We start from the raw sequence: 57,671 nt of genomic DNA, 5'->3' as shown, positions 1-57,671 counted from the left end.
TACGCCGAATACGGCGGTGCGCCCCTGCTCGGTCTTAGCGGTGTGTGCATTATCGGTCATGGCCGGTCTAATGCGTGGGCGGTTGCCAATGCCGTGCGGGCAGCAAAAGAAGCGGTGAATGGTCACGTTGTCAAAACGATACGTGAAAGTGTTTTGGCGACGGAAAAGCAGGAGCAGCAGGTAGGAAGCAACGCCTAGCCGTGGGTTCTGACCTTTATATGATGTTTATGAAAGAATGGATGTGTCATGTCTAACCATAGGAATGCGGGAATTATAGGTGTCGGTTCGGCCGTACCTGATAAGGTTCTCTCAAATGCGGATCTGGAGAAGATGGTCGATACAAGCGATGAATGGATCCGCACGATGACCGGAATTTCCGAACGGCGTATGGCTGCCGATGGAGAAGCGACAAGCGACTACGCGACAAAGGCTGCCAAGATCGCTCTCGGCCGCGCCGGGCTGGCGCCGGATGACATCGACATGATAATTTTGGCCACAGTGACGGGGGACATGCAATATCCCGCCACGGCCTCCATAGTCCAAAATGCTCTCGGCTGCACAAAAGCCGCTGCATTCGATCTGGGAGCAGGCTGCTCGGGCTGGGTATACTCGCTTGCTGTTGCAAACGGCTTTATTACCAGCGGCATGTATGACCACATACTCGTTATCGGCGCTGACCTGCTCACCCGAGTCACAAACTGGACTGACCGCTCCACTTGCATCCTCTTCGGAGACGGTGCAGGCGCAGCGGTTGTTGGTCCTGTCGACAAGGACGAGGGTATGCTCGGGTTCGATCTTGGTTCGGACGGCAAGAGTTCAAATGTTTTGTGTATTCCAGGCGGCGGGACACGGAATCCTCTTACGCATGAATCACTCGATGCCCATGCCAACAAGACTCACATGGAAGGCCGCGAAGTATTCAAGTTTGCTGTAAAGATTCAAAGTGAAGCGACTGAGCGGTTACTTAAAAGCCTCGGTATGACAACTGATGACATCGATATGGTTATCCCTCATCAGGCAAATGTCAGGATAATCGATTCCGCTGTCCAAAGGCTCGGGCTTCCCAAAGACAAGTTTTTTGTAAACATACATAAATACGGCAACACATCGGCAGCTTCCATACCGATAGCTCTGGACGAAGCATTGGGGGCAGGCAAGGTTAAAAAAGGCGATACGGTCGTCACAGTCGGTTTTGGTGCAGGCCTCACATGGGCGGCAGGAGTGATGAAGTGGGTCTACTAGATAAGAAACTGGCATTTGTTTTTCCTGGGCAGGGCTCACAAGCTATAGGCATGGGCAAAGACCTCTACGAGTCGTTTGACGAGGCCAAAGTCCTGTTTGATATGGCCGATGAAGCGCTGGGGTTTTCGCTTTCCGGTCTTTGTTTCAATGGACCCGAAGACCAGCTGACATTGACTATCAACACTCAGCCTGCGCTCTATGTCACATCCTGCGCTGCATATATTGTCGCCGCGGCTTCAGGGCTAAAGCCAATTGTTGCGGCGGGTCACAGTGTGGGTGAGTACGCTGCGCTTTTTGCCGCAGGAGCTTATGATTTTGTCGACGGGCTCAAGCTCGTGCGTGAGCGCGCCAAGCTGATGAATGATGCTGCCCAGGCCAACCATGGAACCATGGCCGCCATCCTGGGTCTGTCTTCCGATCAGGTACGCGATGTGGTCGCAAAGGCATCGGATGCAGGGGTTGTAGTGGCAGCTAACTATAATAGCCCAATCCAGACAGTGATATCGGGCGAAACGGATGCAGTTAAGCGGGCATCTGAGATAGCCTCAGAGATGGGTGCGAAAAGAGTTGTGCCGCTCAGTGTCAGTGGAGGATTTCATTCGCCTCTTATGCAAGATGCGGCAGATGCTCTGCTCGAGGCTTTGCATGCCAGCCGGATAAGTAATCTATCTATTCCAGTGGTGGCAAACTACAGCGCCCAGACCGAAAGTGAAGCGGAAGAGGTCAAAGTTAATCTATCGAAGCAGATCACCGGCAGTGTGCGGTGGGTAGAGTCCGTAAACGCGATGCTTGACTTGGGCACCGAAGTATTTATAGAATTAGGGTCAGGCTCAGTGCTTGCCGGGCTTATCAAACGGATCGCAAAGGACGTCGAGGTGTATTCCGTCGGTGATAAGGCATCGCTGGAAGCTCTGATAACCAATAACTAAAAACTCATAACTAAGAACTCACAAAACGGAGTATCAAATTGTTACTAGAAGGACAGATAGCGCTGATTACGGGCGCGGGCAGAGCAGGCAAAGGCATCGGCAGGTCGATAGCCTTGAGGCTTGCCAAAGAGGGTGCGAAGATCGTGATCGCGGACTTTGTGCCGGAAGCCGCTCAGGCGGTGGCGAAGGAAGTCGAGGATATGGGCGGCCAGGCTCTTGCAGTCTACGGCAGCGTCTCTAACCCCGACGATGTCGATAAGATGGTCCAGACTGCTGTTGACAAGTTCGGCAGGATCGATATACTAGTCAACAATGCCGGGATCACTCGTGATAACCTGCTGGTTCGCATGAGCGAGCAGGAATGGGACATGGTTTTGGACACAAACCTCAAGGGAGTGTTCATTTGCTCCAAAGCGGCAGCCAAGTTGATGATGCGCCAGCGCAGCGGCAGGATTGTGAACATGGCGAGCGTGATGGGGATTATGGGGAATGCGGGACAGGCAAACTATTCCGCTTCCAAGGGTGGTGTTATTGCATTGACCAAGACCACGGCCAAGGAGCTTGGTTCGCGTGGTATTAATGTCAATGCGGTCGCGCCCGGCTTTATTCAGACAGTGATGACCGAGGAGATGCCTGAGGATGCAAAGGCTGGAATCGCTCAGCAGATACCGTTGAGGCGACTCGGTAGCCCGGATGATGTGGCTGAAGTGGTGCTTTTCTTATGTTCACCGATGTCGAGCTACGTCACCGGACAAGTAATCGCCGTAGACGGCGGAATGGTTATGTGAGGAGGAAGTTATTATGGCAACAACTCTGGAGAGAGTAAAGAAAGTAGTAGTTGACAGGCTTAAGGTGTCCGAGGGCGAAGTCACTGAGACAGCGTCATTTGTCGACGATCTCGGCGCAGACTCGCTGGATGTGGTCGACCTCGTAATCGGCTTTGAGGACGAGTTCCAGGTCCAGATACCGGACGAAGACGCCGAAAAGATCACCACAGTCAAGCAGGCAGTCGATTATATCGACAGCAAGTCGGCTTAATTAGGTTACAGGCAACAGGCTAACAGGTTACAGTAAACGGGAGGGCGAAGCTCCTGCTGAGCCTTGCCTACTGTAACCTGTGGTTTATAACTGTATTCTATGAGGATTTTATGCAGGATAGAAGAGTAGTCATAACCGGTCTTGGCGCCGTCACCCCGTTGGGAAACACGGTCGATGAATTTTGGGAGTCGATTAAGGCCTGCAAGAACGCCATCGCTCCCATCACTCACTTCGACGCCTCTGAGCACCCGACCCAGATAGCGGCGCAGGTAAAAGATTTTGACATAACACACTATGCCGATGCCAAACTTGCGCGACGAATGGATCAATTCACCAAATTTGGTGTCGCGGCGGCAAAGATGGCATTCGATGACAGCGGTCTTATCATCACCGAGCAAAACGCGCCTCGCGTGGGTGTGCTCATCGGCTCGGGTATTGGCGGGGTCGAGACATGGGAGACTCAGCAGAAAGTAATCTGGGAAAGCGGCCCGCGGAGAGTAAGCCCGTTCTTTGTGCCGATGCTGATCTCAAATATGGCGAGCGGCGTGGTTGCGATAATAACCGGCGCTAAGGGTCCGAATATGGCCGTAGTGACGGCATGTGCCACAGCCAGCCACTCGACTGGAGAGGCGTGGCACATGATAAAGCGCGGTGATGCAGACGTTATGATGGTGGGCGGGGCGGAAGCAGCAATCAGGCCACTTTCATGCGCGGGTTTTTGCACTATGAAGGCTATGTCCACCAACAATGCCGACCCTGAGCATGCAAGCCGTCCATTCGATAAAGACAGAGACGGTTTTGTGATGGGTGAAGGCTCTGGTATATTGGTCATCGAAGATATGGAACATGCCAAGGCTCGCGGTGCAAAGATTTATGCTGAAATTGTCGGATATGGGTGTTCAGCTGATGCTTATGACATGGTCGCAAACAGCCCTGACGGCGCATGCAGGAGTATGCAGAATGCGCTCAGTCGTGCTGGGCTTGCTCCTGAAAAGATCGATTACATAAATGCACACGCCACCTCGACTCCTGTGGGTGATCCTGGTGAGGTTGAAGCCATAAAGAGAGCGTTCGGCGATCATGCCTATAATGTGATGGTCAGCTCCACCAAGTCCATGATCGGCCATTTGCTGGGGGCGGCAGGCGCAGTCGAGAGTATTGCCTGCATCAAGGCTTTAACAGATGGGGTGATCCCGCCTACAAGAAATTTAGTAGAACCCGATCCGGTGTGCGATCTGGACTTTGTCCCGAATGAGGCGCGCCAAGCCAAGATCGAGTATGCGATGAACAACTCATTCGGCTTCGGCGGCCAGAATGCAACGCTGATATTTAAAAAAGTTTGATAGTTCGATGGACTGATGGTTTGATAGTTAAGGCAGACAGTGCCGGAGGGTTACTATCAAACCATCAAGCTATCCGACCATCAAACCAGGAGTAAGGAAATGCCAAATATATCGCAGAGAGCAAAAAAAGTATCACCTTCACCGACATTGGCTGTGACTGCGAAGGCAAAGCAGATGAAGGCGGATGGAATAGACGTCATCGGTTTCGGTGCAGGTGAGCCTGATTTTGATACTCCACAGTGTATCAAAGATGCAGCAGTCAAATCGCTTCAGTCCGGGTTCACAAAATACACTCCAACCGGTGGCATTCCCGATCTGAAAAAAGCGATCTGCGAAAAGCTCAAACGCGATAACGGGTTGGATTATGCTCCCAATCAGGTGATTGTTTCCCTCGGCGCAAAACACTCGATCTATAATGCCGTGCTGGCGACAGTCGACCCCGGTGACGAAGTGATTATTCCTGCTCCATACTGGGTCAGCTATCCTGAGATAGTCGGGCTTGCCGGCGGCAAGTGCGTATATGTCGATGCGGACGAATCCACTGGCTTTACCGTTCCAATTGAAAAACTACGGGCGGCGGTTACAGACAAGACCAGAATGCTGATCTTAAACAGCCCGTCTAACCCGACAGGCGGGGTCTATAATCGCGAACAGATCAAGCAGATTGCCGACTTGGCTGTCGAAAAAGGCTTTTACGTGCTCTCTGATGAGATATACGAAAAGATCATCTATGATGGACGTGAGCATGTGAGCATTGCGTCCTTTGGAGATGAGATCAAGAAACTGACGATCACGATCAACGGTTTCTCAAAGGCATTTTCTATGACTGGCTGGCGCTTGGGCTATGCGGCTGCAGAGAAAGAGATTGTTGATGCAATGGAGGCGATTCAGAGCCATAGTGCATCGAACCTGGTTTCGTTTACCCAGCCTGCTGCGGTTGCAGCGCTTGCCTGCCCGCGGGAGATAATCGATGAAATGGTCACCGAGTTCGACAAGCGCAGGAAGTATATTGTCGAAAGGCTTAACGCCATTGACGGCATTACCTGCGCTATGCCGGGCGGCGCATTCTATGTGTTTCCGAATATCAGCGGTCTTTTCGGCAAAAGTGTGGATGGCAGAGTGCTGAAGTGCTCGGGCTGTGTGGAGAGCTGGCTGTTGGATGAGGCAAAGGTGGCGGTAGTGGCTGGGGCAGGATTTGGCGCAGACAACTATATTCGCCTTTCGTATGCAACTTCCATGGATAATATTGAAAAGGGCATGGATAGAATAGCTGAGGCTGTAGGCAGACTGAAGTAAGGTGTTCACTTGATAATTCAAAGGAAGCACATCTTAAATGGCAAGCCGGGACGACCCTAGAATACGACTGGACAAAGCTGCCGAGATAGATGATATACTTGATCGGCGGCTGTTTACGCTTGCCGTAATTACATGGCGTCTGCAGGAGTTGGGAATTACGCCTGTTCTGGTAGGTGGAGGAGCAGTCCAGTTCTATACACTCGGCGGTTATACGACTAAGGACATAGATGTGGTTATGCCGACATCCCCTAAAGTAGAGGATGCAATGTCCGAATTGGGTTTCATTAAGCGCGGTCGATACTGGGTCAGAGAGGATATCGATATCGCAATTGAAGCTCCTTCAGCATCACTGTCGGAGGGCATGGCTCGTGTAATTGAAGTTCAGATTGATGATATGCTCGTATGCATTCTCGGAATTGAGGATTTGATCATCGATAGGCTGAATGCTTATGTGCACTGGAAATCCACCGAGGACGGACGATGGGCAAGCCGTTTGATTACACTTGGCGGAAAAGACATGGATTGGGAATATATCATCCAGCGAGCAGAGGAAGAAAGAGTATCCGATGCACTGAACGATCTTGCGAAGAGTGCCGGGATATGAAAAAAGTTGACTACCGCGATTGGAAACGCCGCAAACAGGAAATCTTTCTGAAGCTTATAGATGCTGAGAATAGATTTGAAGGCCGTGTTCCTGGCCGGCGTCCTCGCGACCCTGAGAAAGAGAAAGTCCTGTTGGACCTGGACAAAGCCCGGCGTACACGCTATATTGAAACAGGGAAAATGGAGATTCTCGGCTCACGGCGCATTAAGTGGCGGATCGATTTTAAGAAAGGGTAGAACAACTCTCAGCCGTCTGCAACAATTATTGCCGACAGCTGAGGGCTGACACCAGAGATGACCCTCGATCAGAAAACACTCGAACAGATTGTTCAAAAGCTGCGTGTAGAGATAAAAGACTTGGGGCTTCTGCGGCAAGCTCTTACCCACAGGTCATATCTGGGGGAATCGGCTGAGGCCGTGTCAAATGAGAGGCTTGAGTTTCTGGGCGACTCAGTGTTGGGTGTTGTAATCGCCGAGTACCTCTACACACAATTCCCTGAACGCAGTGAAGGCGAGCTCGCCAAGGCCAAAGCGGTGGCCGTGAGCGAGCCAGTGCTCAGTGAAAGCGCCAAACAGCTCGGTTTACAGGATATGATTCTGATGAGTTCGGGCGAGGAAGCCAGCGGCGGCAGAAAAAGACACTCGATCATGGCGGATGCGTTCGAGGCACTGGTGGCGGTCATATACCTGGATTCAGGTCTGGAGGCCGCACGACAGTTCATTCTCAGAGCCCTGGACTCAATTCTCAAGGATGTCGAACGCAAACAACACATCCGCGATTACAAGACTCTCCTCCAGGAATACACTCAAGGTATTCACAAGAAAGCGCCGCTCTATGTGGTCATAGACGAAAAAGGCGCAGACCATGATAAGACATTCACTGTAGAAGTCATGCTCGATGACAGGCGGCTCGGAAGCGGTGTCGGCAAAAGTAAAAAACAGGCCGAACAAGCTGCTGCTCTGCAGGCTTTGGAAAAAATAGAGGGTCAAAAAGTCTGAAAGTTTGAAAGTCAAAAAGTTGGGTGTTTGCCATATTCTCTTTAACCTTTTGACTTTCCAACTTTTCGACGCATATGGAGGCAACATGGCAGAACTCAAGGCTGAAATAGGAGTCATAGGCGGCTCCGGGTTCTATTCGCTTCTGGATGATGTCGAGGAAGTCAAGTTCGACACTCCATACGGCGCACCGAGTGATGTGATTGCGCTCGGCACAATTGCGAGCAAGCGTGTCGCATTCATACCCAGACATGGTAAGACGCACAATATTCCTCCCCACATGATCCCCTACCGAGCGAATATCTGGGCGATGAAAAAGCTTGGCGTTACACGTATAATAGGTCCAAATGCGGTCGGCAGCCTGCAGGCGGATATCAAGCCGGGTGATTTCGTAGTCTGCAATCAGTTCGTCGACCGCACATATGGCCGCAAAGATACTTTCTATGACGGTCCTATAGTGACACATGTCTCCTCAGCCGATACATACTGCCCTGTGCTGCGCAGACTTGCCGTGGAGATAGGCAGGAGCCAGGGAGTGACGATGCACGATGGCGGCACGACTGTCTGCATCCAGGGACCGAGGTTTTCAAGTCGAGCCGAGAGTTTGTGGTTTACCAGAATGGGCTGGCATGTGGTCAACATGACCCAATATCCTGAGTGCATCCTTGCTCTTGAGCAGGAGATTTGTTATGTCAATATCGCACTTATAACCGACTATGACGTGGGCATTGTAGCAGAGGGCGGAGCAGAACCGGTTAATGCAAGCGAGGTAGTGAAAGTCCTCACTGCGAATAACGAGCGCGTGAAGAACTTGATATTTGAGATGGTCGAGAAGATGCCCGAGACTCGAGACTGCTCGTGCGCACACGCCCTTGAGAATGCCCGGCTGGGATGATGAGCAATTCGGAGAGAATAGCGCTTTTTGATGAGTGGGCACGCAACTACGATCCATCCGGCGCTGGAGCAAACGCCTTTCCATTTGCGGGCTACGATCAAGTTCTTAATGAGATAGTCGACTGTGCCAGGCCGATAAGATCGCTTTCCATACTTGACTTGGGAACGGGAACCGGTAATCTTGCGTCTTTGTTCGCTGGTTCCACACGCGAGGTATGGGGAATTGATTTCTCCTCTGAAATGCTTGCTAAGTCAAAGGCTATCTTGCCCAATTGTCATTTCGTTCAGGCTGACTTGCTCGGTCAATGGCCGGAAGTCTTGAACCGTCGCTTCGACCGGATAGTGTCTGCCTATGTGTTTCATGAGTTCGACATACCCACTAAAGTCGAATTGCTTAGGCGCCTAAAGAACGATTATCTAGTTGATCACGGTCGTATGATAATTGGCGACATTGCATTTCCGTCTCAGCAAATTTTCGATTCCGCTCGTGAAATATTTGCCCAGCTATGGGATCCGGATGAGTACTATTGGATTGCCGACAATGCTGTTGACATATTGAGTTCTATGGGCATGACAGTTGCATATAAGCAAGTTTCTGTTTGCGGCGGAGTATTTGTGATTGATACTTAAGATGCCAAAACACAGATATTTGGTAGGATGATAGAGATTGCAGCGCACAGTAGACTACAAAGACGGCAAAGTAATATTGATCGACCAGACGCGGATTCCATCTGAACTGGTCACAATCGAGCTTTCTGACTATGAGAGCATAGCAGACGCCATTAAGACCATGAAAGTCCGCGGTGCGCCGGCGATTGGCGTCACTGGCGCACTGGGAATCGTGATAGCCGCCAGAGCATCGCATACATCCGATGCCAATATCTTGCTTGATAAACTGACACACGCAGCGAATGTGCTCAAGAATACCCGCCCGACTGCAGTCAATCTGTTCTGGGGAATAGACCGGATGCTCGATGCTGCACATGCGGCTGTAAGGGCCGGTTCAGGTGTCGATGATATAGTCCAAGCACTCGAATCACTCGGCGAGATGATGCTCGTAGAGGATGAAGATGTCTGCCGCTTGATCGGCAAAAATGGAGCCGGACTATTGCCGGATAATGGAAATGTGCTCACTCACTGTAATGCAGGTTCGCTTGCCTGTGTTGCGTACGGCACGGCTCTGGGAGTCATTCGTGCGGCGGTCGAGTCAGGCAAGCAGATTCATGTATATGCCGACGAGACTCGCCCCCGGCTCCAGGGTATGAAACTGACCTGCTTCGAACTCGCGAGCGACAATATACCGGTCACCCTAATCTCGGACAACATGGCGGGCTGGCTTATGCGCCAGGGCAAGATAGACTGTGTGGTGGTCGGTGCGGACCGTATTGCGGCAAATGGAGACGTTGCCAATAAGATTGGCACATATTCAGTCGCGCTGCTCGCTCACCATCACAAGATTCCATTCTACGTAGCAGCCCCATTCTCTACAATCGACTTTTCTATAGCTTCGGGTGATGAAATACCCATCGAGGAGAGACCGCACGAAGAAGTGACTCACATAGACGGGCGCAGGATTGCGCCGGTGGGTGTTCAGGTCGCAAACCCCAGTTTTGATGTCACCCCAGCGGAATATGTGGGGGCGATAATAACTGAGAAGGGTATTATCAGACCGCCGTACAAAAAGAATCTCATATAAAGCAGACCGGAGGCCGCCACTATGATAACCGAAGAGACTATGAAACAGATCATACGCGATGTGCCCGACTTTCCCTCGGACGGCATTTTGTTTTATGACATAACCCCTGTTCTTCAAAATCCGAAAGCTTTCAATGAGGTTGTCGCCTCGATTGCCCAATGTGTCGAACCAATGAAACCCGATGTGATCGTGGGAATCGAATCACGCGGCTTTATCCTAGGCGCTCCTGTAGCCATAGAATTAGGATTGGGGTTTGTTCCGGTCCGCAAAAAGGGCAAGCTGCCATGGGATACCATCCAGGCGGAATATGATCTCGAATACGGCACAAACACGGTCGAGATGCATAAAGACGCCATTGAGCCGGGTATGAGGGTTGCAATAGTCGATGACCTGCTCGCCACAGGAGGCACTGCAAAGGCTGCTGTTCAACTGGTTGAAGAACTGGGTGGCACTGTTATGGGCCTGAGCTTCATCATCGAGCTTCTATTTCTCAAAGGGCGAAAATCTCTGAACAACTATGAGGTGTGTTCGCTGGTGAGGTATTAAAGAGGAGTTGGGTATTGCCTGTCGAATAACAGTCATTACCTGGAGGCGATGCATATGAGTGGAAAGAAAAACTGGCTGACTATTATAGCCTACGTCATTGTCGGGATAGTTGCTGTGGCTGTGGCTCTGGCCGTGATCAGGATTGTCATAGGGCTGACCATTGCCGTTGTTTCCTTCGCGATAGGCGCAGCTATTGTAGTGCTGGTGGGCTATGTGGTGTATGTACTGCTTAAAGCCCTATTGAAAGATTCTAATTAAAAATCACCGCAAATCCATCAGGAAAGGACTTAGAATATGAGATCACTTCTCGCGATACTATTAGCCGTTGGCGTTATCTTCGCACTTATCGGATGCGGTAAAGAGGAGACCAAACAGACGCAGACACCTGCTCCGGCTAAAGAAAAATCTGAGTCTGCTGCCACATCAGATGCTCAGACACAATCAGAAGACGGCTTCATCTCCACAGAGTCCGGCTTACAATATAAAGATACAAAAGTCGGAACCGGTCCAGCGGTCAAGGTCGGCGATAGCGTCACTGTAGAGTATAAGGGCTGGTTGGATAACGGCACGGTTTTTGACTCAACGAAAAAGCCGGGTGCGGGACCCTTTTCATTCAACGTAGGATCGGGCCAGGTAATAAAAGGTTGGGATGAGGGTTTGCAGGGCATGAAAAAGGGCGGCGTACGCCAGCTCATTTTACCGCCAGCTCTTGGCTATGGTTCTGAAGACATGGGCACAATTCCTCCAAACTCGACCCTGCATTTTGAGATAGAGCTGTTGAAGATAGGTGCTTGATCGACAAAAATCGAGTCCGCCTCAGAGATACTCATTCGAGACGGACTCAATTCCGTATTCGGCTAAGCTGCAATCTTAGATGGTCTGCCCCGTTTTCTCTTAACTGGGGCAATCGTTATTTCCCTTATCCTGCGAGCCCTGTAGTTCCGCTCATACCGGGCGAACTTCTGCTCGATCTCTTCCCTTTTATGATAGGACTCCATGTCCTCGGGTTCTTCTGAGTCGGGTTCGATCTCGATATCATTTTCTATCCGGTTGTCGTATTCAGTTGTCACCTCGCAGGAATCGGGAGTTTCGATAAACTCAACAGCCTCTTGTGCCATCAATACCGCCTCCCTTCCACGATTATCTTGCTTATAGACGCTCAATATGGTCAATTGGTTCCTATGAGCGTATTATTATTGCACAAACTGTACAATAATAAAACCCCTGCTGAAAATATACAGTTGCGGCGTCTTGATAACCTCTTGAAAACAAGCCCTTTCTGAGTTACCATAGGCATAATGGAAATCAAAGGTGATGTATTTCGGATAATGCGCGGTCCCAGTCCAGCGCTCGAGCTGCATTTGGGTCGGAATGCTTTCACCACCGGCAGGCAGCTTAGCGGTGTGGCTCTCTTTCGTGTCTCCAAACAGATCAATATCCGCTCTCTTGCTATATCGATAACCGGAAGTGAAACCGTCGCCGATTCGTTGTTACCACACAGCAAACCTATACCGTTTTTCAGTAGAGAGATACTCCTTACGGGTAGAGAGAATCCAGGATTTCGACATGAACGCATGTCAAGGCTGTGGAACGAATTTCTGGGCAGAGACACAGGACGCAGTCTGAGTTCCGGCGAGCACCTGTATCCATTTTCAATTCCCCTTCCTTCCTCGCTGCCTCCAAGTTATGAGGGAAAGGCCGGCAGAATCGATTACACGGTCACAGCACGCCTGGAACTGCTTCTCGGCCAAAAAATCGAGGTCTCAAAGCAGATTCCTGTCGTATTCGTGCCTCGCAACCGCAAGAGTGGTCCAGTGGCATTGAGCTATCCGTCGGCTGATGGGACGCTCCAAAGCGGCGGAGTCAGCATCAATGTCGAGATGATGCAGCATGCTGTGGAACAGGGCAAACGAGTGACGGGGCGTTATGTGATAGCCAACCCGAAGCACATACATATCAAAGAGGTGGTTGCATCTCTTGAAAACTGTGAATGGGCAAGGGGTACTGCGCGCAAGGAGATAGCATGTGAGGTCGTGCAATCGATGACAATAGTGCCCGCCAGCCCTGATGCCGGGTTCATCGAAGGCAGGTTTGAGCTTCACGTGCCCGAAGACTCTGTTCCAACAGTCGAAGGCACTGCAATATCCGTTCTCTGGTTCCTGAAGATCCGCTTGAACTCATCGCACCCATTGGAGTTCAAGGCGCCGATTACAGTGTATCCTCCGCAGTGAGGTCCAACTTACAATACACTCTTCCTTGGTTTAATGGCCGCATCCGCAGGAGCCGCAATTGCCGGACGCGCACCCGGCGCAGCTGCTGGAGTGTGAAGACGACCCGCCGGCAACGCGTGATGCAAACAAAGACATAAGCCGCTTAACCTCAGCCGATCCGCATGCCGGGCACTCGACCTCATTTGCGCGGCTCATACTGATCAATCTTTCAAAGCACTTGCCGCAGGATTTGCACTCGTACTCATATATCGGCACTTATTAGCTCTCCCCCGGCGTTTCGGGCTGGCTGCGGTTTGAATGGCTGCCATTGCGACTTTTTTGTGAGCGATTCCTGTGATTTCTATTCTTTCGCTGGGGGTGATCGTGACCATTACCGCCGTTATTATTGCCGTTATGGCTGTCAGGCGAAGAATTGTATGCGTTCTGATCCACGCTTCGATGCGGGTCACGGAAAGTCACTCCACTGGATTTTGGCGCAGATGAAACCACATCGTCGAGCAGATCGGCTACCTCAGGGTTTTGCTCGATCTCATCCTCGATTTCATCATCGATCTCATCTTCTATATCTATATCGGCGGACTCGTCTGCATCACCGGCAAGCAGGCATTGGCAGTTCTTTTCGGTCATATTGCATGCCACACCGTGACGCCTGCACAGACCTTCGAGCTTGAGCTGGCTGGCGTGGATATGGAGTTGGACTTCCTGCTCAGTCTCGACTGTGATCATGTTGTTTATCACATTGACGTCGATCACTTTCGCCCTGCCGTCATCGAGCTGCAGTATTGCCCCCACGGCCGGCAGCCTTTTTTGAGCGTATTTATAGTGTTCGTGCTCATATCTCAGGCAGCACATCAGTTTTCCACAGACACCGGAAAACTTCGCCGGATTAAGAAACAGGCTCTGGTCTTTTGCCATTTTCATTGAGATGGGTTCAAAGTTGCTCAGAAAAGTCGCACAGCACAGCGAACGCCCACAGCCTCCGTAGCCGCCGATCAACTTGGCCTCGTCACGGACACCAATCTGATGGAGTTGGACCTTGGTCTTTAATGCTCCGGCCACATCCTTGACCAGTTCGCGGAAATCGATCCTGCCGTCCGCCGAGAATGAGAATGTGACCTGTGAGCCGTCGAATGCGCACTCAGCTTCCAGCAGCTTCATTGGAAGGCCATGCTCGGCGATCTTGCGTTCACACACTTCAAAAGCGTGTTTCTCTTTTTCCCGATTGGATGCTTCACGCTGCAAGTCATCGCCTGTGGCAACGCGCACAACAGCCTTGAGTGGGGCTACTAGTTCCTCTTCGGACACCTCGCGCGGTTCAAGGACGACTTCGCCGAACTCAATTCCGCGCGCGGTCTCGGCTATAACAAAATCACCCTCGTGGAGCGCAAGCTCACCGGGGTCGAAGTAGTAGACTTTACCCACCCTTCTAAAGGAGACACCCACAACAAGTGGCATATATAGATCCTCTTACTTTTTAGAAGGGAGATGAAATGCAAGATGCATCATCATCTTTGTATTGATTACAAATCAATTCTAGCATAACGCTGCCAAAGGCGGCAAATATCAGCCTATCCACTGCCTCAAAAACAGCACCACATAATAATACATCGCAGGTCCGGCAAAGAGCATGCTGTCGAACCTGTCGAGAATTCCGCCATGCCCAGGCATGACATTACCGAAGTCTTTGATGCCTATCTCACGCTTGATTGCAGATTCTGACAAATCTCCAAGCTGGCTGAGCACACCGAAGATCACGCCAAGCGCCAATCCATGATACCATGGCAGATGAATAATCATTCCGGCGACCATAGACAGGATAAGTGCGCCCACAAACCCGCCTATTGAGCCTTCAACGGTCTTGTTTGGACTTAATGTCGGGGCAATCTTGGTTTTGCCAAGAAACCTGCCTACAAAATATGCGCCTGTATCAGACGCCCAGGTCGCCAGAAATGTGAACATGACCAGCCAAGCACCCGCTTCCTTGGTGTATGCTCCGACTGTAATAGTGCCATCAATCCCTCTGAGGACGACCAGGTGCATGATCAGCCAGCCTACATATATGGCGCCAAATACTGTTGCGCCTACGTTGATCAGAGGGGCGCGTTTTCGCCGTATTATCTCAACGCAGAACGAAAGGATCAGAAGGAGGGTAAGAACTGCTGGGAAGATTGCGCCGATCGTCTTGGGACCATATGTGCGTGCCGAGACCACAAACAAAGCTACAGCCGCAAGCCCTGCCCACTCCACAGGTTGAGACCCGAGCTTACGAACGCCGCTGTAGAACTCGTGGGCACCGAGGATTGAGACTAAGCCAATTGCAACGGCGAACGGCAGGCCGTTGGGGTAGAATATCAATATAACGGCAAGTGGAATACCAATCAGCGCCGTAATGATTCTTTTCAGCACGATTTGTCTTGCGCTCCTTAAAATGGCCGCGAGCGGAGCAGAGATAATCTCGCCCGTTTTTCAAGGGCATTATAGCATTCGGATGCTTGTATCGCAACAATGTTTGACAGGTTTTCTCAGTTGTGCTATTATCACTCTCCGTGTCCTCTAACCCGGATAATGCACTTTCCGCATAATCCGGGGCTCCGAGAGCATTATTCACGATCTTCGTGAATAATGCGGGTCTAAAGCCTCAGACAGGGCATATTTTGAATATCTCCCCGGCCGTTTGGCAACAAACCCTGCAGGGAATCATATTGCAAGAAAGACAAAAGGTGCAAACGATAGATGTCCAAATCATTGATCATAGTCGAGTCACCGGCCAAGACAAAGACTCTGAAAAATTTTCTTGGCTCGGATTATATAATCGAAGCAAGTATGGGTCATGTCCGCGATCTGCCTAAAAGCAAGCTCGGTGTGGATGTGGAGAACAGGTTCGAGCCGCAGTATGTCTCTATTCCCGAGAGGCGGGATGTCCTCAAAAAGCTCAAGGCTGCTGCGGGCAAGGCGGATTCTGTATATCTCGCTTCGGACCCTGACCGCGAAGGTGAAGCAATTGCATGGCATTTGCAAAATTCCTTGAAGCTCAAAGATGCCAAGAGAATTCAGTTCAATGAGATCACCAAGACTGCCGTCACCGAGGCTCTGCAGAATGCTCATGAGATAAACATAAACTTGGTAAACGCGCAGCAGGCTCGTCGGGTTCTGGACCGTCTGGTCGGCTATAAACTCAGCCCTCTGCTCTGGCGCAAGGTGAAGCGTAATTTGAGTGCCGGCAGGGTGCAGTCGGTTGCAGTTAGACTGATATGTGATCGCGAGAGGGAAATACTTGCCTTTGTGCCGGTTGAATACTGGTCCATAACTGCGGCGCTTACTCCCCAAGACAAAGAGCATCTGTTTAACGCGAAACTGGTGCTCAAAGACGGCGAGAAGCTGGAGATTCATAACCAGCAGGAAGCCGACAATCTGCTCAAGGCACTCGAAGGCGCTGATTATGTAGTAAAGGGAATTAGGAAGAGCGAGCGCAAACGCAATCCTTCCCCGCCATTTATTACAAGCACGCTCCAGCAGGAAGCTTCTCGAAAACTCGGCTACGGCGCCCGCCGCACTATGATGATCGCTCAGCAACTCTATGAGGGCATTGAGTTGGGCGAACAGGGTTCCGTCGGCCTTATCACCTATATGAGAACCGACTCAACACGTGTTGCCAAAGAAGCCCAGGAAGAAGCGCGGGATTACATAGTCAAGACTTACGGCTCCACATACATACCCGATAAAGCCAGGCAAGTCTCTCGTAAAGGGGCACAGGATGCGCATGAAGCGATCCGCCCAACATCCGTAACGCGCCATCCAGACGAGATCAAGCACTTCTTGAATAACGATCAATATCGGCTCTATAAATTAATCTGGCAGCGCTTTCTGGCCAGCCAGATGTCTACTGCACTGTTCGATGTGGTATCTGTCGATATCGAGGCGGCGGGGATGACCTTCCGCGCCACAGGCTCCACAATCAAATTCCAGGGGTTTATGAAAGTCTACACCGAGGGCAAAGACGATGACAAAATCGTCGCCGATGAGGAGCAGCCACCACTTCCGTCGATGGTGGAGGGGCAGGTACTCGATCTGCGTGAACTCAAGCCTGAGCAGCATTTCACGGAGCCTCCAGCCCGCTATACTGAAGCCACCCTTGTACGTACACTCGAAGAGAATGGCATCGGCAGACCGAGCACCTATGCCAGCATCATCTCTACGATTCAAGACCGGAAATATGTCGAGCTGAAGGAGAAGAAATTCTTCCCCACCGAGCTTGGTTTTATCGTAACCGACCAGCTCGTAAAGCATTTTCCGGCGATCATGGATGTGGAGTTTACCGCCGGTGTCGAGACCAAACTCGACACCGTCGAGGAGGGCAATCTCGACTGGGTGCAGCTCCTGAGTGAGTTCTATGGGCCGTTTGAGAAAGACCTGGAAGAGGCTCAGGAGAATATGGAACGGGTCAAGATTCAGCCCAAAGAAAGCGACCAGATATGCCCGAACTGCGGCAGGAAGATGCTGATCCGCGAAGGCAGATTCGGCGAGTTTCTGGGATGCGCGGGCTATCCCGAGTGCAAGACCACTGCGCCGCTTACCAAGCCGGTGGACGTCAAATGCCCTGCCTGCGGCGAGGGTGATATTGTTGAGAAGAAGTCCAAAAAAGGCAGGACCTTCTACGGCTGCAACCGGTATCCCGAATGCTCATGGGTCTCCTGGGACAAACCGACAAACAAGACATGTCCCAAATGCGGCAGAATTTTGGGCGAGCGGCGGTTCAGAGGCCGACTCACGGGCTACCGCTGCACAAATCAGGAGTGCGACTATCAGAAAGCCCGCGGCAAAGAGGGTGCCCCTGAGGACGAGCCCAAGGACAGCAGCGATCAGACGGCTGTCTAGCCCTCTTCCTGTCTGCTTCATATATTCTCCAGCTCCAATGGCCTAGATCAGCCGTTAGAGCCAACTGCGCTGCCTCATGCGATTCATATGGTAGTCTCGTGCTCTGCTGGTAATTTCGGTGCGTTTTATGCACATTTATTGTAATTTTGTGCTGTTTGTAACTTCGTAGCAAAGTGTCGCGAAACTATTGTGAATAGACCTGCCTGTGGTTATAATACAAATTGTAAGCAACGGACGCTCGGAATATCACCGGGCACAGCAGAGGTTTTTCAGGAAATGTTTTGTGAATATGTAACCGGCGCAGGCAGAATGCTGACGGCTCCGCTTGTTGGTTTTCCGGGGCTTGAGCTTACCGGCACGAGCCTGGCCGAGAATCTGCGCGAAAGCTCCAAACAGATCGAGACACTGATCGCTCTCAACAATGCCGTGGATTTCGATATCATCTTTCCTATGATGGACCTTACAGTCGAGACCGAGGCTCTAGGCGGCAAAATGAGTTGGGACAGGGACGAAATGCCCACAATTGATGGGATATCGGTAGAGACCAGGGCCGATGCGGATTCGTTGGTAATCCCGGGGATCGGCAAGGGCAACAGATTGAATGTCTCCATCGAGACATGCGCAGCTTTCCGAAGGGCATTTCCCGGTAAGATATTATGGGCGTATGTGTTGGGACCGTTCTCCATTGCGGGCAGGCTTATGGGCATGACCGAAGTCGCTATAGCAATAAAGCTGGAGCCGGAGACAGTCCATGCAGCACTCAAAAAAGCCGATAAACTGCTCAAGCAGCAGATAAACGCATTGATCGATGCGGGCGCGGACGGAGTAATGATCCTGGAACCGGCTTCGGGGATGCTCCGCGAAGATGATGCAAACGAGTTTTCAAATGCATATATAAAGGAGTTGGCAGGTGTAATCAAGCAGCGGGGCAAAACGCCGTCACTTCACAACTGCGGCAATATCGATCACCTGATAGAGAGCCTCTGCGCAACGGGAATCGAAGCTCTGCACATCGGGTCCGTATGCGACCCATTCGAGATTTACCCGCGTATACCCGATGACGTTGTATTGATGGGCAATCTGGACCCAACCGAAGTCTTTCTGCGTGCAGATGCAGAGAAAGTGCAGCGTGAGACAACTGCGCTGCTCGAAAGAATGACAGGCTGCAGCAGATATATCATTTCTTCGGGCTGCGATATACCACCCGGCACAAGTATTGAGAATCTAAAGTCGTTTGAGCGCGCGGTTACGGAGAGTCGACCGGATGCCGGCGGATTCAGACTTCAAAACAGCCCGTATATCTCTCCGTCGGCATTCATGCCTATCTTTTCGGCTGCCGGGTTTTTCGGCAGCCCGGGCATGGTCATGATGCTGCCTGCATAGATAACTATAAACCCAGCGCCTGCGCTCACTTTTGCATCACGGACGCAAATTTTATAACCTGTGGGACGGTTGATCTTTTTGGGGTCGTCCGAGAGAGAGCTTTGAGTTTTTGCGATGCAGATAGGCAGCTTGCCGAAACCAAGCGATTCGATCTGTTTGATGTGAGTATTTGCAGCGGGCAGGTAATCGGCTCCGTCCGCACCGTAAAAGAGCTTGGCGATCTGGTCCACTTTGTCTTTTATCGGCTGGTCTGTCGAGTATGTCGGGTGGAAATTACTTTTGCCGTCGCATGCCTTGAGAACTAACTCGGCAAGTTCGATGCCGCCTTCGCCACCCTTTGCCCAGACATCCGAGAGTGCCCACTTGACTCCCATCTTGCCGCAGTACGCCGATAACACCTCGATCTCCTCACTTGAGTCCGAAGGGAACTTGTTGATCGCGACAATCGGCTCCAGACCCGCGCTTCTGACATTCTCGATGTGCTTTTTGAGGTTTTCGATCCCATACTCCACGGCGGACGGATTGCTTTGTGCAAGGTCGGCAATAGCCACGCCCCCGTGCATCTTCAGCGCACGAATAGTAGCCACCACCACCGCAGTCATCGGCTTTAGTCCCGCTGCACGGCACTTGATGTTGAAAAACTTTTCAGCTCCAAGGTCAGAACCGAATCCTGCCTCCGTCACCACATAATCCGCCAGCTTCAGAGCCATCTTCGTTGCAATGATCGAGTTGCATCCGTGCGCAATATTGCCGAACGGACCGCCGTGGACAAACGCGGGCGTATGCTCCAGAGTCTGGACCAGATTAGGCAGAATCGCGTCTTTGAGCACCACAGCCATCGCGCCGCTCGTGTTAAGGTCTTTTGCGGTAATGGGCATCCCGGATTTGTTGAACCCGACAACAATATTAGCAAGCCTGTTTTCCAGGTCTTCGCGATCCGTAGCGAGACACAGCAGAGCCATAATTTCTGATGCGGTAGTGATATCGAAACCAGATTGCCTGGGGGTGCCGTTTGCTTTGCCGCCCAGGCCGATCACGATCTCACGCAGCGCGCGGTCGTTCATATCCATCACTCGCTTCCATGTGATCGAGTGTATGTCTATATCCAGCGCATTGCCCTGGTGAATGTTGTTATCGAGCATCGCAGCCAAAAGGTTGTGCGCGGTGGTGACGGCATGAAAGTCTCCGGTAAAGTGCAGATTGATATCCGCCATGGGGATAACCTGAGCGTAACCGCCGCCCGCCGCCCCGCCTTTAATACCAAAACATGGTCCAAGGGAGGGTTCGCGTATCGCTATGCAGGTGGACTTGCCCAGTTTCCTCAGCGCATCCCCCAGACCGACAGTCGTGGTGGTCTTTCCCTCACCTGCAGGGGTAGGGGTGATCGCTGTGACAAGTATGAGCTTACCGTCAGGTTTGCCGGAGAGCCTGTCCATCACGTCCAGCGAGATTTTCGCCTTGTCTTTGCCATAAAAGAGCAGGTCATCTTCGGTAAGTCCCAGACCGGCGGCAATATTTCTTATATGGTCAGGCTTGGCCTGCTGAGCTATTTCAACGTCGGATAACATAAAAGATTCTCCAATGTCTTAGGCTTGTTTCTTCTCAAACCAATTAGGCTTTATTCCAAATGTCTCGGGATCAGGTATATAATGATTTGGACTGAATGCATACTCGGCGGCACGATCAAAGTATTGTCTCGGATCATCATTCAGATACAACTCGCGAAACTCTTCGACTTTTGCACGTGCCTCATCGAAAGTCAGGCCATGTTGGCAATACACTGCCACAAGTGACTGTACAACTCGTATCAGGTATCCATATGTCCGGCTTTTCTTTAGTGCATTGTTTCTTTTAAGTATGTGCCTGAGCAGATCCTCAAGATAACCAAGAGCCTCCGTCCCTCTGCCGTTCATCAAGAGCCATTGAGCACCCGATGTCTGAGACGCATCTACCTCTTTTTCTACATTCAAGAGTTCCTGCATTTGGCGAAATATTGCTGCTATGTCAACAGTGTCAGCGGCAAATATCATTTTGTCCAGAGCTTCCAGTTGACCTACAAAGTCGCCTCGCCGTTCAGATATTTGCCTAGCAGCCTCCAACCATTGAATTGCGTCTGCTGAGTCTCTTCTTGCAAACGCTATACTCGCCATTACATGCATTGCATCGACGGATTCCGGCTGTTTTTTCAGAACTGCACGGCATTGTCTCTCGCTGCGTATTTTGTGCTTTCCGAAGAATTCAAGGCGTGCCATCATCAGCCGAAGCTGTATTTCTCTATCAACATTCAGTCTCGATCTGGCTCGCCTGATCTCTTTATATATCGATCCATATATTTCATGCGCCTTGACTTTACCCAAAACTGCGTCAAGCACTTGTGTATTTAGTTCATCCAAATCGGCTAACTTCACAGGTTTTGTAGACATATGCTGCCAGTTCTCCGTCAAGTATTGCCAACTACTTTTTCTTCTCTATCTCGTCGTCTTCGCCCTTCTTGAGGTCTTTGCACAGCGATATGGGCAATATCTTGCCCGCGAACATGTTCATCCATGCACTGGTGTGCTCCAGCCTGCGGTCGACCGGCACGTGGTATTTTCTCAGCTTCCCCGTCATACCCAGTTTTTTAGATCGCTGATATATCAGCCACCAGACGCAGTATCGCTCTGGATAAACTTCACAGTGTCCGTCTGCGCGAGTGCTTCCGCATGGGCCGTTTCTGATCTGCTTCGGACAGCGCATAGGGCATGTAAAGCCGTCATAGCCCAGCACGCACTGTCCGCAGTCCTGGCAGCCGAATACAGGCTTCTTAATACAGTTCTCGGCAAAAAGCGCACATTTATGGAGAGCCGAATGCCTGAGAACGAAATTTCCAACACTCTCGCTGAGTTTGCTCAATTTATGTCACCTGACTCCGGTCTTGGAAGCAGACCCGCCTCTTCGACTATTCTCGGTGTGATCGATTCCCACATTACAGGCATAATGTGTACCCCGCTGACACCGGGTATCTCCTTAATCCGCTTGATCGTCTCTACGCAGATGGCCGCGCCTTCTTCTTTCGGATCATCTGTGGACCTCATTCGCGAAAAATATTCATCCGCTATGCTCATACCCGGCACATTGTCGCGCATATGCTCCAGAGCTTTTATCGACTTCACCGGCATCACACCCGCAAGAATATATACATTCTGATCATATCCCTCATCACGCACAGCCTGCATCCACCGCACGAATTTGGGAAAGTCGAAGACAGGCTGGGTCTGTATAAAATTCGCTCCCGCCCGTATCTTCTTGCCCAGGCGGATGATCCGCATCTCCAGAGGCTCGGCAAAGGGGTTGGCAGCGCCGCCTATGAATATCTTTGGTGGAGTCTTTATCTCATCGCATGAAAGAAACCTGCCCTCGTTCATCATGGCGCAGGTTTTAATGAGTTGGACAGAATCGAGGTCGAACACGCCTTTTGCGTCCGGATGGTTGCCGAAGCTCATATAGTCGCCGGTCAGGCACAGAATGTTCTTTACCCCGGCAGCGCACGCCCCCAATATTTCAGACTGCTGCGCCAGGCGGTTACGGTCGCGGCATGTCATCTGCATGATAGGCTCGACACCGCCCTCTATTGCAAACACGCTGGAGATAGCAGAACTCATGCGCACGATGGCAGCCTGGTTGTCTGTGAGGTTCACAGCATCGACAAAACCCTTGAAGTAACCGCACTTTTTGAGGATGGCGGACCTGTCCGCTCCGAGCGGAGGGCTCATCTCCCCACAAACCGCAAAGTGGCCTTCACATAAGATTTGTTCCAGATTGCTGCCGGATATCATAAATTACAGCCCTTCAAAGGCTCCTTCGCGCGATTTCGATATATAGTTCATGCAATAATCGTCCAGACCGAGTAACGACTCAGTCGCAGCGATAAGAGCCATAAGATATCTGTCGTTCGGGTCCACTATACCTGCGTCCAGTCCCTTGCCCATACAAAGCACCGTCATTGCCTGGTTCAGGAGCTTGCGCGCGGGCATGCCGTGCGAGATATTGCTCAGACCCGCGATTATATGAACCCCCGTATATTCGGCTCGAAGTTTGTCTATGATATCGAGCATGGTCACTGCAACGTCGCTGCCGGTGCCTATCGGAAATGTGAGCGGATCGACATATATGTCATCCAGCGCCACACCAGCGCCTGTCAGGTCGGATATGAGCTTTTTGGCGACTGCCAGGCGCTTCGCCGGGTCCTGCTGAATGCCGCCATCGTCCATAGCGAGGGCAATCACCTTTGCCTTATATTCCAATACGAACGGCAGGATGTTGTTATAGCGAGTGGATTCGGCGGTGATCGAGTTAATCATAGGCTGACCTTTGCCCATGTCATACACCTTGAGTGCACGCTCCAAAGCGGCTGCATTTGGTGTATCGAATGAGATCGGCGCATCCACGGATTCCATTACAACTTTTGTGAGCCACTCAAGCGCTTCAGGCTCCCCAGAGGTCAAAGTTCCGGCATTGACATCTATATATGTCGCGCCCGCCTCAAACTGTCTCTTAGCAAGGTCCGCGATATAACCGGCGTCACGGCTTACAACCGCCGCCTCTATCACATCCTCGCCCTTTATTTTTCTGGATGTATTGATCCTTTCGCCTACTATAAGCAATATTGCACCTCCGCAAACTTTATAAAAAGGACGGCCGCTTTTGGGCGGCCATCTAAAAAGGAGAGGGTGTTACTAATTGCTACCCTCGAATTTTACAACACAACGGTTTATATATCAGGCACTTTCGTGCGGTATTATTTGCAATCTCGTGCGGTTGCCTGGTATTGCTGTGCTGTTTGGTAACCTAGTGCCCTCAAGTGCTATTTCATCCCAAGATCACAACAAAACAGATGCTTCACAGGACGAAACTCAACTATACCTATGCTCATAAGCGCAGCTGAAATCGGTAATAACGCTTCAGTGATCTGCCGTACCTTTGACACAACATTGTTTTGCAGGTCCACTGCTAATGTACAATGGGCAGTCCAGTTGACAGGCAGATAATACTCCTGAGTTGCCGTTTGCATATCATCGAAATATTCATAATAATATTCTTGCACTGAATATAATCTGTCACTTTCCGCCGGCGATAGGAAAACAGTGGTTAATTTGCCTGAAAATGAACTAGCAGACCTCAGCACAATGCTGATCGGTTCTATTTTCCGGGCAAAAGCAGGCAGTCTTTTACTGAATGAAATCACATCAAGCGTATCGTAGACGGCAAGCGTTATATGCGGTCTGGAGCCGCTGTCTGAGAGATAGTCGGATATCCCAGCCTCTTTTATCTGCTGCCATATGCTTTGCACTGCGGCATCGCCTGCAGGGTCCAAGAATAGCTCGATAGCGTACGTCAAAACCTGTCCCCCTGAGTTTTATCTGAATGACGACCTGTGAAAGCGCCGGTAATCGCCGGGAGTCCTGCCCACATATTTTTGAAAGACCTTGGTGAAGTAACTCTGGTCGCTGAACCCGCACTCCAGACATATTTGAATCAGACTCTTTTCCGTGCGTATCAGCAGTTCTCGAGCCTTGTCCACCCGCATTCTCGCCAAAAGGTCTGTAAAGGAGTGCCCGAAGCTGCTCTTAACGACCCTGCTGAAGTGAGATGGGGACAGGCATGCAATCTCCGCCACGTCATCGCGCGAGATTTCTTCATTCAGATGCTCCTGCATATACTTCATAGCCTCACCCAAAAGCACAGTGCTGGGATACTGCCTGTTGGACTTGATAGCGTCCATCATCCTTTCGAGCATATCTACGAGCCATGCGCATAATTCTTCTTCCGAGTCGATCCGAGCAAGGTCCGCGACGGATGAATAGTTGGTGCCCAAAAGTTCGGTAGGGTCACCGCCAGCTTCGACCGCGCTCCTGGACATATTCACCACCAGTTCCAGGATAAGACTTTTAAGCAGGGTTGGTCTCTCACGCCCGAAGAAGTAAATTCCGACGAGAATGCGATTTATGATCTCTCGTGCGGAAGGCCTGTCGCCGCGTTTAATCGCAGCGATAAGCGCGGGTTCCTCCACAAGGTAGATATCCCGGATCGATTGATAGTTTTGCCCCTTGAGTTCGTGAATCGCTTCGGCACGCTCAGACTCACGCTCGGCAGCATTTCGATTGAGTTCAAGCAGAGCCGCGTTTGTGAGGTTGGCCTCTTCGGCCATGTTAAGCAGGTCGGAGGCCGCACGCCGTGTGTCCGCAGGTGAAAGAGAGCCTCGGTCTTTTGATTGCGCTCCCACGACAACCTTCTCGGCCACAATCCCGCCGACAAGGACTGAGTTGTGCATCACCGGCACAGCCCAGATCACATATCCTTCAGGGCACTGGAGCATAGATGGCTCACCCCATCGCAGCGCTTCTTCGATGGCTCTTTTTCTGCATGGTGAACAATTGTCGGAGCATGCCACGCTGCCTGCGACCACATTTCCCTGCAAATCCGCAAGCACGCAGCAAAGTCCCCATGCTCGGCCATACTCATCTGCGAGCTGCTTGAATGCGGGTATCACCTTTTCCAAATCGGCTGTGTTAGGACAGAGTGTTTTCATAGTATAGTGTGATTCTAGCCGAGATTCGCTGATCGCGCAAGTATTGACCTTATACGCCAAAAGTGTCATACTAAGCCCATCACCGATTCGGTTCGGTTTATCAGGAGGTTCCCCTTGGAAAACAGCGGCAAGACCCAGTTCAAGCTCTCACGCCTTGTGCGCACTGCTGCCTCGGAGATATACGTAATTTGGGAAGGCGAAACGCGGGTAGGGCAGGCTCACCTGCACTATGCGCACGACACCATCCATGCTGCACTGCTTCTGGAAATCGACCTGACCGTGCCTGAGGAAGAGGACCTGCTCGAGGCGATAGATGAGGATATCGTCTCGTCATATCTGCCCAGCTTTGAGCGTGAAGACCTGCTGGTGACAGTTTTCAGAGCTGAAGAGATAAGTTCATTCAGCTATTCTCCTATGGACATGGGCGACTTCGGTCCCGAGGACGATGAAGACTGATTTTGGTTTGATGTTTGATGATTGAAGGTGTTTCGGGACTTCAGTCCCGAAACGGTAGTTGCAATCCCTCCGGGTATCTTAGCTGGAGGGATTAGGTATATCAAAATACCTGTAGGGAGAAAATATTACCGGCTGAATCGCTTTCCGACGAACCCGGCAAATCCACACACTCCTACAAGAATCACAACAACCGAGCCCAGCTCCGGTGCAGGCATAGGTGTTGCAACAAGACGGAGGGCTATTGCACTGCTATTGTATGCAAAAAACTGAGTCGGAGCTATAATCTGACCAGGTTTCCAGTCCCATAACATATCAGAGCCATGCCACAAAGCCAGTGATGCCAAGCCCCCATCATAGCTGCTGATTATGGATATAGCGCCTGTTTCACTAGTATTAGTTAGATCAAGCATTAACGAAGAAGTACAAAGCTGTATTGTTCCCGGCTCTGATGCAGTAAGCCAAATGTCCCATGTTTTAGCTTTGTTTGTGATTGGCGCTCTATAATCACATGTAAGAATATTTCCTTGCAATACCGTATACGCAAATGCATGTTTTGTGTTGTCACCGTAAAGCACATGGATTCCATCAGCAGGCGGGCAATCCTCAACTCCAAACCAATCGGTTGCTCCTGGTTTCGTTCCAAAAGATGAATTGACGTTCGCACTATCACCTATTGACACAGAAAAGTTTATATGCCAGTCCGTATCAGGCGCAGCGTAGGCATTTCCAGGTAGTGCACAAATAACAATTGCTGCCAACAACATCCGAATGACTACCATGTTCTTTCCTCCCATATATTGCTCCACTAAACTATCGGCACAATAGGCCGCTTGCTAAATATATCTTTTTGACAGCACATTTCCTGCATTTGTAACAGCGAAGACTAACTCATTAATTAACAAAAACCGCTGCTGAAAACCCGAAATACCAATGACATGCTGTTATTTGCGTTTATCGATTTGCTATCATTAATCTATATAGACTAAATAGTCTCATGTAAAAGGATTGCAAAAATGATGGAAACACCCTCCTGGTATTACGATGAGTTCAAACAGATAGGCACCGACTATGCCCTCATCGACGAAGTCCGCCGGTATGACGAGCGTATGCACAGCCTCCGCGATATCCCCAAGGAGACTGCAGACACCATCGGCAGGCTCGGCATCAGTTCGGAGAGCACACTTGTCGAGTTCGGATGCGGCACGGGTGAGCTTTCCATCACCGCGGCAGCCCTTTGCCGCAAAGTGCATGCCGTAGATATATCTCAGGTAATGATCGACTACGCAAAATCAAAGGCCGAGTCGCGCGGTGTGGGCAATGTGGAGTTCCACAGGGCAGGCTTTCTCACATATGAGCACGCAGATGAGCCTGCGGATATTGTCGCGACCCAACTTGCTCTTCATCATCTGCCCGACTTCTGGAAGGTCGTGGCACTCGGCAGAATAAACGATATGCTGAAACCCGGCGGCAGATTCTTTCTCAGAGACGTTGTGTTCTCATTCGATATGAAGGACTACAGACAGGCGCTGGATACTTGGGTAAAGACACTTAAGGAATGCTGCGGCAGTGTCAATTGCCGGAACCATATTCGCGATGAATACTCCACCACATCATGGCTTATGGAGGAGATAATCCGGCATACCGGCTTTGAGATCATCAGCGCTGAATATACGGGCGGTATGTTTGCGGCATATTTGTGCGAGAAGAAGTGCGTTTAGGAGTCCATATAAGAATAGCCGGCGGGCTGGTCAAAGCGCTGGACCGCGCGCAGTATCTGGGTTGTGAGAGCGTCCAGCTCTTTTCAGGCAACCCTAACGGCTGGACCAGGACACAACTGCCGAATGATGTCGCGGATAAATTTAGAGCACGCACATCCGAACTCGACATACATCCCATCATTCTTCATACTCCGTATCTGCTCAACCTCGCCTCGCCGGATGATGTAATCTGGCAAAAGAGCAAAGCCGCAATGGTCGACGCAGTTCAGAAAGCGCCTATGCTCGTAGCCGAGTATATCGTGACACACATCGGTAGCCATAAAGGTTCTGGATACACGAATGGGGTGAGGCGCATAGCCGATGCAGTACGGTTTGCTCTTGATGCCGATCCATACCCCACAATCGCGCTCGAACTGGGTGCTGGCGCGGGCAACAGCATAGGCTCACGCTTCGAGCACATAGCAGACATCATGGAGCACCTGCCCGATGTGACAGACCGCGTAGGAGTCTGCATAGATACTGCTCATCTCTGGGGTGCGGGTTATGATATCTCGACGCTAGAGGGAGTAAACTCGATGTTTGGCGAGTTGGACCGTTATGTAGGGCTGGATAAGCTGAAGATCGTCCACCTCAATGACACCCAAAAGGACCTTGCATCTCATGCCGACCGCCATTACCACATCGGCCATGGCCGGATTGGGCTGGAGGGCTTTCGTGCGATATTGCAGCATCCGATCACGCATAATCTGCCTGGAATCATTGAGACCCCTGACGATATAGAGTGGGACAAACGAAATCTGAACGAGCTTCACAAACTTCAGGGTTAACTGCCTATTTGCCTATAACCAGCCCGACTGCGCAGTCTATAATGCCGCAGTCCGAAATCCTCCAACCACGCAGGCCGTCTTTGAACATATAGCAGCCATTAGCGCTGCGCGGCAGGCCGTCACTGTCGCCGGTCAGCGTGCCGCCATCTTGTATCTCGATCATGTGGCAATAGTCGTGTGACAATTTATTTCCTGAGCGAGGTGACGGGTCATGAATTATGAGCACCGACGGGTCGCGTTTTCCATTCGCATCCATCCCGTATCCGACCACCGTGACCCAGTGGCCTCCCAAGCGCTCATATGTCGATGAGTCCTTATCGTGCTTATAGAACCCGACATTCAGCCACAGCGCGCCTGCAGGATCGCTGATGATGCCCTGCATCCATTTCATATCGGCTATGTCGCCGCTGCTTTTATATTTGCCATACAGCTTTCTCCAGCCGCGATACTCCAACCTCTTGCACCGATAGTCCGCTTTTGTGACATACCCATCCACACCTCGCATGATCCCATCAGCTAAAGTGCCGTCTTCGGTGGTGTTCATCATATAGCGAGAGGATAGAATTTTTACCATTGCGATCTGCGATTTCCTATCGGTCTCCAGTTTCGGGCTGAGGCGTTCAAAGCCATGATCGGCCAGCCACATCAGCGAATTGGAGACAGCCGCGGGTCCGCAAAAGAGTTCTCCGTCCTGCCAGAATCCAGAATTCGGGTCGCACTGCGGCAGATCGGGCGTCGATTCCACCTTGTCTATGTAATAATCCGGGACTGACGAGCGGCACGGCAAGCACACTGCAATGAGTGTAATGCATACTGCAGGCACCTTCCACCGGCTGTGTGATGATTTAAAAAACACGATGCACTCCTCCTATGGATAAGATAGCAGCTAAGTGACGCCGTGTCCAGCATGAACCTCTGGAGCTTACCGGGCAAAATGTTCATACTTGAAGGATAAATGATTTATCAGGGCTAAATCATGGCTGATAGTTTCGATATAAGAGGGGTCCAGTTTTGAAAACGATCAACATTGGCATCATAGGATGTGGTGGCATCGCCACACGAGCGCACATGCCGGCTCTGCAGAACGTGCCGGATGTAAAGATTATGGCAATCTGCGACGTTGCCGAGGAATGTACGAAGAGCGCCGCGGAAAAGTTCGATATACCCAACACATTCACCGACTACAAAAAAATGCTGGAAATGGACGAGATCGAGGCCGTCCATGTATGCACTCCAAACTTTTTGCATGCCCAGCCCACGATAGATGCCCTCGACGCAGGCAAACATGTCATTGTCGAAAAACCGATTGCACGAAACTCAGTTGAAGGCAAAGCGATGGTCGAGGCCGCAAAAAAGAGCGGCAAAAAGTTCATGGTCGCACACTGTGTACGTTTTGGAGCCGATATACAGGCTCTCAAGCGATTTATCGACGCTGGCGACCTGGGTGACATCTACTTTGGCAGAGTATGGGCTTTGAGACGCAGAGGCGTGCCGAGTTGGGGTGTATTCACTGATAAAGAAAAACAGGGCGGCGGCCCTCTGATCGATATAGGCGTGCATGTGCTCGACCTCACGCTCTATCTTATGGGGCATCCCAAACCGATTGCTGCTTCCGGCCAGTGCTTTACAAAGATAGGCAACACTCCCGGCCATGTGGGGGCATATGGAAAATGGAAATGGGAGAATTACACGGTCGAGGACTATGCAGCCGGTTTTGTGAGGCTGGATAACGGCGCGTCTCTGATTATCGAGTCCAGCTTTGCCGCCAACATAGGCGAGGATATAATGCGTTCTCATATACTGGGGACCAAAGGCGGCGCGGAGACCAATCCTGTCCGCATCTTTGGCGAGCAGAGAGAAACGGTATTCGATATGACCCCGAAATTTATCCCCACCGTAAATACATATGAGGAAGAATTCAAGGGCTTCTATGACAGCATCAGAAACGACACCGAGCCGCCTGTAACCGGCGAACAGGCTCTGAACGTCATGAAGATCCTCGATGCTCTGTATAAATCGAGCGATGAAGGCAGAGAGGTCTTGATAGACTAATCTTTAGCTGGTAACTCAGCGGCTATGCTTCAGGAATGATTGCAACCGGCACATATTCGGCTGGATTCTTTCCTGAAGCACAGCGAATCCGATTGACAGTGGTGTGCGCCCCATCTATAATAAACCTATGAGCAGGTACAGTGCGGTAATTTTTGATCTTGACGGCACCCTGCTCGATACTCTGGCCGACCTCACAGACGCCGTAAACTACGCACTAAATCTCCATGGCTTCCCCACACGCACTTTGGCCGAAATAAGAGCTTTTGTTGGCAACGGTGTTGCCAATCTGATTTCTCGCGCTATCCCCGATGGCCGCAGTAATCCCAGCTTCGATCAATGCCTGGCTGATTTTCGCAAATATTACTCAGCGCATATGGAATGCAAGACAGCAGCATACGAGGGGATTATTGACCTGCTGGCATACCTTGCCGGCCATAACTACCGCACCGCTATCGTATCCAACAAGTTCGACGCTGCAGTCAAACAACTCTCTGAGCAATATTTCGGCAGCTATATCCAGGTTACAATCGGCGAGTCGGCGGGTGTGACCAAGAAGCCTGCGCCGGATACAGTGATCAAGGCAATGGCTGAGCTAGGTGCAACTCCCGAGCATACCATCTACGTCGGTGATTCTGAAGTGGATGTAGCCACAGCCAAAAATGCCGGTCTGCCCTGCGTGGGTGTGACATGGGGATTCCGCGATCGTGAAGTCTTGCAGAGTTTGGGTACGGATTATATTATCAATACCCCGCAAGAGCTGTTGGCGATTATCGAAGATTGAAATAACTAACCCGCATATTCGATTAAGGTATGGGAGACTGACAGATTTACGCCAAGTGCCAGGCAGATGCCAAAAATCATTAAGGTCTTGGGCTACAATCCATTTGAAGATTTCACCCCAATAAACAATGGGGAGAAATTACGAATGTGCCGAAAACGCTTGGGGCAAAACGCCAAACAAGCAGCTAAGCGTTTGGGTGTTACTGCCACTACTGTTTTATTCTGGGAGAGAGAAATAGTTGTGCCAACAGTAGCAACAGAAAGCAGCTTGTGGTTTTTTACCTTATCAGATTCAAGGCATAAACAAACTAGAGTCATATAACCCCCTGCACTAGACGCAGTTACTTAAGCCAAAGTAGCATTTACTTACACGCCATAAAGAATTCTCAGCACACAAATCATGCCGCATGGGCTCCTATAATCATCGTGCAATCAAACAAAACCAATACCTGACTACCTCTTACTTAGTGGATGTTCCAACTTCTTGTATTACAGCACCATTACTCAATAAGGGAGTTTTTTGGCAGTACAAAATAAATATGGCATAGAGCGTCATGCTATATGGAACCTTTAATGCTTTCTTTGTTTCACCATATTACCAAGAAAGTTTATATGTAAAGTGCGAGGAGGTGCAGACATTGTCTGTAGTATTTGTTGTTGCTCCGATGGTAGTTGCTGGATGGCCAGTTATGTGTGGTGCAATCGCCGCAGCAGCAGGTGCATTAGGCTATAAAGCCTTGTCCCACGAGCATGCAGGCGTCGTTGATACTAACAGTGAATCTGACTGCCGTGTAGAGATACCGATAGAAAGCAGCCAAATAGTCGCAGAGTCTATGGCTCGTGAAAGCCAGTTCACGATAGCAAACGGCGATGTAACGGCCACATTCAGCAGGTCTGCTAATGGCCGATGCACAGTACATGTTTCAGGGCAAAACAAGACGGATGAGCAGTTGCAGGCAATCGGGCAGGAACTTGTTGGCAAGGTAACCCAGCAGTACGCATACAATAAAGTGGTCACCGAACTCAAGAACCAGGGATTTACTGTAACAGATGAGGAAATGACAGCAGACCAGGCGATAAGGATACATGTAACAAAATATGTTTGACCGAAAGGAACGTAGTTGGGGAGATTCGAACACCTTGAGATGGGCGACCAGGAGCCTGAGAAGCCAAAGGTTAGCCCGGAGTATTCCGGCGTCATCGATCAGCACTACTATCTGTCAATGGCCGATGAAGCATTCGCTGAAGATGACTATGAGAAGGCACTAGCGTTCTATTCCAGAACACTCCAGTATGACATAACAATGGAGGAAGGCTGGTTCGGACAGCTTCGCTGCCTAATAGAGCTTGGAGAACTTCCTGAAGCTCTGACGTGGTCGAACAGAGCGCTTGAAAAATTCCCGAAATCAGCTTCTATTCTTTCGGCAAGAGCGGTTGCGGAGGCTAGGTCCGGTAGGTTTGGTGCTGCCATTGGATACTCAGACTCAGCTTTTTCCAGCCAAGGAGTTGGAGCATACTCCTGGATTGCAAGAGGTGAAGTGCTTTTGTTGACAAGCGAGGTCAACTCGAAAGCATGCTTTGCTAAAGCTATCGAGATTTCTTCGAGTGAGTGGTCTATACGTTTTTGGATAGCAAGAGCTTACATTATTCGCAAGTGCTACCACCAGGCTCTCGAACACTTGAACCAGGCTGTGAAACTGGACTCGGGACGATTTACATGCTGGTATTGGATCGGAAAATGCTCGGAGGCGCTCGGGCAAATCGACGAAGCAAAGATCGCATATCGAAGAGCGCTTGCTGCCAAGCCAAGTTATATAAAAGCCCAAGATGCTTTGCGCAGCATAGAAGAGCGTGGACCGATGTCAAAATTGATGAGTGCAATCAGGCGATTGTTTGGAGCAAGATAATCAGGCGAGGGGTCGAAATGGCAAATAAGCATGAACTTGAAATAGAAATTAGCGCTAAAGGGCAAGTCGAGGTAAAGGTCAAGGGCGCCAAGGGAAAGAAATGCCTCGACTATGTGCAGATATTTAGTACTATAGGCAAAGTGTCTGATCAGCAATTAACGAGCGAGTTTTATGAACCGGGGCAGGATGTTTCTATCATAGATCACACCCAGGCTCACACAAAAACTCTAGGGACCTAATACTATGCAGTGTCCGAGTTGCGGTTTTGAGAACATGCCGGGTAGAAAACAGTGTGCCGTGTGCTCAACGTCGCTGACAACTGTAGCCGGCGAAAGTATTATGCCGCCAAGAGCAAAAGACCGTACCCTTGGTCAAAAAGTAGGTATGACTCTGGAAAACGTCCGGGGATTTGGAATGCTGAGGCGTGACCTGGAAAGATCAAGCCAGCGGGCAAAGTTTGTGTTGGAAAGACTTAGTTGTCAGCGAACCTGGCTAACCCCTAAAACGTTTGGACTGATATTGCTCTCTGCAGTACCGGGGATTGCACATATCTACATCGTTGGTCGAAAGCTGACTGGTTTGCAGCTTTTGACCATCTCTATGGTTCTGGTTGTGCTCACAGTCACCTTTATCAGATCATCAGTTTCAGGCTGGTTTATGTATTGCCTGCTGGCATTGTCGATGTTTTCGATGTCGGCAGCAATCTGCACACTTCGGCCTGGCAGGAGAGATATCAGCAATCGATCTTATGTGTGGATAGGCATTGGACTGATAGTGTTTTGTTTATATTGTGGGAATTACTGGGTTCTTCGGATTGCGGCTGCTCCATTTATGAGAGTAATGACGGTAGTTGCTGAGCCTTATTCTACAGACCTCAAACGTGGTGATACCTTACTGCTATGGTCTGCCGGCAATATGAAACGAGGCGACACAGTAGTGGGTTTAGTTCGGTGGAACGACTATCATGTCCTATCCATCGGTCAATTGGTAGGCTCACCCGGTGACAGAATAGAGATAGGCAGCAAGGTACGCGTCAATGGACAAATCGCGCATGTTCGACTTCCTCCCATTGCAGGAGCACATGGAGAAGCCCTTGCGCCTTCATCATATAACAAGTGCGCCAAGGCTCTTGCCAAAAACGAATATTGGATTGTCCCAAACTTCAATTATGCCCCAAGTGTTCGAGATATACTTGATGCCGGTACGATATCGAGATCGAACATTTTGGGAAGAGTGATCGCAATAACAGGACCACCCGAACATCGGAAAATAATAGGCAGAAAATCAGCAACAGGAAAATAGGACAAGAATGGAACTTATCGATTTACTAAAGATAGCTGTAAATAAACGCGCATCGGACCTGCATCTGATGGTTGGTGTTCCGCCGGTTTTGAGGATAAACGGCGAGATAATTGTGGCTAATGGCGATTCGCTGACTCCCGCCGATACTAGTAGGCTGCTGCTTGACACACTTTCTGAGGAGAAGAAACAGACGCTTACTAAGGACTTGCAGCTGTGCTATTCCATGAAGATTCCTGAAGTAGGATACTTCAGAGTCAGCATATACTTCGAGCAAGGCGAACTGGGAGCATCTGTGCGCGTGGGTATGACGCATATCTACAGCCTTGAGGAGTTGAATTTACCTCCTGTCGCTGCAGAACTCACTAGGAAACCATCGGGCTTGATACTGATTACAGGTCCGACCGGATCCGGCAAAACAACCACTCTGAACTCAATGATCGACCTTATCAATCGGGATAGACGGTGCAAGATCATTATGGTCGAAGACCCGATTGAGTATGTACACCCGAACAAGCGGAGTATAATTGTTCAACAGGAGGTGCATACCGACACCCACTCATTCAGCAAAGCGTTGGTGCATATACTGAGACAAGATCCTGATGTGATCGCAGTTGGTGAGATGAGGGATCTCGAGACTATTGCTACTGCGTTGACTGCGGCTGAAACAGGACATCTCGTCATAAGCACTCTTCATACACCTGATGCATCTCAGACTGTTGACCGAATAATCGATGTTTTCCCACCTGCCCAACAAACACAAGTCCGCATGCAAATGGCCTCCAGCCTTGAAGCCGTGATATCACAACAATTGCTGCCTAGAGTGGATAAACCCGGACGCATATTGGCAACTGAGGTAATGATAGCTAATCCTGCCGTCAGAAATATAATCAGAGAAAACAAGACTCAGTCGCTGTATAACGTCATCGCCACTAGTCAATCGCAAAATATGCAAAGCATGGACTCCAGCTTGCGTGACCTCTATCAACAGGGCATTATTACATACGACACTGCGGCGACGCGTGCCAAAGTGCCGGCTGAAATGCGTTCGCTAAAAGATAGGCGCGCTGCGGTTTCTACAGATGGAATTGGATAACTACAAGCATATCGCCACTGGAAAACGATTGCCTGCTTTTTGGCAGTCAGCGCACCGGCATATTAGCGTTGAGAGGTATGCAGCGGTAGAAGAGCTTTGGCATATCCACGAATCGGCACTCGATTATTCGATTGACAGCAACCATGCCGGTTCGACTTCTTTGTTGGATGTGAAATCGGAAATAGCAAGTCATATGCTCGAATCGTGCAATTTGTGTGAGCATAGGTGTGGGGCCAACAGGCAGGCAGGTGAAGTCGGGATATGTGGAATAAGACGAGACAGTCACTATTTCTTTGAGCAGATACTGTGGGGAGAAGAGCCTCCGCTGGTTCCGTCGCATGAAGTGTTTTTTTCGGGGTGTAATCTCCGATGCAAGTTTTGCTATAGCTGGCAATCGCTTCAGCATTCTGATCTAGGGGATTGCGTGGTTCCGGAGGATTTTGCAAAGCTGATATCGGCCAGACATGCCGAAGGCTCGATCAACCTGAACCTCATAGGCGGAGAGCCGACGTGCCATCTGCCAACGATTTTGCGTACTCTTCAGTTGCTTGATACGCCGGTGCTAATAGTCTGGAATTCGAATTTTTTTATGTCCAATCAGACAATGCGGCTGCTTGATGGTATTGTTGATCTCTACCTCGGCGATTTTAAGTTCGGCTGCAACGCGTGCGCCAAAGACTTAGGCGCGGTGAACGGATATGTGTCTATTGCAAAGCGGAACTTTAAGCTGGCCTACGAATCCGGTGACCTGATAATTCGACACTTGTTGTTACCCGGACATATTGATTGCTGCTTGATCCCGATTGCCAAGTGGGTCAGCGAAAACTTGCCGGGTGTGCCGTTTAATCTAATGTTCCAATACACTCCATACTTCGGGGCTCTTGATGATCCGGCGCTGTGCCGCTCATTGCTGCCTGATGAAGAAAAGCGGGCGTTGGAGATTGTTGAGTCATACGGTCTAAACACTCGAAGTTGGAAAAAGCCTCTTTATGCAGCTTGTTGTAATGACAGGAGTATAGGTAAAGGCGAAATATCGACTACAGTCACAATTCGACCTGATGGACGGGTCGGCATATTGCATTTACATAGCGAGCTTTTAGATGTGATAAGAGCGCTTGAATGTGGAGGAAAGCACAATGGCGGAACAAACCAAGAAATCAAATAGGAATGCGGCACTGGACGAGATAGAGGTATTGGTCAGGGCCAGATATCCGGTAATATATGTTGTCAGTTGGGAGGAGACACGTGTGGAGGATTCAATTGCTGAGATAGCAGCAAAGCGCGAAAAGAAAGTCTTTTCCTGGTCCGTCTGCCGTGGAATAGTCCCGCATGGCACATCACCCCAGTCACAGCGCAATGTCGATGCAAAGACATGTGATCCGGTTGTTGCGCTAAACCAGGTTCTTGATATGATGGACCCCGCCATATACGTTTTTAAGGACTTTCATCCTTATCTTTCAGACCCGGCAGTCATTCGCAAGGTGCGTGAGGTGGCGCTATTCCTCAAAAACAGCTATAAAACGCTTATATTGGTTTCTCCGACTCTTCGTTTGCCGTTCGAACTGGAAAAAGAGATCAGTGTAATCGATTTCGGCCTGCCCGGACGCGAGGATGTGACCGAACTGCTCGAAAACACCGTAGACGAGGTCAACAAAAACGCAGGATTAAATGTCAATCTGAGTGATGCTTCCAAGGAATCACTGGTTAACGCGGCGATGGGTCTGACAATTAACGAGGCAGAGAACGTATTCGCTAAAACTCTCGTAAAGACAGGCGGTCTCTCCGACAAAGATGTTCCGATCATCCTGTCGGAGAAAGAGCAGATCATCCGCAAGTCTGGAATGCTGGAATATTACAGGGCATCTGAGGAGTTCGGCAATGTGGGCGGCATGGAAGAGCTTAAGGATTGGCTCAGAAAGCGTCGGTCAGCTTTTTCATCCGAAGCTCGAAAGTTCGGGCTGCCGTCCCCAAAGGGAGCACTTCTAATCGGCGTTCAAGGCTGTGGAAAAAGTCTTTGTGCGAAAGCTCTCGCTTCTTATTGGCGCGTTCCACTCTTAAGACTCGACTTGGGCCGAGTGTTTTCGAGTCTTGTCGGGTCCTCCGAAGAAAATGTCAGACAGGCAATGCGCGTCGCGGAGTCTGTCGCTCCGGCAATATTGTGGATGGACGAAATAGAGAAGGCTTTTGCAGGGACGCAGAGTTCATCTTTCTCGGATGCCGGCACGACTTCACGCGTTTTTGGAACGTTTATTACCTGGCTGCAGGAGAAGACTGCACCAGTATTTGTTATAGCTACCGCAAACAACATTTCTCAACTGCCGCCGGAACTGCTCCGCAAAGGTCGCTTCGATGAGATATTCTTTGTCGACTTACCGGATCGAACCGACCGAGTCGAGATATTCAAAATTCACATCAAAAAACGCGGGCGCAATTCTGAGACGTTTGACTTGCCCCAACTCGCTGAGGCATCCGATGGCTTCAGCGGAGCCGAGATTGAGGAAGCTGTTTCCTCGGCGCTATTCGATGTGTTTGACAAGAGTCAAGAACTATCAACTGATGCTCTCTTGGCTAGTATTCGGGCAACGGTCCCTCTGTATCGCACGATGAAAGAAGATATTGAAAAACTCAGAGATTGGGCGCGAGACCGTGCTCGTCCTGCAAGTGCAACTCAGAGTACCGGGTTTATATCAGGAAGAAAGATTGAACTGTGATGCATGGCTAACTGCTGATAGTCGGTTTAGTTTGATTGTCATCACAATCAGTGAACAGTATTTAACTGAAAGATACCGGTTTTTTGGGGAATTCTGGCTGGGTTGTGTTGCCATTTTGCCATATAGTGCTTCAAGCTCAAAAGCCACTTCTGATTGCATATCCACACGAGCCAAGGACACTAAGTAAATTACGCCCATAAACTTGTATTAGAGATTGTACTTTAACATATACGGATTTTATGCTGAGAAGTGCAATTTACTTAGCGTAAATTGCTTAGGAGAGCACATAAGAAAACGACGATTGGATCTAGGATTAACATTGAAAGGTGTTGAAATACTGCTCGACGTCTTTCCCATGCTCGGTGTCCCCAGATCCATTCATGGCTTTCCTATTGACAATCTATTTTACGTGTGGAACAATTAGAATGAACGTTCAGTCTATAGATACGGAGGATGTGCATGATGTCAAATAAGTCTGGCGCACAACCTGATGTGAAACGGCGGATAATGAGTGCTGCAGAGCAGCTTTTTGCTGATAAGGGCTACGATGCAACATCCATAACCGACATCACAGAGTCAGCGGGTGTAGGACGAGCACTAATATATTATTACTTCAAAGATAAACGTGATCTCTACATTTCTATTATCAAGGATGGAGGCGAGCATATTATCAGAACTGCCGAAAGTGCTTATGATTTCAACGGCAATGCCTTTGAGAAGATTCGGCACTTTATTGAGCAGTTTCGGCAGTTGCACATAAACAGACCCAATATCGGTCGTTTAGGCATGCGGGCGGAGCTTGAAGGGAGTCTTGTATTTGACGAACATGCCAGAGAGAATTTTAACAAAATTTCATATATCCTAGCTAGAATAGTGGAGAAGGGAATCGAGCGGGGAGAGATTAGGGAATTGAATCCCCAAAAAGCTGTGCATATGATAAACGGGCTGATGCATTCCCTGATTATGATGTATCTGCATGGAGATGAGGATCAGAATCCTGAAAAAGACATTGATTTTGCAATGGATATTCTGGCACATGGAATTTCCAATAACTGCTGATCCAACGCTTGAGGTATCAGCAGCCCGATGAGCACAACAACCTGCTGGAGGAAGTGGCAGGTATTTTTTGCACAGCTTATTGACTGACCGTTCAGTATACAAGCAGTACCTTAGTAGGAGGTTGAAATGACCAGACTTAAGATAGTTGCAATCGGAGCGATGGTTTTTTGCGTCGTCTCTGCTTGCGCCGGAGCGGAAACCACTGCGCAGGATGTGGAGTTCAGCCCATCACAGGCGATCATACCGTCGGTCTGTCCGCAAGACAAAGGCCCTGAGCTTCCCCCAAAGCCGGCCGCAGTGAAATCGGAAGCAATATGCATTCCGGCAGCAAAAACACATCTGGCAGAGCCCTGCAAATCGGATATTATTACAACGCCGGGACCTTCATGCGGAAGGACAATGAACACACGAGCGCCTGAAGTCTCGTCTGCGCCGGTGCCGGATATCATGAGAGAGCCCATAACCTTGGAGCAGGCTCTGGAGATCGCATTCAAGAACAGCCCGGAGATTCAGGCTGCGTTGAGCAATGTCGAGAGTTCCAGAGGATCGGTTGAAGAGGCACGCGCTCAGTTTAATCCGACTTTTAACGCAACGTTGTCCGCTACGCTTCAGGGACCTATTACGCAAACGGTAACTTCAGGTGGGCAAACGGTAGATCTTGTTTCATCACCTGATAATATTGCCGGTCTGACGGTTACTCTGCCGCTTGATGTCTCACACCAACTCAGATACTCGTCCGATATTGCAAAGTATCAGTTCCAGGCTGAATATTTGTCTATGGTGTCTGTTTCTGAGCAGTTGATAGTCGACGTGAAAAGCGCATATTATGATCTGCTCCGAGCCTGTGGTCAGATGGCTGTCAACCAGGCTTCAGTGGATGATGCCAAGCAGAGTCTGGACATTGTCAGCGACAAATTCAAAGAAGGTACTGTTGCCAAATATGACGTAACAAGCGCCGAAGTCAATCTCGATAACCTGAACCAGCAGCTTATCGCTTCTCAAAACGATGTTCGTGTGGCACAGTCATCACTTAACGCGGTGCTTGGTATTGATGTAAACAATCCGACCCAGGTGGCAGCAATTGATGTGCCGGTAGACACAGATTCGGTGAATATACCGGAGTGTGTAAATCAGGCCTATGCAAAGCGCCCTGAAATCAAGTCTGCGCAGATACAAGTCACACTCTCTCAAACAAATGTAAATCTGCAAAAAACTGGTATGCGTCCATCGCTGAGCCTTAGCGGTGGTCCCAGTTATGATTTTAATCCTAGCGGTACAACGACAGATAAGGCATCGTGGCAGGCGGGCCTTACGTTGAATGTGCCCTTATGCGACGGCGGTGTCACTAAAGCAAAGGTCAGACAGGCAAGAGCAGAAGTTCAAAACTCACTTGCAAGTCTTAATAAACAAAAAATTGCAGTTGCAAAAGAAGTTCGCAAAGCAGCTCTCGATCTTCAAAATGCGGCACTTCGCACCAAGACTACGGCGCATGCCGTCAAACTTGCCGAAGATGCCCTGGCAATAGCCAATGACCGTTACAGTTCGGGCGTCGCTGTTTGGGTGGAGGTTACAAATGCGCAGTCCGATCTGGCCCAGGCAAGATACAATTATGTGGATGCCCAATTTGATTATGCTAATGCACTCGCCCAACTTCAGAAAGCGACAGCCAGCCAGCCGGAATTGAACCAGCTTCAGCTGCTGGCAGATAAGGACCAGGTGAAAGTGAAAGTTAAGGAGGCTCAATCATGAAAAGAAACATACCGGTTATTGTTACGCTTGCCATAATCATTGTCGCGCTGCTTGCCGTGGCGGCCGTAAGAAAGCCTAAAGCTCCCGCTCCCACAACTCAGGAAATCTGGCAGAAGAGCGGTGTGCCTGTTCAGACAGCCGCTGTAATACGCGGCGATATGGACGATACCGTGCAAATCACCGGCGACCTGAGCGCACTTAACAGCGCAGTTATTTCTCCAAAAATTTCCGGCAGATTGATGTCGATAAACATCCGTGAGGGCGACAGAGTCTCCAGAGGTGAAGTCGTTGCGGTCTTGGACCAGGGAGACGCCGAGGACAATCTTGAGACTGCCCAGGCCAGCCTGGAGTCCGCCAAGGCAAAACTGGAACAGGCAGTCACAAATCTTGACGTCACAAAAATCCAGACCCAGACAGCAATCAGGAATGCTCAGGCTTCCTTGAAGTCGGCACAGAACAAACTTGTGCTTGCAAAGCAGCCTTCTCGCTCACAGGAGCGCAGAGTGGCTCAAAACAAGGTCAACTCAGCCAAGGCCGAACTGGATCAGGCAGAAGCGGATTACAAGCGCTATGAACGCCTGCTCAAGCGGGGGTCTGTCTCTCAGTCCGATTACGACGTCAAAAAAGCCAATTATCTGGTCGCGAAAGCCAATTACAACAGCGCAGTCGAAGACCTTTCCATAATCGATGAGGGCGGCCGAAAGGAAGACGTCAATGCCGCTCAGTCGAATGTCGATGTAGCCCAGGGAGAGCTGATCGATGCCAAAGCAAATGCTGCTCAGGTAAGAGTCAAGGAAAAAGAGGTCACAGCTGCCAAGGCAACTGTCCTGCAGGCAAAGGCAGCCGTCGATACTGCAAGGCGCGAGCTTGGAAACACGTATATCAAGTCTCCGATATCGGGAGTCGTTTCTTCTCGCAGCGTCGATCCGGGTAATGTCGTATCTGCCGGGCAGGAACTTGCTTCGATAGTTGATTTGAACAGTGTTTACTTCAAGGGTGATGTCTCCGAGCAGTATATGGCCAAAATCAGCAAGGGCCAGTCTGTGAGTGTTAGAGTAGATGCATTGCCCAACGATGCATTAGAAGGCACCATAACCGAGGTATATCCGTCCGGTTCTACATCCAACAGAAACTTTTCAGTGCGAATATCGATCGCAGGCGCAAGTAATAAGATCAAGCCGGGCATGTTTGCGACAGGTGAGGTGCTTGCAGGCAGACTGTGCAACATACTGATGGTTCCCAAGGACGCGGTAAACGACCAGGAAGGCACACAGTCTGTCTTTGTGATTGGCAAAGACAATATCGCCAAAAAGCATATCATATCCATTCTCAAAACGGACAGAAACTATGCCCAAGTTTCCTTACCGACTGATTTGAAAGTAGGTGATATGGTAGCCACTCAGGGAAGAAAGAACCTCAAGGACGGCTCTAAAGTGGAACGACACGACGGGGGAGGCGCAAGCGATGTGGCTAACTAGAACTTCCATAAGCAGGCCGGTATTCATTGTAATGTTCGTGCTTGCGCTAATCGTCATGGGGTTCCAGTCCAAGTCTAAAATGGCCAAGGAACTCAACCCAAACATCGATATTCCGTATGTCATTGTAACAACGACATACAGTGGAGCCGGACCGAGCGAGATAGAGTCACTTGTCAGTGAAACTATTGAGAAACAGCTCAGCGCCATATCTCATGTAAAGAATATCACTTCCACTTCGCAGGAAGGCACTTCCACTGTTTCAGTAGAGTTTGAAATGGGAACGGATGTCGAGGCTGCCGCCGCAGATGTCAGGGACAAAATTGCTCAGGTAAAAGCCAGCCTGCCTGATGATGCGGACGAGCCTAAAGTAACCAAGATAGATTCATCTTCAATGCCTGTTATGAAGATCGGACTTGCCGGCAATCTTACGCCAAAGGAAATGCGGATTCTCGCCGACAACACCATTTCGGACAGGCTTGCTAAGATTGGCGGTGTTGGCGCCGTAACGGTCAGCGGCGGAGAGGAACGTGAAATATCCGTTGCGGTCAACAAGAACCGTCTTGATGCTTATGGGATAAGCATTAGCAGCGTGGTCGATGCCTTAAGTGATGCAAATACGAATAATCCTGCCGGTTCGATCAAAGAGGATGCAAGAGACTATACAGTCAGGACTGTTGGAGAGTTTGCCAGCATTCAAGACATTGCGAATACGCCCATCCAGATTGGGACCAATACGGACGGCTCTATGAATGTAATACATGTCAGCGACATCGCCGCCATAAAGGACACTGTAGCAGAGCCGGAAAAGATAGTCCGTCTCAACGGCAAGCCCAGCGTCATTTTGACAATTCAAAAGCAGTCCGGCGCGAACACTGTCGCGATATGTGATGGCGTGAAAAAGCAGTTTGAAGAGATGAAGCCGATACTGCCTAAAGGTGTATATCCAGTAATTGCGACAGATCAGTCGGTCTATGTCAACGATTCGCTAAATGACGTAAACAAGACCCTTGCTGAAGGCGTATTGCTGGTTGTATTGATAGTGTTCTTGTTCTTGCATACGGCCAGAGCCACATTTATCGTTGCCTGCGCTATCCCGACCTCGCTTATGGCCACATACATACCGACAGGTGCATTCGGGTTTACACAAAACCAGATGGTTTTGATGGCGCTTTCGCTTGTTGTAGGTATTCTTGTTGACGATTCAATTGTCGTTCTTGAAAACATTGAGCGGCATTTAAGAAAACGCGAAGCGCCGGTTGAGGCCGCTATCAACGGCCGCACTGAGATAGGTCTGGCCGCCATCACAATCACAATGGTCGACGTGGTCGTATTCTTGCCGATTGCGTTTATGGGAGGTATGACCGGGCAGTTCTTCAGGCAATTTGGTGTAACGGTGGCTGTTGCAACCTTGTTCTCACTGCTTATGTCATTCACATTGACGCCAATGCTTGCCTCCAAGTGGATGAAGAGCGAGGATGACAAGGAACGTGACGAACAAGAGATCATGCGCCGCCTCAGACAGGACTGTCCAACGATCAAGGATAGGATTGACCTGTTTGCAGGCAAACTATTCGCCACTCTCGAGTTCCTCCTCAAGAGCCTGGACACAAAATACAGAGGAGTCCTTGAGTGGGCGCTCCACAACAGGTTTATGACAATCATCATCGGCACAATATCGCTGCTGGTGGTCTTTGCGATGGTTATGCCCAAAAGCGGACTTGGCGGGCCAAGGCTCGTAATTGCATTCATCGCTTTACTTTGCTCGGCCATAGCATGCTTTGTCGACAAGAGCAGCAAAAACATTGCTATCACCTTTGGTGTCGCGATGGCGTTTATTGCAATGACCATCTATCTGCCGTTCGGCTTTGAGTTCTTTACCCAGACCGACCAGAGCCAGATCAGTATAACGGCAAGAACACCCGCTGGAACCTCGCTCAAACAGACTGATGCAGTCACCAAGAAGATCGAAGCGATAGTAAAGCAGCTCCCTGAAATGAAGACAGTAAAGTATAAAGTGTCCGATAGAGTCTGGTATAACCCATTCAGCTGGTTTAGGAGCCACATGGAATCGCAGACGGGCTATTGTATGGCGATGTCCGGTTCAAACACTATGAGGATGTCAGGTGACAGCGGCTCTCAATATGCCAATATCTCGGTCAAGGTGGTCGACAAACAATACCGCAAGAGAAGTCTGCAGGAGATTGTCGACTGGTTATCTGAAAAGACTGCTCATATCCCCGGCACGGAACTGGTTACGGTCTCAATGCAGTCCAATGCCGGCCCGAGCGCTGGAATCACCAAGGAAGTCCAGGGTCAGAAAATGGACGATGTCGTCGAGGAAGCCAATCGGGTTGCCGATATAATGCGCAAGATTCCAGGTCTGGTTAACATAGACATATCCTACAAGGCAAGCACGCCCGAAAGAAGGGTAATTGTCGATAAATACAAGGCTGCAAAGCTGGGAATGACGGAGTCAGCGGTGGCCAGGGCTGTCCGAATAGCCATTGATGGCGATGACTCGGTTGAACTGCGCGAAAATGGAACTGAGTATCCGATAAGGGTGCATTATGATTTGGCACAGCGCAGCAAGGCATCTGATGTCAACAACTTAATCATCGGGACCAAGGATGGCGCTCCGATCTACTTGAGCGACGTGGCAAAAGTAGCCTATGCGTTTTCTCCAAATAAGATCGAGCATCTGAACAGGCAAAAGTCTGTCGAAGTAACCGCGAACATTGCCGGTGGCTACAGCATGGGTAACGTCAATCAGTCGATTGAAAAAACGCTGGCCACATCGCCCATGGTAACCGGCACCACGGTCACTTCCGGCGGCTCAACAAAAATGATGGGCGAATCTATTGCAGCAATGTTTGCAGCTTTGCTGCTGGCGATAGTGTTGGTATATATGCTGATGGGCGCTCTGTTCGAGTCATTCCTGACGCCGTTTGTAATTATGTTCAGTCTGCCCCAGGCTATTATCGGAGCGTTACTTGCTCTGCTGATTACAGGCAAATCAATGGGTGTAACTGCTATGATTGGTATTATCATGCTGATCGGTCTTGTAACAAAGAATGCGATTTTGCTGGTCGATTACACTAATACACTGATGAGCCGGGGCAAGAGCCGCAATGAAGCGCTGCTTGAAGCTGGACCGACCAGGCTGCGGCCTATTTTAATGACGACCCTTGCCATGATCGGAGGAATGACGCCTACTGCACTAGCTCTCAGCCAGGGATCCGAATCACGTTCACCAATGGCTATTGCGGTTATCGGCGGTTTAGCTCTTTCGACGCTGCTGACTTTGATCGTAATACCAGTTGTTTTCACGATAGTTGATGACGCTTGGAAAGCATTTCTCCGCAAGTTCTTCCCAAGAGCATATCGCAAGTCGGTAAGCAAGCCGGACTCTCAAGAGCATGAGACGGTTCTTGCCGATGTCTAGAGAGAGTGTTTAATGCGGCGGGGTACAGAAGTATCCTGCCACATTAAACTGTGAAACATAATATGACAGCATATCCTTCACCCACAAAACGCAGATTCTTTGAAAGCCAAACATCATCACTCAACACCAAACACGCATTGCTAGTCCACAACCAGTGAACAACATTTAGCTGAAATTTACCGGTCATTTCATCACATTTTGCCTGGTTGTGTTGCCATTTTGCCATATAGTCCTCCAAGCTCAAAAACCGCTTTCATTGAGCTATCCACATGATCCAAAGACCTTAGGAGAACACATAAGGAAACGACGACTTGATCTGGGACTGACATTAAGAGGTGCTGAAAGACTACTAGGCGTTTCGTATCGCTCCATATCAGACTAGGGCAAGGGAGATTACTCGCCTACTGTAAAAGTAATACCAAAGATAATTGATTTCTTAGGCTATAATCCCTTTGATAACATCTCGGCAATGAGTCTTGGGGAGAAAATACGGATGTGTCGAAAACGCTTGGGGCCTAGTACGAAGGAAATGGCTAATCGTTTAGAAGTAACTGCTACTACCATTTCATTTTGGGAAAACGGCAGAGTCGAGCCAACAATGAGCAGTCAGAAACGACTGAAAGACTTTTTAATTCTTACTCCTAATGTGAATTAGGCGACAAGTGATTTGATAGCTAAGCCTGGTCTATGCAGCTTTTGATTGATATATATGACTATCAACAAAACATAAAATGATGGTGAGGATAGTCTTTGTGTGTTTGGCATATTTTTGTTTTCCAAACACTAATTACACCACTCGCGCAGCTATCCTCCCTCTATCGATTATGAGTTCTAATCCACATTATATGTTAATTCTTGTTATTGCAATAGCACATAAAATCAAATATTCATTCTACATAATCAAGTTCCTCAATTATATATTTCATGATCTGAAGATAAAACCCTTGATTTATGCAATTATGCTAATATGGAACTTGACCTCTGCACGATAACATGGCAAACTAACGATATTAGATACTATTGCTACAGAGGATAGGTTCTTAAGGTGATGACCAAATCAATTGCCGTTGTCGTATCATTTATCGGGTTCTTCTTCGGCTCATTGCAAATTACTCAATGTGTAACTTTTACAGACATCAACGCCGGGTTTCCAGCCGTGACTGACGCGGCTATTGCCTGGGGCGATTATGACAATGATGGAAAACTGGATATTGCCATCGCAGGGTGCATATCATCATCTTCATGCATCACACGAATTTACCACAACAATGGTGGCGGCAATTTTACTGATATAAGTGCGGTTCTAGCTGGTATTTATCGTGGTTCTCTTACCTGGGGTGACTATGATAATGATGGTGACCTAGATTTAGCACTCACGGGATATGGAAGTGCTGGGTCCGTTGGCAAAATCTACCGCAATGATGGAAACGGCGTATTTGTTGACGCCGGTATAGGACTTATGGGTGGTACATACAGTCGTATTGCCTGGGGCGATTACGACAATGATGGCGACTTGGATATTGCTCTCAGCGTTTCTAGTGGAACATTTATTTATCGCAACGATAGCAGTTCCTTTACGCAAATATCTGCGAGTATTCCTTATACATCTGGTAATGCCATCGCTTGGGGAGACTATGATTCCGACGGTGACCTGGATTTAGTAATAGTGGGATCATATGCCAGCGCTATTGTGCGCAATGACGGAAACGGCAAGTTCACTGACATCAAAGCTGGTTTACCGCCGCTTTATTATGGCTCTGTTGCCTGGGGTGACTATGATAATGATGGTCAACTTGACCTTGCTATCGGCGGTGGCGCCAACATCAATTACAAACTAACACCCGCGACAAATATCTATCATAATGAGAGCGGTAAGTTTGTAGATATCGGTGCGTCGATTCCGGGGATTTTATATGGTTCTATTGTCTGGGATGACTATGACAATGACGGAGATATGGATCTCGCCATTGAAGGCGGTACCGGGGCCGGAATATACAGAAATGATGACGGTACATTTATAAATAGTGGATTGCAGCTTGCAGCACTTCAGCCCGGTGTAATTGCCTGCGGAGATTATGACGGAGATGGGCGCCTTGATCTTGCGATAGCTGGGACGCAGTCATCCCAGTTTATAACCAAGATTCTGCACAGTGATGCTGAGGCTGCCAATGGAGTTCCGAGCGCTCCTCAGCACCTTAACGCACAGATATTAAACGGGGGGATCAAATACAGTTGGGATCCGGCTACAGATGATAAAACCCCATCATCAGGACTAACATACAACCTCCGTATAGGAAGATCTCCAGGAACTCAGGATGTCTCTTCCGGTATGGCCGATATAGCTACCGGACAGCGACGCTTGCCTACGATTGGAAAGACCAGCTCACAGTCCTGGACATTTAACAACCTTAGTGGTGGGACATATTACTGGTCAGTTCAGGCTATCGACTCTGCTTTTGCGGCCTCTGCTTGGTCTCAAGAGCAATCCATGTACCTGCCGGCAATTACAGGTCATGTAAAAACTCGTTTTGGCGCAGGTGTTTCAGGCGTAATAGTGGCAACGGATGACGGCTCCCGATCTACGCTTACGGACTCTAGTGGATACTATAACCTTGGCGTGCTGTCCGGTTGGAGCGGAACTATAGTGCTGAGCAAAACCAATCACTGGTTTGACCCGGCAAGCAGGTCATATTCGGCTGTAACCGCAGATATGCCGGATCAGGATTACCTCATCGCCGGATTTGACGACGCCAATACAGGACTTGGTGTCAACCAATGCGCAGCCTGGGGTGACTATGATGGTGATGGTGATCTTGATTTTACTAACGGAGAGGCCATATATCGTAACGATAACGGAAAACTCGTCGATATCAACACTTCGCTTATTAGCTCAGTTATAGGTGGTATTGCTTGGGGCGATTATGATAACGACGGTGACCTGGACCTGGCCACTAGCGACTGGACAACCTATGTAACATCCATTTACCGAAATGATTCGGGAACTTTCAATGATTCGCAAATCAGAATATCAGGTATTGACGCAAGGTCTGCAAGTTGGATAGATTACGACAATGATGGCAAACTCGACCTTGTTTTAGCTGGTTCGATACCGTATAACACCCCAGCAATAAAGTTCTATCACAACGATGGCGGCGGCAAATTTACATCTACAATGAATCTTCCAGGAGCTTTTGGTGATCTTACCTGGGCTGACTTTGACAATGATGGCGACATGGACCTTATTTATTGTGAGGGAAGTTACAACGGCACGTTGCAAGCAACAGGCACCAGATATTATCGCAATGACGGCAACGGCATATTTACTCTTGTTGATACTGCACTTTCCAATCTGGCTTGTTGGTATATGGCAGCAGGCGACTATGACAACGATGGTGATATAGACTTAGCTGTATCAGGTAAAGAAAATAACATAGGTTTTGTCAGAGTCTATTCCAATGATGGAAACGGTCATTTTACCAATTCAGACTTCACATTTCCATCTATGTGCGATTCAGTTGCCTGGGGTGATTATGACAATGACGGTGACCTTGATCTCCTTGTCAACGGCTGTGGAATTTTCCATAATGACAATAATGCAGGATTTGTAAACTCAGGCATTACACTTGCACCCACCAATGTGGGGACGTCTATTCCGTATAACTCATGTATTTGGGCAGATTATAATAATGACGGTGACCTGGATATACTTCTTGGGGGATATTCCACAAGCACCACTTGTGTAATTAAAAACACTACCTTTGCTGGAAATATTCTACCTCAACCACCCACAGGCTTGTCTGCTAAAGTTGCCGATGGTCGCGTGGTGTTTTCATGGCTGCCTGGTAGTGATGCCGAAACGCCTGTCTTGGGGCTTTCTTACAATGTTCGTGTCGGAACAATTCAGGGTGGCAATGATGTAATCTCTGCAATGGCCAACGCATCCTCAGGACTGCGTTACATACCTGCCATCGGCAATGCTCAAAAATGTCTGTCGTGGTCTTGTCCTCTCAAAGGCTGCCCGGGCGGCCCATTGTACTGGAGTGTTCAATCCATTGATACGTCGTATGCAGGTTCATCTTGGGCTCCTGTAGCTTCATTTGTTGCATTACCAGGCATCAGAGGTTATGTTCGCACTTCGGGAGGTGCCGGAGTAGCTCAGGTAGTCATCCGCACTAATGATGGAATCTCTGCAGTAACTAATGCCGACGGTTCATACGCATTAGGTGTTCCGATGGGCTGGAGTGGCAAGGTGACAGCCAGCCAGCCCGGCTATTGGTTTGCTCCTCCCAATAAGTCCTATCAGAATATAACTAGTGACATCAGCACGGAGAATTATACAGCCACTGCACAAAGCTTCACAAAGCTATCATGCGGGCTGCCCACACTTAGCGCCTCCACTGCCGCCTGGGGTGATTATGATAATGATGGTCAACTGGATTTGGCGTTGGCAGGTATTGTAAGTGGCGGAGTCTATAGTATTGCAATCTACCGCAATAATGGTGGAACCTTTACAGATGCGGGGGCAAATCTTCCAGCAATATGCTGCACCGCGCTGGCCTGGGGTGATTACGACAATGACGGCAGGCTGGATTTAGCAATGTCCTGCACCACAGATCCAATAAATATGAGAGGTTATGTCACTAAGATATTTCATAATGATGGAGGCGGCAAGTTTACTGAGTCAGTCACATTCACAACAGTTGGTGCTGCATCAGTTGTTTGGGGCGATTATGATAACGATGGGCACTTGGATCTAGCAACAGGAAGTAAGATATTGCACAATGATAACGGCACGTTTGCAGAGGTCGATACCGGCCTACCGTGGGGATGTGGATCAGCTTGGGCTGATTATGATAATGACGGTGACTTGGATCTTGCAATCTATAAAATGCCACTTGACTATTCAATTCACGTCTACCGCAGCGACAACGGCTTATTTGTTGCTACTGAAAACAGCATAAGAGGCAGCAGCATGTGTTGGGGCGACTATGATGGTGACGGGCGTCAGGATATACTCGCAGGCGATTATCTTGTTAGCCCTTCTTATACTCGTGTTTACCATAATGATGGTAGTGATAAGTTCTCAGACATCAATTTGAGACTCTCCGGTAGTTCCCTGATTCAATGGGCCGATTGTGACAATTGTGGAAGTCTGAATATTATGTGTTGCATTGGAACATCTCTTTACTGCTTCTACAACCTCGGCAACAATCAGTTTATGGCAACAGATCCGATTATATCTGGAGCTACAATAATGGCAGTCGGCGATTATGACGGCGACAATGATATCGATTTACTTGCTTATGATAACGCATATCCAAACCATATACTCATATATCGTAATGACACAGGATTGCGAAATACACCGCCGTCAGCTCCTGCTCACCTTACCACTATCGTATCGGGTGAAGGTACCACATTCCATTGGGCCCCCTCATTCGATGCTCAAACAGCTTCTGCCAACCTGACATATGTAATTAAAGTCGGTACTCAACCAGGTAAGGATGATATTTATAGCGGTGAAGCTGATTTGACTACCGGCAAGAGGCGTATACCTGTGCCAGGCTACGCAAACACTACATCTTGGACACTAAAAATACCTAGCACCCGCAATTTTTACTGGAGTGTCCAAGCCATAGATACAGCACTAACAGGTTCGGCCTGGGCAGCAGAGCAGTCAACTGCACTGTCACAACCGTCAGCATTTAAATTCGCCCAGGAGGGAAAGTTCGTTGCATGCGCATTGATGATTGTCACAGCGGTATATGATGGTTTCTTCTATGTGGAAAATGCTGATAGAACATGTGGAATTCGAGTTGAGAGTGCAACCATTCCTAATATAGGCGATGAATTGAATATTGGCGGCAATGTTGCAACAAACGTCAATGGAGAACGGTATATTTATAATGCTGTCTATACACGCTCTGGAAGTGGGAGTATAAAGCCTTTAGGCCTTAACAACCGCTTACTCGGCGGAGGGCAATACGGACTACAAATGGGCGTTTGGGGCTACGGGATTATTTTTGATTCAAATGGCAAACCGATGCATAAATGGATGAAAAATAGTGGCGTCAACAACATTGGGCTGCTCATTACTACCTGGGGCAAGATAAAACAGCTTGATACTCAATCATCAACGTTTGTTATTGATGACGGCTCCGGGGATACCGTAAAATGCATCGCTCCTAATGGGCTTTCATTTGATCCTAACTGGTCATATGTATGTATAATTGGCATTTCTTCATGTGAAAAGTATAACAATGAGCTGCAAAAGACAGTTATAGTGCGTTCGAAAAATGATATCACAGGCTACTAATCGGCCGCCTGCCTATCATTCTGAAAGCAAAAATTCTTTGAATACAACAGGCGCACAACATTTAACTGAAATATCATGGCCTGTTAACTACATTTTGGCCGATTCGTTGCTTTCTAATTATAGAAGGCATTTTTTACTCACATCCATCCAACCTCCACCACCACAAGCCGACCGTCAACCAGTTCAGAAAGGAGAAAACCATGCTAAACCCAACCCAGCACCAGAAAATCGCTCGCAAGTGCACCCGTGTCCTTGCCCAGGTGATCGATGATTTCCCGGCCCTGCTCGCCCAGTCAGAGGTGGAGGTCGCCGCGGAGATTGTAGCCGGTATCATCAAGACCTAAATCACTATGCCTGCGCCTCAGGTCGACCCGTCTGAAGCTCTTGCCGAAATTATCAAACGCGCGCAAATGGATGATGAGGAGGATTAAAATGGCCACAGGACCCAAAACAGAAGAGGGCAAGAAGCGCAGTTCGCTCAATGCCATGAAACACGGCCTTACTGCCAGGGCTCCGCATGCCCTGGAAAAGCTTGCCGAGGAACTCTGCGTCAACTCCCGGGAGATTCACGAGCGCATGCGGGACCACTATCAGCCGGAGGACGCACTTGAAGAGGAACTGGTCAAGCGTATAGCCGACTGCCTGTACCGGTTGGAGCGTGCGCGGGCGATGGAGAACCGCGTAATGTGCCGCCAGATAGACCCACTTCGCCCGACTACATCGTACGAGCGCATCACCAGATATGAACGCTCTATCGATGTCCATCTGTACCGCGCAATCGCGGCTCTGGAGAAGAAAAGAGCAACTTCACATAAAAAAGGAGTCAAAACGAACTCCCCACGCTCAATTTTTTAGATTTTACGCTCAGTTCGTTTTGACTAAAATGCAAAAAATCCCCCAGCCGGCTCTGTGCCGACCAGGGGATCGTCTATCTTATTTGAGCCATCAGGCTTATTACTTGCTCTTCTCCTCGATAACTGCCTGTGCAGCAGCGAGTCTGGCAACCGGGATTCTCTTCGGTGAGCAGGATACGTAGTTCAGGCCGATCCTGTGGCAGAACTTGACGCTGTCCGGCTCTCCACCGTGCTCTCCGCAGATTCCGAGCTTGATCGTCGGGTTAACTGCCTTGGCATCCTCGACACAAATCTTCATCAGTCGACCGATGCCCTTCTGATCGATAGTGTCGGTCGGGTCGGTCTTGAAGATCTGCTTGTCGATATACAGAGGCAGGAACTTGGCGGCATCGTCGCGGCTGATACCATAGCCCATCTGGGTCAGGTCGTTGGTGCCGAAGCTGAAGAACTGAGCTTCCTTGGCGATCTCATCAGCAGTAAGGGCTGCGCGCGGGATCTCGATCATCGTGCCGATCATGTAGTCGACCTTGATGCCCTCAGCCTTCATAGTCTCATCTGCGACCTGAGTAAGCTGCTTCTTGAGATATGTGAGCTCATTGACGGTGCCGATGAGCGGGATCATGATCTCAGGATGCACTTCCATGCCGGACTTCTTGACCTCACAGGCAGCTCCTATGATAGCGCCAACCTGCATGTTTACGATGCCAGGCATGTAGATCGAGAGCCTGCAGCCTCTAAGGCCGAGCATCGGGTTCTGCTCGTGCATATCCACGACCTTCTTGAGAAGCTTTTCCTTCTCAGGCAGCTCAGGAGAGTTCGGGTTCTTGCAGCGAAGTTCAGTCACCTCGACCAGCAGCTCGTCCATGTTAGGCAGGAACTCATGCAGAGGTGGGTCGATCAGTCTTACTGTGACCGGCCTGCCGCCCATTGCCTTGAAGATACCCACGAAGTCATTGCGCTGCAGAGGAAGCAGTTTGTCCAGAGCTTCCTGGCGGGTCTTCTCGTCTTCGGCAAGGATCATGTTGGCTACCAGCGGGGTGCGCTCTGCACCGAGGAACATGTGCTCAGTGCGGCAGAGTCCGATGCCTTCTGCTCCGAGTGCGACCGCGTCGGCTGCATGCTCGGGGTTGTCGGCGTTGGCGCAGACCTTGAGCTTGCGGACTTCATCAGCCCAGCCCATGAATGTGCCGAAGTCGCCGGTGACTGTCGCGGGCTCGGTCTCGAGCTGAACGTTGTATACCAGGCCGAGGGTTCCATCGATTGTGATGACGTCGCCTTCTTTGAGCACGATATCGCCCACGTTGACCTGCCTCTTGGCTTCGTCGATCTTGACGGCGCCGCATCCGCAGACTGTCGGGATGCCGTACTGGCGGGCGATGAGAGCCGCGTGGCTGGTGCGTCCGCCGAGCTGGGTAAGAACACCCTTAGCGGCAAGCATTCCGCCGAGGTCGTCCGGGTTGGTCTCTTTGCGAACGAGGATGACTTTCTCGCCCTTGGAGGCCATTGCGATAGCGGTCTTGGAATCCAGAGCGATCTTGCCCGACGCGCCGCCGGGTCCTGCGTTCAGACCCTTTGCGATCTCCTTGGCGCCCTTGGCAGTCTTGATGCGCGGGTGGAGGAGCTGTTCGAGAGCTTCCGGCGGGACTCTCATCAGAGCCTCTTCCTTTGTGATGCGCTTCTCATTGACCATGTCTACAGCAATCTTGACGGCTGCAACGCCTGTGCGCTTGCCGTTGCGGCACTGAAGGATGAAGAGTCGGCCCTTCTCGATGGTGAACTCGATGTCCTGCATATCGCGATAGTGATCTTCGAGTTTCTGCGCGATATCGGTGAACTGCTTGTAGATTGCGGGGAACTCGTTGGCAAGCTGCGCAATCTCTTCAGGGGTTCGCACGCCGGCCACGACATCCTCGCCCTGAGCGTTCTTGAGGAACTCGCCGAAGAGCTTGTTCTCACCGTTGGCGGCGTTGCGGGTGAAGGCAACACCGGTACCGCAGTCGTCGCCCATGTTACCGAAGACCATCGTCTGAACGTTGACGGCGGTTCCGAGGTCGTGGGAGATCTTCTCGCGGTTGCGGTAGATGATGGCTCTCTCGTTGTTCCAGCTCTTGAATACGGCTATGATAGCCAGTTTGAGCTGCTCCATCGGGTCTGTCGGGAAGTCGCTGCCGGTGACTTCCTTATAATACACTTTATACTGAGCGACCAGTTCCTTGAGGCCCTCGGCATCTACTTCCGTATCGACCTTGGCGCCTTTCTTCTCTTTGAGGGCGTCGAAGATGATCTCGAAGTGATGCTTGGCCAGCTTTGGATAATCGCCTGAAAGCACGATGTCGGAGAACATCATCAGGAATCGGCGATAGGCGTCGTAAGCGAACCGCTCGTTACCGTTGGCGGCGACGATTCCCTTGAGGGTATCATCGTTGAGACCAAGGTTAAGGACGGTGTCCATCATACCAGGCATGGAAAACTTCGCGCCGGAGCGGACCGATACGAGCAGGGGATTGTTGGCATCACCCAGTTTCTTGCCCATGTCCTTCTCGACGTCGGCAAGAGCGGCTAGCACATCTTCCCAAAGTCCGTCGGGAAGCTTACCGAGCTTGGTATATTCGTTGCAGGTCTCGGTGGTGATGGTGAATCCGGGCGGAACAGGCAGACCGATATTGGTCATCTCCGCCAGGTTAGCGCCCTTGCCTCCGAGAAGGTCTCTCATCGTAGCGTTACCTTCGCGGAAGAGGTACACGCGTTTCTTGTCAGACATCAAGTAATTCCTCCTATATATCTACTTGCTTATTAGTTGTCGTACCAACCATAAAACTTATTCGGCGGCCAAGAGAATTCCTTCCGCCCAATTGGTAATTAATAAACTTTTAGTGAGGTGGATGATGGGTGTTAGGTGTTAGGTGTTAGGTGTTAGGTGTTGGGTGCTGGGGAAGGGAGGGGCTGGTTGGCGTTGACAGGCGGACTGGTTGTGGATAGAATGCGGATTAGGCTGTGTATTATAACCAACAAGGAGCACTTGTAATGGAATCTGCTTGGATTGGAATAATAGGTGTTGTGATTGGCCTAGTAATTAATGAATTCTTTAGAAGAAGTAGTCGTGTTGAGCCATATTCCCAGCAACTTTTCGCAAAACGCATAGAGGTATATGAAGACTTGTTCCGAATTACCAATAACTTTTCTAAAGTGGCTGCTGAAGTATTAGAAAATGATGATTATACTCCTGAGGAACGTAAGGAGATCGTAGACGAAACTGTACTTGCTGTTGCAGAGTTATGCGATCAACAAGCATTCTATCTTGATGATAGAATAGTAATTCAATGTGTCTCGGCTCTTATGGGTTTAGAGGACATCTATTACATTACTGACAGCAATGAGAAAACCCACAGGACTAAGCAATTCTACGATAACCTTACGCAAACTCGACAAATTCTCAAAGATTGCTCCGGTTTGAGCAAGATTGAAGAGCTCTTCCAAAATATTCACGGATATCGGCTTGACAGTGAAATTATTAGATTCGTCAATAAGCAGCTCAAAGGCCGGAAACCCATGTTCATTGGATGCACAGGAAAGCGAAGTAAACTAAATGGTTCGGCATCCCCTGATGCCGGACATGATTCAGTTGTTACGGAAAGCCGTTATCCTAAAAGCAATAAACAACAGATGTGATAATCTGTCATTCCCGCGAAAGCGGGAATCTAGGCGCTGTTGCCGTATTAGGGCGCAAACTCTCTGGATTCCCGATCAAGTCGGGAATGACACGGTTGTTGGAGCGGCCGGAAATAACATTGTTTATGTGGATGTGGGAATCTAGAAAAAGATGAACCAATACTACGTATACATTCTTGCAAGCAAGAGAAATGGAACACTATATGTCGGCGTTACTAATAATCTCCAGCGCAGAATGTATGAACACAAGCAAGGAAAGCTAGAAGGCTTCACCAAGAAGTATAATGTTAATATGCTTGTCTATTTCGACCAAACTTCAGATGTGAATGCTGCCATAGCCCGAGAGAAACAAATAAAGAAATGGAATAGGGCTTGGAAGCTTCAGCTTATAGAGTCGATGAATCCGAATTGGGATGACCTGGCGGCAGATTGGTTTCTCAAGGAGAATGATAAGTGAGAGGGCTATTTCGGGACGTCAGAGGCTGTCTCAAATCCCATTAGCCTTATATACATAATCGACCATATTTGCGTATATTATCTGTGATCGCCAGATTGATACAATCAAACGTTTGATATTAGCAAGATATTGCCTTGCATCGGCATTTGATATGCACTTGA

The 57,671-nt window shown here is 49.6% G+C and carries 57 protein-coding genes (1 of these 57 running past the window's edge); 42 read left to right on the top strand and 15 right to left on the bottom strand.

Annotated elements, in window-relative coordinates; translation table 11 throughout:
* The 16 genes from plsX to LLG46_00240 all read left to right on the top strand — a co-directional run.
* Window positions 1-198, top strand: the final stretch of a protein-coding gene (gene plsX, locus LLG46_00315; protein ID MCE5321738.1) for a phosphate acyltransferase PlsX. Its footprint begins 822 nt before the window's first position; 198 of the gene's 1,020 nt are visible here — the last part of the coding sequence; its start codon lies off the left edge, out of view; the stop codon is at window positions 196-198.
* 48 nt (window positions 199-246) lie between these two features.
* On the top strand, window positions 247-1,242 hold the full coding sequence (locus tag LLG46_00310) for a ketoacyl-ACP synthase III (GenBank protein MCE5321737.1): 996 nt from the start codon (window positions 247-249) through the stop codon (window positions 1,240-1,242).
* Window positions 1,209-2,171 carry an ACP S-malonyltransferase gene (fabD, locus tag LLG46_00305; GenBank protein ID MCE5321736.1) on the top strand — a complete coding sequence of 321 codons (963 nt, stop codon included), beginning with the start codon at window positions 1,209-1,211 and terminating at the stop codon, window positions 2,169-2,171. Before LLG46_00310 ends, fabD begins: the two co-directional genes overlap by 34 nt.
* A 38-nt stretch (window positions 2,172-2,209) precedes the next feature.
* The gene (gene fabG, locus LLG46_00300) at window positions 2,210-2,959 is read left to right on the top strand and encodes a 3-oxoacyl-[acyl-carrier-protein] reductase (protein MCE5321735.1); all 750 of its coding nucleotides are present in this window, start codon (window positions 2,210-2,212) and stop codon (window positions 2,957-2,959) included.
* A 13-nt stretch (window positions 2,960-2,972) separates the two neighbouring features.
* Window positions 2,973-3,209 carry an acyl carrier protein gene (gene acpP / locus LLG46_00295; GenBank protein MCE5321734.1) on the top strand — a complete coding sequence of 79 codons (237 nt, stop codon included), beginning with the start codon at window positions 2,973-2,975 and terminating at the stop codon, window positions 3,207-3,209.
* 110 nt (window positions 3,210-3,319) lie between these two features.
* On the top strand, window positions 3,320-4,552 hold the full coding sequence (gene fabF / locus LLG46_00290) for a beta-ketoacyl-ACP synthase II (GenBank protein MCE5321733.1): 1,233 nt from the start codon (window positions 3,320-3,322) through the stop codon (window positions 4,550-4,552).
* Window positions 4,553-4,651: 99 nt separating this feature from the next.
* On the top strand, window positions 4,652-5,848 hold the full coding sequence (locus tag LLG46_00285) for a pyridoxal phosphate-dependent aminotransferase (protein ID MCE5321732.1): 1,197 nt from the start codon (window positions 4,652-4,654) through the stop codon (window positions 5,846-5,848).
* 37 nt (window positions 5,849-5,885) lie between these two features.
* Window positions 5,886-6,452, top strand: a complete 567-nt coding sequence (locus LLG46_00280) for a nucleotidyltransferase family protein (GenBank protein MCE5321731.1) — start codon at window positions 5,886-5,888, stop codon at window positions 6,450-6,452.
* Complete coding sequence (locus tag LLG46_00275) at window positions 6,449-6,688, top strand: hypothetical protein (GenBank protein ID MCE5321730.1); 240 nt, start codon at window positions 6,449-6,451, stop codon at window positions 6,686-6,688. The genes LLG46_00280 and LLG46_00275 overlap by 4 nt, the downstream gene beginning before the upstream one ends.
* Window positions 6,689-6,745: 57 nt before the next feature.
* A complete protein-coding gene (gene rnc, locus LLG46_00270) occupies window positions 6,746-7,450 on the top strand; it encodes a ribonuclease III (protein ID MCE5321729.1) in 705 nt (234 codons plus the stop codon).
* Between the two features lie 85 nt (window positions 7,451-7,535).
* Window positions 7,536-8,342 carry an S-methyl-5'-thioadenosine phosphorylase gene (locus LLG46_00265; GenBank protein MCE5321728.1) on the top strand — a complete coding sequence of 269 codons (807 nt, stop codon included), beginning with the start codon at window positions 7,536-7,538 and terminating at the stop codon, window positions 8,340-8,342.
* The gene (locus tag LLG46_00260) at window positions 8,339-8,971 is read left to right on the top strand and encodes a class I SAM-dependent methyltransferase (protein MCE5321727.1); all 633 of its coding nucleotides are present in this window, start codon (window positions 8,339-8,341) and stop codon (window positions 8,969-8,971) included. The genes LLG46_00265 and LLG46_00260 overlap by 4 nt, the downstream gene beginning before the upstream one ends.
* 37 nt (window positions 8,972-9,008) lie before the next feature.
* A complete protein-coding gene (gene mtnA / locus LLG46_00255) occupies window positions 9,009-10,037 on the top strand; it encodes an S-methyl-5-thioribose-1-phosphate isomerase (GenBank protein ID MCE5321726.1) in 1,029 nt (342 codons plus the stop codon).
* Window positions 10,038-10,058: 21 nt separating this feature from the next.
* Window positions 10,059-10,583: an adenine phosphoribosyltransferase gene (locus LLG46_00250; GenBank protein MCE5321725.1), complete on the top strand. Its 525-nt coding sequence runs from the start codon at window positions 10,059-10,061 to the stop codon at window positions 10,581-10,583.
* A 54-nt stretch (window positions 10,584-10,637) separates the two neighbouring features.
* A complete protein-coding gene (locus LLG46_00245; protein ID MCE5321724.1) occupies window positions 10,638-10,841 on the top strand; it encodes a hypothetical protein in 204 nt (67 codons plus the stop codon).
* A 36-nt stretch (window positions 10,842-10,877) separates the two neighbouring features.
* Window positions 10,878-11,378 (top strand): FKBP-type peptidyl-prolyl cis-trans isomerase, encoded by a 501-nt coding sequence (locus tag LLG46_00240; protein ID MCE5321723.1) that lies wholly within the window; start codon window positions 10,878-10,880, stop codon window positions 11,376-11,378.
* A 62-nt stretch (window positions 11,379-11,440) separates the two neighbouring features.
* Here the strand turns inward: LLG46_00240 and LLG46_00235 are convergent, their stop codons facing one another.
* Complete coding sequence (locus tag LLG46_00235) at window positions 11,441-11,704, bottom strand: hypothetical protein (GenBank protein MCE5321722.1); 264 nt, start codon at window positions 11,702-11,704, stop codon at window positions 11,441-11,443.
* Between the two features lie 177 nt (window positions 11,705-11,881).
* Here LLG46_00235 and LLG46_00230 point away from each other — a divergent pair, with 177 nt between their 5' ends.
* A complete protein-coding gene (locus tag LLG46_00230; protein ID MCE5321721.1) occupies window positions 11,882-12,814 on the top strand; it encodes a hypothetical protein in 933 nt (310 codons plus the stop codon).
* 30 nt (window positions 12,815-12,844) lie between these two features.
* On the opposite strand, the gene LLG46_00225 is transcribed toward LLG46_00230, so the two are convergent.
* The 3 genes from LLG46_00225 to LLG46_00215 all read right to left on the bottom strand — a co-directional run bounded on the left by LLG46_00225 (window position 12,845) and on the right by LLG46_00215 (window position 15,220).
* The gene (locus LLG46_00225; protein MCE5321720.1) at window positions 12,845-13,069 is read right to left on the bottom strand and encodes a zinc ribbon domain-containing protein; all 225 of its coding nucleotides are present in this window, start codon (window positions 13,067-13,069) and stop codon (window positions 12,845-12,847) included.
* 3 nt (window positions 13,070-13,072) lie between these two features.
* The gene (locus tag LLG46_00220; protein ID MCE5321719.1) at window positions 13,073-14,269 is read right to left on the bottom strand and encodes a stage 0 sporulation family protein; all 1,197 of its coding nucleotides are present in this window, start codon (window positions 14,267-14,269) and stop codon (window positions 13,073-13,075) included.
* Between the two features lie 108 nt (window positions 14,270-14,377).
* Window positions 14,378-15,220 (bottom strand): phosphatidate cytidylyltransferase, encoded by an 843-nt coding sequence (locus LLG46_00215; protein MCE5321718.1) that lies wholly within the window; start codon window positions 15,218-15,220, stop codon window positions 14,378-14,380.
* Between the two features lie 327 nt (window positions 15,221-15,547).
* Here LLG46_00215 and topA point away from each other — a divergent pair, with 327 nt between their 5' ends.
* Together topA and LLG46_00205 are read left to right on the top strand one after the other, a co-directional pair.
* Entirely contained in the window at window positions 15,548-17,689 is a 2,142-nt protein-coding gene (gene topA / locus LLG46_00210) for a type I DNA topoisomerase (GenBank protein ID MCE5321717.1), read from the top strand.
* A gap of 276 nt (window positions 17,690-17,965) precedes the next feature.
* Window positions 17,966-19,072, top strand: coding sequence for a uroporphyrinogen decarboxylase family protein (locus tag LLG46_00205; GenBank protein MCE5321716.1), 1,107 nt, complete (start codon window positions 17,966-17,968; stop codon window positions 19,070-19,072).
* Here LLG46_00205 and LLG46_00200 read toward each other — a convergent pair.
* From LLG46_00200 to LLG46_00170, 7 genes are all read right to left on the bottom strand, one after another.
* Window positions 18,973-20,640, bottom strand: a complete 1,668-nt coding sequence (locus tag LLG46_00200; GenBank protein MCE5321715.1) for a formate--tetrahydrofolate ligase — start codon at window positions 20,638-20,640, stop codon at window positions 18,973-18,975. The two genes, LLG46_00205 and LLG46_00200, sit on opposite strands and share 100 nt — an antisense overlap.
* An 18-nt stretch (window positions 20,641-20,658) precedes the next feature.
* Window positions 20,659-21,495 carry a hypothetical protein gene (locus LLG46_00195; GenBank protein MCE5321714.1) on the bottom strand — a complete coding sequence of 279 codons (837 nt, stop codon included), beginning with the start codon at window positions 21,493-21,495 and terminating at the stop codon, window positions 20,659-20,661.
* A gap of 31 nt (window positions 21,496-21,526) precedes the next feature.
* The gene (locus tag LLG46_00190; protein ID MCE5321713.1) at window positions 21,527-21,964 is read right to left on the bottom strand and encodes a methylenetetrahydrofolate reductase C-terminal domain-containing protein; all 438 of its coding nucleotides are present in this window, start codon (window positions 21,962-21,964) and stop codon (window positions 21,527-21,529) included.
* The gene (locus LLG46_00185; protein ID MCE5321712.1) at window positions 21,961-22,887 is read right to left on the bottom strand and encodes a methylenetetrahydrofolate reductase; all 927 of its coding nucleotides are present in this window, start codon (window positions 22,885-22,887) and stop codon (window positions 21,961-21,963) included. Before LLG46_00185 ends, LLG46_00190 begins: the two co-directional genes overlap by 4 nt.
* A 3-nt stretch (window positions 22,888-22,890) precedes the next feature.
* Window positions 22,891-23,715, bottom strand: a complete 825-nt coding sequence (locus tag LLG46_00180) for a dihydropteroate synthase (protein MCE5321711.1) — start codon at window positions 23,713-23,715, stop codon at window positions 22,891-22,893.
* 200 nt (window positions 23,716-23,915) lie between these two features.
* Entirely contained in the window at window positions 23,916-24,449 is a 534-nt protein-coding gene (locus LLG46_00175) for a 2'-5' RNA ligase family protein (protein ID MCE5321710.1), read from the bottom strand.
* A gap of 18 nt (window positions 24,450-24,467) precedes the next feature.
* The gene (locus LLG46_00170; GenBank protein ID MCE5321709.1) at window positions 24,468-25,709 is read right to left on the bottom strand and encodes a helix-turn-helix domain-containing protein; all 1,242 of its coding nucleotides are present in this window, start codon (window positions 25,707-25,709) and stop codon (window positions 24,468-24,470) included.
* A 45-nt stretch (window positions 25,710-25,754) separates the two neighbouring features.
* Between LLG46_00170 and LLG46_00165 the strand changes: the two genes are divergently transcribed.
* Window positions 25,755-26,096, top strand: a complete 342-nt coding sequence (locus LLG46_00165; protein MCE5321708.1) for a hypothetical protein — start codon at window positions 25,755-25,757, stop codon at window positions 26,094-26,096.
* Window positions 26,097-26,221: 125 nt separating this feature from the next.
* Here the strand turns inward: LLG46_00165 and LLG46_00160 are convergent, their stop codons facing one another.
* Entirely contained in the window at window positions 26,222-26,875 is a 654-nt protein-coding gene (locus tag LLG46_00160) for a hypothetical protein (GenBank protein MCE5321707.1), read from the bottom strand.
* 234 nt (window positions 26,876-27,109) lie between these two features.
* Here LLG46_00160 and LLG46_00155 point away from each other — a divergent pair, with 234 nt between their 5' ends.
* Window positions 27,110-27,814 (top strand): class I SAM-dependent methyltransferase, encoded by a 705-nt coding sequence (locus LLG46_00155; protein MCE5321706.1) that lies wholly within the window; start codon window positions 27,110-27,112, stop codon window positions 27,812-27,814.
* The gene (locus tag LLG46_00150) at window positions 27,805-28,641 is read left to right on the top strand and encodes a deoxyribonuclease IV (protein MCE5321705.1); all 837 of its coding nucleotides are present in this window, start codon (window positions 27,805-27,807) and stop codon (window positions 28,639-28,641) included. The genes LLG46_00155 and LLG46_00150 overlap by 10 nt, the downstream gene beginning before the upstream one ends.
* A 4-nt stretch (window positions 28,642-28,645) precedes the next feature.
* On the opposite strand, the gene LLG46_00145 is transcribed toward LLG46_00150, so the two are convergent.
* Window positions 28,646-29,497: a hypothetical protein gene (locus LLG46_00145; protein ID MCE5321704.1), complete on the bottom strand. Its 852-nt coding sequence runs from the start codon at window positions 29,495-29,497 to the stop codon at window positions 28,646-28,648.
* A 155-nt stretch (window positions 29,498-29,652) separates the two neighbouring features.
* Here LLG46_00145 and LLG46_00140 point away from each other — a divergent pair, with 155 nt between their 5' ends.
* The 14 genes from LLG46_00140 (at window position 29,653) to LLG46_00075 (ending at window position 46,214) form a co-directional block, all read left to right on the top strand.
* Complete coding sequence (locus tag LLG46_00140) at window positions 29,653-30,693, top strand: Gfo/Idh/MocA family oxidoreductase (GenBank protein ID MCE5321703.1); 1,041 nt, start codon at window positions 29,653-29,655, stop codon at window positions 30,691-30,693.
* 127 nt (window positions 30,694-30,820) lie between these two features.
* Window positions 30,821-31,474, top strand: coding sequence for an HAD-IA family hydrolase (locus LLG46_00135; GenBank protein MCE5321702.1), 654 nt, complete (start codon window positions 30,821-30,823; stop codon window positions 31,472-31,474).
* Window positions 31,475-31,540: 66 nt separating this feature from the next.
* Complete coding sequence (locus LLG46_00130; GenBank protein MCE5321701.1) at window positions 31,541-31,795, top strand: helix-turn-helix domain-containing protein; 255 nt, start codon at window positions 31,541-31,543, stop codon at window positions 31,793-31,795.
* Window positions 31,796-32,111: 316 nt separating this feature from the next.
* Window positions 32,112-32,579, top strand: a complete 468-nt coding sequence (locus LLG46_00125; protein MCE5321700.1) for a DUF1257 domain-containing protein — start codon at window positions 32,112-32,114, stop codon at window positions 32,577-32,579.
* A 15-nt stretch (window positions 32,580-32,594) separates the two neighbouring features.
* A complete protein-coding gene (locus LLG46_00120) occupies window positions 32,595-33,380 on the top strand; it encodes a tetratricopeptide repeat protein (GenBank protein MCE5321699.1) in 786 nt (261 codons plus the stop codon).
* A gap of 17 nt (window positions 33,381-33,397) precedes the next feature.
* On the top strand, window positions 33,398-33,619 hold the full coding sequence (locus LLG46_00115; GenBank protein MCE5321698.1) for a DUF2997 domain-containing protein: 222 nt from the start codon (window positions 33,398-33,400) through the stop codon (window positions 33,617-33,619).
* Between the two features lie 100 nt (window positions 33,620-33,719).
* A complete protein-coding gene (locus LLG46_00110) occupies window positions 33,720-34,682 on the top strand; it encodes a hypothetical protein (GenBank protein ID MCE5321697.1) in 963 nt (320 codons plus the stop codon).
* Between the two features lie 7 nt (window positions 34,683-34,689).
* The gene (locus LLG46_00105; GenBank protein ID MCE5321696.1) at window positions 34,690-35,775 is read left to right on the top strand and encodes a type IV pilus twitching motility protein PilT; all 1,086 of its coding nucleotides are present in this window, start codon (window positions 34,690-34,692) and stop codon (window positions 35,773-35,775) included.
* On the top strand, window positions 35,768-36,940 hold the full coding sequence (locus tag LLG46_00100; GenBank protein ID MCE5321695.1) for a radical SAM protein: 1,173 nt from the start codon (window positions 35,768-35,770) through the stop codon (window positions 36,938-36,940). The genes LLG46_00105 and LLG46_00100 overlap by 8 nt, the downstream gene beginning before the upstream one ends.
* Window positions 36,912-38,486, top strand: coding sequence for an AAA family ATPase (locus tag LLG46_00095; protein MCE5321694.1), 1,575 nt, complete (start codon window positions 36,912-36,914; stop codon window positions 38,484-38,486). Before LLG46_00100 ends, LLG46_00095 begins: the two co-directional genes overlap by 29 nt.
* Before the next feature lie 459 nt (window positions 38,487-38,945).
* Window positions 38,946-39,545: a TetR/AcrR family transcriptional regulator gene (locus LLG46_00090; protein MCE5321693.1), complete on the top strand. Its 600-nt coding sequence runs from the start codon at window positions 38,946-38,948 to the stop codon at window positions 39,543-39,545.
* Between the two features lie 126 nt (window positions 39,546-39,671).
* A complete protein-coding gene (locus LLG46_00085) occupies window positions 39,672-41,294 on the top strand; it encodes a TolC family protein (protein MCE5321692.1) in 1,623 nt (540 codons plus the stop codon).
* On the top strand, window positions 41,291-42,772 hold the full coding sequence (locus LLG46_00080) for an efflux RND transporter periplasmic adaptor subunit (GenBank protein ID MCE5321691.1): 1,482 nt from the start codon (window positions 41,291-41,293) through the stop codon (window positions 42,770-42,772). Before LLG46_00085 ends, LLG46_00080 begins: the two co-directional genes overlap by 4 nt.
* Complete coding sequence (locus tag LLG46_00075) at window positions 42,759-46,214, top strand: efflux RND transporter permease subunit (protein MCE5321690.1); 3,456 nt, start codon at window positions 42,759-42,761, stop codon at window positions 46,212-46,214. The genes LLG46_00080 and LLG46_00075 overlap by 14 nt, the downstream gene beginning before the upstream one ends.
* Window positions 46,215-46,257: 43 nt before the next feature.
* Here the strand turns inward: LLG46_00075 and LLG46_00070 are convergent, their stop codons facing one another.
* Window positions 46,258-46,440 (bottom strand): hypothetical protein, encoded by a 183-nt coding sequence (locus LLG46_00070; protein ID MCE5321689.1) that lies wholly within the window; start codon window positions 46,438-46,440, stop codon window positions 46,258-46,260.
* Between the two features lie 243 nt (window positions 46,441-46,683).
* On the opposite strand from LLG46_00070, the gene LLG46_00065 reads away from it, so the two are divergent.
* The 4 genes from LLG46_00065 (at window position 46,684) to LLG46_00050 (ending at window position 53,385) form a co-directional block, all read left to right on the top strand.
* Window positions 46,684-46,869 (top strand): helix-turn-helix domain-containing protein, encoded by a 186-nt coding sequence (locus LLG46_00065; GenBank protein ID MCE5321688.1) that lies wholly within the window; start codon window positions 46,684-46,686, stop codon window positions 46,867-46,869.
* A gap of 393 nt (window positions 46,870-47,262) precedes the next feature.
* Window positions 47,263-52,530 carry an FG-GAP-like repeat-containing protein gene (locus tag LLG46_00060; protein MCE5321687.1) on the top strand — a complete coding sequence of 1,756 codons (5,268 nt, stop codon included), beginning with the start codon at window positions 47,263-47,265 and terminating at the stop codon, window positions 52,528-52,530.
* Between the two features lie 200 nt (window positions 52,531-52,730).
* Window positions 52,731-52,874, top strand: coding sequence for a hypothetical protein (locus tag LLG46_00055; GenBank protein ID MCE5321686.1), 144 nt, complete (start codon window positions 52,731-52,733; stop codon window positions 52,872-52,874).
* A gap of 88 nt (window positions 52,875-52,962) precedes the next feature.
* Window positions 52,963-53,385 carry a hypothetical protein gene (locus LLG46_00050; GenBank protein ID MCE5321685.1) on the top strand — a complete coding sequence of 141 codons (423 nt, stop codon included), beginning with the start codon at window positions 52,963-52,965 and terminating at the stop codon, window positions 53,383-53,385.
* Window positions 53,386-53,484: 99 nt separating this feature from the next.
* Here the strand turns inward: LLG46_00050 and ppdK are convergent, their stop codons facing one another.
* Entirely contained in the window at window positions 53,485-56,145 is a 2,661-nt protein-coding gene (ppdK, locus tag LLG46_00045; protein MCE5321684.1) for a pyruvate, phosphate dikinase, read from the bottom strand.
* 263 nt (window positions 56,146-56,408) lie between these two features.
* On the opposite strand from ppdK, the gene LLG46_00040 reads away from it, so the two are divergent.
* Together LLG46_00040 and LLG46_00035 are read left to right on the top strand one after the other, a co-directional pair.
* Window positions 56,409-57,053 carry a hypothetical protein gene (locus tag LLG46_00040; protein MCE5321683.1) on the top strand — a complete coding sequence of 215 codons (645 nt, stop codon included), beginning with the start codon at window positions 56,409-56,411 and terminating at the stop codon, window positions 57,051-57,053.
* Between the two features lie 151 nt (window positions 57,054-57,204).
* Window positions 57,205-57,510: a GIY-YIG nuclease family protein gene (locus LLG46_00035; protein ID MCE5321682.1), complete on the top strand. Its 306-nt coding sequence runs from the start codon at window positions 57,205-57,207 to the stop codon at window positions 57,508-57,510.
* Window positions 57,511-57,671 lie beyond the last annotated feature (161 nt).

The sequence above is a fragment of the bacterium genome, from assembly GCA_021371935.1.
GTDB lineage: Bacteria > Armatimonadota > UBA5829 > UBA5829 > UBA5829 > UBA5829.
The sequence above is the reverse complement of the archived record's forward strand: the minus strand, read 5'-3'. Positions and strand labels throughout refer to the sequence as shown.

Coding starts and splice junctions, on each gene's coding strand:
- LLG46_00310 (MCE5321737.1), top strand. CDS start 247: ATGTCTAACCATAGGAATGCGGGAATTATAGGTGTCGGTTCGGCCGTA.
- fabD (MCE5321736.1), top strand. CDS start 1,209: ATGGGCGGCAGGAGTGATGAAGTGGGTCTACTAGATAAGAAACTGGCA.
- acpP (MCE5321734.1), top strand. CDS start 2,973: ATGGCAACAACTCTGGAGAGAGTAAAGAAAGTAGTAGTTGACAGGCTT.
- fabF (MCE5321733.1), top strand. CDS start 3,320: ATGCAGGATAGAAGAGTAGTCATAACCGGTCTTGGCGCCGTCACCCCG.
- LLG46_00285 (MCE5321732.1), top strand. CDS start 4,652: ATGCCAAATATATCGCAGAGAGCAAAAAAAGTATCACCTTCACCGACA.
- LLG46_00280 (MCE5321731.1), top strand. CDS start 5,886: ATGGCAAGCCGGGACGACCCTAGAATACGACTGGACAAAGCTGCCGAG.
- LLG46_00275 (MCE5321730.1), top strand. CDS start 6,449: ATGAAAAAAGTTGACTACCGCGATTGGAAACGCCGCAAACAGGAAATC.
- rnc (MCE5321729.1), top strand. CDS start 6,746: ATGACCCTCGATCAGAAAACACTCGAACAGATTGTTCAAAAGCTGCGT.
- LLG46_00265 (MCE5321728.1), top strand. CDS start 7,536: ATGGCAGAACTCAAGGCTGAAATAGGAGTCATAGGCGGCTCCGGGTTC.
- LLG46_00260 (MCE5321727.1), top strand. CDS start 8,339: ATGATGAGCAATTCGGAGAGAATAGCGCTTTTTGATGAGTGGGCACGC.
- LLG46_00250 (MCE5321725.1), top strand. CDS start 10,059: ATGATAACCGAAGAGACTATGAAACAGATCATACGCGATGTGCCCGAC.
- LLG46_00245 (MCE5321724.1), top strand. CDS start 10,638: ATGAGTGGAAAGAAAAACTGGCTGACTATTATAGCCTACGTCATTGTC.
- LLG46_00240 (MCE5321723.1), top strand. CDS start 10,878: ATGAGATCACTTCTCGCGATACTATTAGCCGTTGGCGTTATCTTCGCA.
- LLG46_00230 (MCE5321721.1), top strand. CDS start 11,882: ATGGAAATCAAAGGTGATGTATTTCGGATAATGCGCGGTCCCAGTCCA.
- LLG46_00220 (MCE5321719.1), bottom strand. CDS start 14,269: ATGCCACTTGTTGTGGGTGTCTCCTTTAGAAGGGTGGGTAAAGTCTAC.
- topA (MCE5321717.1), top strand. CDS start 15,548: ATGTCCAAATCATTGATCATAGTCGAGTCACCGGCCAAGACAAAGACT.
- LLG46_00205 (MCE5321716.1), top strand. CDS start 17,966: ATGTTTTGTGAATATGTAACCGGCGCAGGCAGAATGCTGACGGCTCCG.
- LLG46_00200 (MCE5321715.1), bottom strand. CDS start 20,640: ATGTTATCCGACGTTGAAATAGCTCAGCAGGCCAAGCCTGACCATATA.
- LLG46_00195 (MCE5321714.1), bottom strand. CDS start 21,495: ATGTCTACAAAACCTGTGAAGTTAGCCGATTTGGATGAACTAAATACA.
- LLG46_00185 (MCE5321712.1), bottom strand. CDS start 22,887: ATGATATCCGGCAGCAATCTGGAACAAATCTTATGTGAAGGCCACTTT.
- LLG46_00170 (MCE5321709.1), bottom strand. CDS start 25,709: ATGACACTTTTGGCGTATAAGGTCAATACTTGCGCGATCAGCGAATCT.
- LLG46_00160 (MCE5321707.1), bottom strand. CDS start 26,875: ATGGTAGTCATTCGGATGTTGTTGGCAGCAATTGTTATTTGTGCACTA.
- LLG46_00155 (MCE5321706.1), top strand. CDS start 27,110: ATGATGGAAACACCCTCCTGGTATTACGATGAGTTCAAACAGATAGGC.
- LLG46_00135 (MCE5321702.1), top strand. CDS start 30,821: ATGAGCAGGTACAGTGCGGTAATTTTTGATCTTGACGGCACCCTGCTC.
- LLG46_00130 (MCE5321701.1), top strand. CDS start 31,541: ATGCCAAAAATCATTAAGGTCTTGGGCTACAATCCATTTGAAGATTTC.
- LLG46_00115 (MCE5321698.1), top strand. CDS start 33,398: ATGGCAAATAAGCATGAACTTGAAATAGAAATTAGCGCTAAAGGGCAA.
- LLG46_00110 (MCE5321697.1), top strand. CDS start 33,720: ATGCCGCCAAGAGCAAAAGACCGTACCCTTGGTCAAAAAGTAGGTATG.
- LLG46_00105 (MCE5321696.1), top strand. CDS start 34,690: ATGGAACTTATCGATTTACTAAAGATAGCTGTAAATAAACGCGCATCG.
- LLG46_00095 (MCE5321694.1), top strand. CDS start 36,912: ATGGCGGAACAAACCAAGAAATCAAATAGGAATGCGGCACTGGACGAG.
- LLG46_00090 (MCE5321693.1), top strand. CDS start 38,946: ATGATGTCAAATAAGTCTGGCGCACAACCTGATGTGAAACGGCGGATA.
- LLG46_00085 (MCE5321692.1), top strand. CDS start 39,672: ATGACCAGACTTAAGATAGTTGCAATCGGAGCGATGGTTTTTTGCGTC.
- LLG46_00080 (MCE5321691.1), top strand. CDS start 41,291: ATGAAAAGAAACATACCGGTTATTGTTACGCTTGCCATAATCATTGTC.
- LLG46_00075 (MCE5321690.1), top strand. CDS start 42,759: ATGTGGCTAACTAGAACTTCCATAAGCAGGCCGGTATTCATTGTAATG.
- LLG46_00070 (MCE5321689.1), bottom strand. CDS start 46,440: ATGGCAAAATGGCAACACAACCAGGCAAAATGTGATGAAATGACCGGT.
- LLG46_00065 (MCE5321688.1), top strand. CDS start 46,684: ATGAGTCTTGGGGAGAAAATACGGATGTGTCGAAAACGCTTGGGGCCT.
- LLG46_00060 (MCE5321687.1), top strand. CDS start 47,263: ATGACCAAATCAATTGCCGTTGTCGTATCATTTATCGGGTTCTTCTTC.
- LLG46_00055 (MCE5321686.1), top strand. CDS start 52,731: ATGCTAAACCCAACCCAGCACCAGAAAATCGCTCGCAAGTGCACCCGT.
- LLG46_00050 (MCE5321685.1), top strand. CDS start 52,963: ATGGCCACAGGACCCAAAACAGAAGAGGGCAAGAAGCGCAGTTCGCTC.
- ppdK (MCE5321684.1), bottom strand. CDS start 56,145: ATGTCTGACAAGAAACGCGTGTACCTCTTCCGCGAAGGTAACGCTACG.
- LLG46_00040 (MCE5321683.1), top strand. CDS start 56,409: ATGGAATCTGCTTGGATTGGAATAATAGGTGTTGTGATTGGCCTAGTA.
- LLG46_00035 (MCE5321682.1), top strand. CDS start 57,205: ATGAACCAATACTACGTATACATTCTTGCAAGCAAGAGAAATGGAACA.